At 42.1% G+C, this 41,031-nt stretch carries 36 protein-coding genes, 1 tRNA gene and 1 pseudogene; 5 read left to right on the top strand and 33 right to left on the bottom strand.

Annotation, left to right across the window (positions count from 1 at the left end; translation table 11 throughout):
• Positions 1 to 405, top strand: a pseudogene (locus ACRCA4_RS13905) (hypothetical protein); the annotation flags it as partial.
• Between the two features lie 206 nt (positions 406 to 611).
• Here the strand turns inward: ACRCA4_RS13905 and ACRCA4_RS13900 are convergent.
• From ACRCA4_RS13900 to ACRCA4_RS13875, 6 genes are all read right to left on the bottom strand, one after another.
• Positions 612 to 1,361 (bottom strand): PepSY domain-containing protein, encoded by a 750-nt coding sequence (locus ACRCA4_RS13900; RefSeq protein WP_433189846.1) that lies wholly within the window; start codon positions 1,359 to 1,361, stop codon positions 612 to 614.
• A complete protein-coding gene (locus ACRCA4_RS13895) occupies positions 1,361 to 2,113 on the bottom strand; it encodes a hypothetical protein (protein WP_433189843.1) in 753 nt (250 codons plus the stop codon). Before ACRCA4_RS13895 ends, ACRCA4_RS13900 begins: the two co-directional genes overlap by 1 nt.
• A 327-nt stretch (positions 2,114 to 2,440) precedes the next feature.
• On the bottom strand, positions 2,441 to 2,920 hold the full coding sequence (locus ACRCA4_RS13890; RefSeq protein ID WP_433189840.1) for a HipA domain-containing protein: 480 nt from the start codon (positions 2,918 to 2,920) through the stop codon (positions 2,441 to 2,443).
• Positions 2,886 to 3,083, bottom strand: a complete 198-nt coding sequence (locus tag ACRCA4_RS13885) for a hypothetical protein (RefSeq protein ID WP_433189837.1) — start codon at positions 3,081 to 3,083, stop codon at positions 2,886 to 2,888. Before ACRCA4_RS13885 ends, ACRCA4_RS13890 begins: the two co-directional genes overlap by 35 nt.
• 3 nt (positions 3,084 to 3,086) lie before the next feature.
• Complete coding sequence (locus ACRCA4_RS13880) at positions 3,087 to 3,461, bottom strand: helix-turn-helix transcriptional regulator (protein WP_313908004.1); 375 nt, start codon at positions 3,459 to 3,461, stop codon at positions 3,087 to 3,089.
• A 341-nt stretch (positions 3,462 to 3,802) separates the two neighbouring features.
• Positions 3,803 to 3,879, bottom strand: a tRNA-Arg gene (locus ACRCA4_RS13875).
• 165 nt (positions 3,880 to 4,044) lie between these two features.
• On the opposite strand from ACRCA4_RS13875, the gene ACRCA4_RS13870 reads away from it, so the two are divergent.
• Positions 4,045 to 5,973: an ATP-binding protein gene (locus ACRCA4_RS13870; RefSeq protein WP_433189834.1), complete on the top strand. Its 1,929-nt coding sequence runs from the start codon at positions 4,045 to 4,047 to the stop codon at positions 5,971 to 5,973.
• 167 nt (positions 5,974 to 6,140) lie between these two features.
• A complete protein-coding gene (locus tag ACRCA4_RS13865) occupies positions 6,141 to 8,318 on the top strand; it encodes a M3 family metallopeptidase (RefSeq protein ID WP_433189831.1) in 2,178 nt (725 codons plus the stop codon).
• A gap of 120 nt (positions 8,319 to 8,438) precedes the next feature.
• Here ACRCA4_RS13865 and pmbA read toward each other — a convergent pair whose 3' ends face one another.
• The gene (gene pmbA, locus ACRCA4_RS13860) at positions 8,439 to 9,785 is read right to left on the bottom strand and encodes a metalloprotease PmbA (protein WP_433189828.1); all 1,347 of its coding nucleotides are present in this window, start codon (positions 9,783 to 9,785) and stop codon (positions 8,439 to 8,441) included.
• A 117-nt stretch (positions 9,786 to 9,902) separates the two neighbouring features.
• Here pmbA and yjgA point away from each other — a divergent pair, with 117 nt between their 5' ends.
• A complete protein-coding gene (gene yjgA / locus ACRCA4_RS13855) occupies positions 9,903 to 10,421 on the top strand; it encodes a ribosome biogenesis factor YjgA (protein ID WP_433189825.1) in 519 nt (172 codons plus the stop codon).
• A 54-nt stretch (positions 10,422 to 10,475) separates the two neighbouring features.
• Here the strand turns inward: yjgA and ACRCA4_RS13850 are convergent, their stop codons facing one another.
• The 26 genes from ACRCA4_RS13850 to ACRCA4_RS13725 form a co-directional block, all read right to left on the bottom strand.
• The gene (locus ACRCA4_RS13850; protein WP_433189822.1) at positions 10,476 to 11,531 is read right to left on the bottom strand and encodes a hypothetical protein; all 1,056 of its coding nucleotides are present in this window, start codon (positions 11,529 to 11,531) and stop codon (positions 10,476 to 10,478) included.
• A gap of 131 nt (positions 11,532 to 11,662) precedes the next feature.
• Positions 11,663 to 12,682: a branched-chain amino acid aminotransferase gene (locus ACRCA4_RS13845; protein ID WP_433189848.1), complete on the bottom strand. Its 1,020-nt coding sequence runs from the start codon at positions 12,680 to 12,682 to the stop codon at positions 11,663 to 11,665.
• A gap of 9 nt (positions 12,683 to 12,691) precedes the next feature.
• The gene (gene tldD / locus ACRCA4_RS13840) at positions 12,692 to 14,131 is read right to left on the bottom strand and encodes a metalloprotease TldD (protein WP_433189819.1); all 1,440 of its coding nucleotides are present in this window, start codon (positions 14,129 to 14,131) and stop codon (positions 12,692 to 12,694) included.
• The gene (locus ACRCA4_RS13835) at positions 14,128 to 14,961 is read right to left on the bottom strand and encodes a carbon-nitrogen hydrolase family protein (protein WP_433189817.1); all 834 of its coding nucleotides are present in this window, start codon (positions 14,959 to 14,961) and stop codon (positions 14,128 to 14,130) included. The genes tldD and ACRCA4_RS13835 overlap by 4 nt, the downstream gene beginning before the upstream one ends.
• Complete coding sequence (locus ACRCA4_RS13830; RefSeq protein ID WP_433189814.1) at positions 14,954 to 18,847, bottom strand: YhdP family protein; 3,894 nt, start codon at positions 18,845 to 18,847, stop codon at positions 14,954 to 14,956. The genes ACRCA4_RS13835 and ACRCA4_RS13830 overlap by 8 nt, the downstream gene beginning before the upstream one ends.
• On the bottom strand, positions 18,847 to 20,313 hold the full coding sequence (gene rng, locus ACRCA4_RS13825) for a ribonuclease G (RefSeq protein ID WP_433189811.1): 1,467 nt from the start codon (positions 20,311 to 20,313) through the stop codon (positions 18,847 to 18,849). The genes ACRCA4_RS13830 and rng overlap by 1 nt, the downstream gene beginning before the upstream one ends.
• Positions 20,310 to 20,882, bottom strand: coding sequence for a Maf family protein (locus tag ACRCA4_RS13820; protein WP_433189808.1), 573 nt, complete (start codon positions 20,880 to 20,882; stop codon positions 20,310 to 20,312). The genes rng and ACRCA4_RS13820 overlap by 4 nt, the downstream gene beginning before the upstream one ends.
• Positions 20,882 to 21,364 carry a rod shape-determining protein MreD gene (gene mreD / locus ACRCA4_RS13815; RefSeq protein WP_433189806.1) on the bottom strand — a complete coding sequence of 161 codons (483 nt, stop codon included), beginning with the start codon at positions 21,362 to 21,364 and terminating at the stop codon, positions 20,882 to 20,884. The genes ACRCA4_RS13820 and mreD overlap by 1 nt, the downstream gene beginning before the upstream one ends.
• On the bottom strand, positions 21,357 to 22,214 hold the full coding sequence (gene mreC / locus ACRCA4_RS13810; protein ID WP_433189803.1) for a rod shape-determining protein MreC: 858 nt from the start codon (positions 22,212 to 22,214) through the stop codon (positions 21,357 to 21,359). Before mreC ends, mreD begins: the two co-directional genes overlap by 8 nt.
• A gap of 28 nt (positions 22,215 to 22,242) precedes the next feature.
• Complete coding sequence (locus ACRCA4_RS13805; RefSeq protein WP_433189800.1) at positions 22,243 to 23,286, bottom strand: rod shape-determining protein; 1,044 nt, start codon at positions 23,284 to 23,286, stop codon at positions 22,243 to 22,245.
• Positions 23,287 to 23,497: 211 nt separating this feature from the next.
• Positions 23,498 to 27,550, bottom strand: a complete 4,053-nt coding sequence (locus tag ACRCA4_RS13800) for a DUF6701 domain-containing protein (RefSeq protein ID WP_433189797.1) — start codon at positions 27,548 to 27,550, stop codon at positions 23,498 to 23,500.
• Positions 27,550 to 27,990 carry a type II secretory pathway component gene (locus ACRCA4_RS13795; protein ID WP_433189794.1) on the bottom strand — a complete coding sequence of 147 codons (441 nt, stop codon included), beginning with the start codon at positions 27,988 to 27,990 and terminating at the stop codon, positions 27,550 to 27,552. Before ACRCA4_RS13795 ends, ACRCA4_RS13800 begins: the two co-directional genes overlap by 1 nt.
• A complete protein-coding gene (locus ACRCA4_RS13790) occupies positions 27,980 to 28,771 on the bottom strand; it encodes a PilW family protein (protein WP_433189791.1) in 792 nt (263 codons plus the stop codon). Before ACRCA4_RS13790 ends, ACRCA4_RS13795 begins: the two co-directional genes overlap by 11 nt.
• On the bottom strand, positions 28,771 to 29,334 hold the full coding sequence (locus ACRCA4_RS13785; RefSeq protein WP_433189788.1) for a type IV pilus modification PilV family protein: 564 nt from the start codon (positions 29,332 to 29,334) through the stop codon (positions 28,771 to 28,773). The genes ACRCA4_RS13790 and ACRCA4_RS13785 overlap by 1 nt, the downstream gene beginning before the upstream one ends.
• A complete protein-coding gene (locus tag ACRCA4_RS13780) occupies positions 29,328 to 29,783 on the bottom strand; it encodes a prepilin-type N-terminal cleavage/methylation domain-containing protein (protein ID WP_433189785.1) in 456 nt (151 codons plus the stop codon). Before ACRCA4_RS13780 ends, ACRCA4_RS13785 begins: the two co-directional genes overlap by 7 nt.
• Before the next feature lie 17 nt (positions 29,784 to 29,800).
• Entirely contained in the window at positions 29,801 to 30,250 is a 450-nt protein-coding gene (locus tag ACRCA4_RS13775) for a prepilin-type N-terminal cleavage/methylation domain-containing protein (RefSeq protein WP_433189783.1), read from the bottom strand.
• Positions 30,251 to 30,273: 23 nt separating this feature from the next.
• Positions 30,274 to 30,849 carry a prepilin-type N-terminal cleavage/methylation domain-containing protein gene (locus tag ACRCA4_RS13770; protein WP_433189780.1) on the bottom strand — a complete coding sequence of 192 codons (576 nt, stop codon included), beginning with the start codon at positions 30,847 to 30,849 and terminating at the stop codon, positions 30,274 to 30,276.
• A 91-nt stretch (positions 30,850 to 30,940) separates the two neighbouring features.
• Positions 30,941 to 32,167 (bottom strand): type II secretion system F family protein, encoded by a 1,227-nt coding sequence (locus ACRCA4_RS13765; protein ID WP_433189778.1) that lies wholly within the window; start codon positions 32,165 to 32,167, stop codon positions 30,941 to 30,943.
• A gap of 2 nt (positions 32,168 to 32,169) precedes the next feature.
• Positions 32,170 to 33,912 carry a GspE/PulE family protein gene (locus ACRCA4_RS13760; RefSeq protein ID WP_433189775.1) on the bottom strand — a complete coding sequence of 581 codons (1,743 nt, stop codon included), beginning with the start codon at positions 33,910 to 33,912 and terminating at the stop codon, positions 32,170 to 32,172.
• A gap of 3 nt (positions 33,913 to 33,915) precedes the next feature.
• Positions 33,916 to 34,971 (bottom strand): hypothetical protein, encoded by a 1,056-nt coding sequence (locus ACRCA4_RS13755; RefSeq protein ID WP_433189772.1) that lies wholly within the window; start codon positions 34,969 to 34,971, stop codon positions 33,916 to 33,918.
• Positions 34,968 to 35,912, bottom strand: coding sequence for an ExeA family protein (locus ACRCA4_RS13750; RefSeq protein ID WP_433189770.1), 945 nt, complete (start codon positions 35,910 to 35,912; stop codon positions 34,968 to 34,970). Before ACRCA4_RS13750 ends, ACRCA4_RS13755 begins: the two co-directional genes overlap by 4 nt.
• On the bottom strand, positions 35,869 to 37,542 hold the full coding sequence (gene mshL / locus ACRCA4_RS13745; RefSeq protein ID WP_433189767.1) for a pilus (MSHA type) biogenesis protein MshL: 1,674 nt from the start codon (positions 37,540 to 37,542) through the stop codon (positions 35,869 to 35,871). The genes ACRCA4_RS13750 and mshL overlap by 44 nt, the downstream gene beginning before the upstream one ends.
• A complete protein-coding gene (locus ACRCA4_RS13740) occupies positions 37,535 to 37,858 on the bottom strand; it encodes a hypothetical protein (protein WP_433189764.1) in 324 nt (107 codons plus the stop codon). Before ACRCA4_RS13740 ends, mshL begins: the two co-directional genes overlap by 8 nt.
• Positions 37,836 to 38,486: a hypothetical protein gene (locus ACRCA4_RS13735; protein WP_433189761.1), complete on the bottom strand. Its 651-nt coding sequence runs from the start codon at positions 38,484 to 38,486 to the stop codon at positions 37,836 to 37,838. Before ACRCA4_RS13735 ends, ACRCA4_RS13740 begins: the two co-directional genes overlap by 23 nt.
• Positions 38,486 to 39,079: a PilN domain-containing protein gene (locus tag ACRCA4_RS13730; protein ID WP_433189758.1), complete on the bottom strand. Its 594-nt coding sequence runs from the start codon at positions 39,077 to 39,079 to the stop codon at positions 38,486 to 38,488. The genes ACRCA4_RS13735 and ACRCA4_RS13730 overlap by 1 nt, the downstream gene beginning before the upstream one ends.
• Positions 39,076 to 39,999, bottom strand: a complete 924-nt coding sequence (locus tag ACRCA4_RS13725; protein ID WP_433189755.1) for a hypothetical protein — start codon at positions 39,997 to 39,999, stop codon at positions 39,076 to 39,078. The genes ACRCA4_RS13730 and ACRCA4_RS13725 overlap by 4 nt, the downstream gene beginning before the upstream one ends.
• A gap of 73 nt (positions 40,000 to 40,072) precedes the next feature.
• Here ACRCA4_RS13725 and ACRCA4_RS13720 point away from each other — a divergent pair, with 73 nt between their 5' ends.
• Positions 40,073 to 41,017 (top strand): 1-aminocyclopropane-1-carboxylate deaminase/D-cysteine desulfhydrase, encoded by a 945-nt coding sequence (locus ACRCA4_RS13720; protein WP_433189752.1) that lies wholly within the window; start codon positions 40,073 to 40,075, stop codon positions 41,015 to 41,017.
• The last annotated feature ends 14 nt before the right edge of the window (positions 41,018 to 41,031 follow it).

The raw sequence follows: 41,031 nt of genomic DNA, 5'->3' as shown, positions 1-41,031 counted from the left end.
GCAACGTCATTGCCAATAAATAACGCCTCCCAAATACAAGCTGTGGTGAACGGTTACACATCACGTATGCAAATTGAAGAGAGCTTCCGCGACCAAAAATCAACCCAGTTTGGCTTAGGCATGGCGTTGCATGAGTCGCGGTGTCATGAGCGTCTGGCGGTGCTGGTTTTAATCGGTACCTTAGCCTTATTTGCTATGCTCTTTATTGGTGTAGCGGCAGAGCAAGCCGGGTTAGCCAAGCGCTTCCAGGCGAACACAATCCGGCATCGCAAGGTACTAAGCTATTGCTATATTGCGGCAAGACCAATACATCAGAGGGAACTGCGGATAACCTTGAAACATTGGCTATCCGGCGTTCTTTACTTCAGGCAGAAAACCGCAGAGTATGGATTGTGTTGGAGCTAAATTCGTGGGGATCCCTCAGGGTCGTAGCTAATTAATAATTTGTTACTAAAACTGGCAAACCGTGCTTTTGCTATAAGTAACACACTGCCGAACTCTTTTAAACTAGATGATTTTAGTAGTTTGTAAGCTAAAAACACGAATAAGTTGATACAGATATGTATTTAAAATAAAGAGTAGAGGTTCGCTTAAAGCGCTAGCTTTATATTTCACCGTTTTTTACGTGAAAACCGTTTGATTTTGTGTTTACCCCGCAGCACTAAATCAATGGTCCAAATTAAACCGGTACCACTTAAGAATAAGGTTAAAAAAGCAAAAAACATCATAAGAACATTATTGAAACTGCCTTCGTTGGCGTAATCCATAAAGTGCAGCTTTAAAAAGAAGTCAGCTAAGCGCTTATCATCATCACTGTGCCCAGCAATTCTGCCAGAATCAGCTTCCACGTAAACGCTAGTGTTAATCTCATCAGCGAAGTTTACTTGCCAAACCGGATTTTTTTGCTTCAATAAGTCTGCAATTGGTGGCTTCATTAAAGTAGCAGATGTTACTTTACCGGGTCCCGCATAGGATTCGGCTGCTATCTCCTTTGCTAAGCGAGGGTCAATTCCAACCGGTTCGCCTGTTATGGCATTAACTAAAGAATATTTATTAACAAAGTAATCATAAAGACCACGTTGATGATTCAATAGGTAATAAGCTTTTCCGGCTAATTCGATTAATTCTAAACTGTTAGTTTCTGGTTGTTGTTGTAACACTGTTTTCGGCTCTTGTAGAGCCTGGCTTTTTAATGTCAACTGATGCCAATCCATTGAAGGTGCCTCAGCTACCTTATACGTATTCCCCGCGGCTTTTACCGGGTCCATAAGATTGAAATACATGCCAGTACTCAGCCAAATCATTAACTGAATACCCACAATCACAGAGCTCCATTTATGGATTTTTTTAACCATACTCATTAGGCAACTCCTTCAGTAGTATTTTTAGCCGCTGCCGGTTCAGTTAACGCCGAATTGTTTTTACGAAAAACACGAAAATACACCAAACACAACCCAAATATAGATGACAGGATACCCAAGAAAGTAAAGAAAAATAACAACGTATTATCTACAGCACCGCCTTCATAATCCATGACATGGAACCGGAACATCCAATCGAACAATCGCCAAAAACTATGCCTTTTACCCACTAGCAAACCTGTTTCTGCAGAAACATAAATAGCAGGTGAACCAAAATCAGTGAAGTTAACCCGCCAGGCTGGCATTACTGCAGGGTTGAGTTCATATGGCGCAGTTTCGCTAATTAATTCAGAGTTTTTAATTTGCCCTTTACCACTATAATAATAATTAGCAGCTTGCTCGGCCTGAGCTTGATTTAAAGCTGGAATTTCTTCACCCATACTGGCATCGACAGTGCGCTTTGCATTATCAAGGGTAAAGCGATACACGGTTTTATCTAAATAACGGCCAAGGCTAATTTGTTTCGCCTCAGGATAACGCTGAATTAAGCTCTGCAACGGATAATCAATTTGGCTAGGATTTATTTTATCCTGAGCATTATTGACTAAGGTATCGCCATGAATGTAATCAATATCTAAATAAACCATGTAGGCACCACTTACTGCCCATATTACAAATTGAATGCCTATAAAAGCCATTAGCCACTTATGATACTTTCTACTTGCTCTAAGCAGTCGCTTTGAATTATTCATTTAAAACTCTCATATGCCGCATGCTACTTTCACCTGGAAGCTATGCCAAAATTGCTAAATGGTCGTAATAGCATAATAGAGGGATCGTAACTAATTAATAGTTTGTTACTAAAGCTGGCAAACAGTACTTTTGGCTTAGGCAGCACCTACAAATTACCGCGTTATATTAAACCGGATTATTTTTTAACTTGAAGGCTAAAAACACAAAAGCTACCCTTTGGATCGTTTTAATGTTTTATATTTTCTGAGCATAATCATGGAGAAATTAGGCTATCTAATTAGACAAAAATAAGTGCTTTTTAATACCCATTGAATAATCAAAAAGGTTTATTCAAGTATTACAGCCAATTTTTCATTAAGTACAGTCATACCAGTGAATATCGGATTTGATACTGACTCAGGAAAGTCTTTTGGTAGCTCTAGCTTAACTGAGTCGATTACTTTATTTGTTTGGTAGTAAACATAAGATAGCTCGCGCATGACAATATCAGGGCGTAAACCTAAATGCTGCCCAAAAGTAATCCAGTGTCGTGCTGCTATTGAGAATATTTTTTTGTGTTTATTATTGGAAACAACTGACATTGCCAATTCAGCTTTTTGTTTTGCAATTTGATTGGCCCCTTTACCAATAATCGGATGTGCAGACAAAACATCATACAATGGTGCAAGCTGATATTTGTTGCCGCCCTTTAATTGAATTGAAAAATTTTTAGCGTGACCATCTATTGCTGCCAATACCCAAAAAACAATCAATGCTCTAAAGAATAGTTGACTAATAGTTAAGAACCGCTTCACTTTTAATTTCACTATTACCAGGAACAATTGGCAATGAAAGAGAAAGTGGTCGGCATAACGGGTTTGCTATCCATGCATCATCATATTGGAAGGTATGTTTAACAGGGTGCCAGTACCCTACAATATCGCCATTCATCCATATTGCTAAATGCTGCGAGGTTAATTTAATCTGCATACATCACCACTCCAACTTTTTATTAGAGCGAACCGCTAACACCCTAGATTTATTGTTGCTTTCACTCGCTATTTTTGACTGGTTTGAAGGGTTATCAGCTCGAGTGTCTATATTTTTTGGCTCGCTGATAGCTGTTGAGCTCTGAATGTTATCTTCTGGCTTGGTGCGCACTTCTATAACTAAACCTGCTTGTAGAGTTTGAAGTAGCACAAGTAACCTCTCAACACTCATACTTTCTGGGTTATTTTCTAATCGTTGATACCCTTGCTGTGTAAGCCCTAATAGCTCACCAGCATTAGCTTGTGTGTAACCCAACTTGTTGCGAAGCGCTTTGATATACAGTTTTAATTGAGCGATTGTTAATACTGGATATTGCATAGTGGCTACCTATTCACTTTAAACATACAACACTTATGTTGTTTTAAAAGAATACAACGAATATATTGTTTTTTACAAGTTACAACATATTCATTGTAATTCGATATCCCTACCTTTCTAAAAAAACAACACTCAGCTAAAGCCGTAGCGCTCAGCCTTTAGTAAAGGGGGCGTAGCTAATAAAGGGGTCGTAGCTAATTAATAATTTGTTACTAAACTGGCAAACAGTAATTTAGGCTTAGGCAACACCAACAAACTACTGCGCAATATTAAACCAGATTATTTTTTAACTTGAAGGCTAAAAACACAAAAACCACCCTAAAGGTGGTTTTGATGTTTTATGGCGCACCCGACAGGAGTCGAACCTGTGGCCTCTGCCTCCGGAGGGCAGCGCTCTATCCAGCTGAGCTACGGGTGCGTGTTCTGCTTTAGCAGAAGATGCGCATTATAGTCAGGCTTTGGCTGTAAGTCTATTGCTTAACCGTGCGTTTTTTCTGCAGTTAGTTTTTTTAACCAGAATTTGCAACTTTTTCAACTTACCGTTACAGTGAAATTCGCCGCGCTTTTAAGACGCTTATAATTTATGCCAAATAAATTTATTATACCTATTAGCCAATGGTTATTACTGTTATCGCTAATGGCTGCAATGATATTTGCTACTGAAGTTATAGTGCAACATCAAAAAAAATTAGCCCGTAGCGAGCTATTAAAGCATGAAATTGCAAGTGCTAACCCTATACGGTCGTTAATAGAGTCAGAGCTTAATGCACCTCTTTATTTAAGCTCGGGGCTTAGTGCTTATATTAAGGCCAACAAAGGCAATATTTCTGCTACTGAAGTAAAGTTGTTATTAAAAGATTTAGTCAGCCAAGGCCAACACATTCGCAATATTGGCGTGGCGCCAAATAACCGCCTACTTTATTTGCATCCTCTGCAGAATAACCATAAAGCACTTGGCTTATATTACCCTGACTTAGACACCCAATGGCCTGCTATTGAAGAGATTATACTTAAGCGCAAAGCCAAACTAGCTGGTCCTATCCCTTTAGTGCAAGGTGGCAAAGCCTTTATCTATCGCATTCCAGTTTATTTAATAGATGACGACGCTTATTGGGGCTTAATTAGCACCGTGATTAATATTGATTCTATTTGGCAGCTTGTTGCAAAGCTTGCTTTGGAACAAAATGTGACTATTGCTATTCGGCCTACCGCTGATGAAGGTGCTCTTTTGCCGGCTTTTTATGGTGACAATAGCCTGTTTTATGATGCCAGTTTACTGTTAGATATAGAATTACGAGGCGCTAAGTGGCAAATGGCTATTCGGTCTTTATCGCCAGCTACCTATCTAACGGCAACCATTAGAATATTTTGTTATTCTGCTAGCGCTATGATGCTAGTTTTACTGTTTTGGCTTTTTTTATCTAAACAGCGTTTAAGCCTAAGTATACAAGAGGTTAAAAGCAGTAAAAAATACATTAAAACCGTAATGGATAATGTGGCTGATGGCATTATAACTACTGATATGGATGGCGTTATAGAGCAAGCTAATTTACCCTGCCACACTATTTTTGCCTACAAAAAAGACACTTTACCGGGTACCCATTGGTCTACTTTACTCGCGGAACCTGGCTTAGCTAACGACATTATCAATACAATTTCTGTACAAAAAACGGCATATGAAACCACGGGGCTGCGCTTTGACGGCAACGACTTTCCCTTAGCTATTCAGCTTAGCGTGATTCAATTAAACCAAAAGCCTAGACAAATAATAGTGCTTCGTGATTTATCAGAGTGGCATAAAACAGAACAGCTTAAACAGCAATTTATTTCGACTATAAGTCATGAGCTTCGCACGCCTCTAACGTCAATAACCGGTGCACTTGGTCTTATTGCTGGCGGAGCTTTAGGTGAGTTAACCCCTGCCCAATCTCGCGTTTTACAGTTAGCGAGCAATAACAGCCAGCAACTAAATAAACTGATTAATGATTTGCTAGATATGGAGCAGCTAACCAACCAAAGTATGGTATTTAATATTCAGCCGGTACCTTTATTTCAAGTGCTAGCACATTGCCTAGATACGGTTAAGACACAATGGCAAGAAAAACAACATATCTTCACCTTAAATATTACTGATAGCCTTGAGCAAGCAAGCGTATTGGCAGATAAGCAACGCTTAAACAATGTTATATTGCAGCTGCTTAATAATGCATGCAAATTTAGCCCTGATCACAGCTCTATTATTATCACTGTTACCTCTGAACCTGCGTCGTTTATCAGAATAACCATAGCCGATAGCGGCCCTGGCATTCCAGAAAGCTTTATTCCTAAACTGTTTAATCGCTTTGCTCAAGCCGACAGTTCCGACACCCGAGATATTGGCGGAACGGGGCTTGGTTTAGCCATAAGCAAAGCCATGATTAGCCATATGCATGGCCAAATTGGCTATATGCCTAATCAACCTAAAGGAAGCTGCTTTTATATTGAGTTACGCCACTGCCAAGCAACCCAGTAAACTCAGTTGTAGTTAGCCGCTTCTGTTGCTAAAAATGGTTATTTATCTTAATTTACTGACCATTGGCTGCAAATAACGTGATTAGTTTAATAAAACAGGCATATTATCTTTATATGCTGCGCAGTTGCGCACTTTACTATAATAATGACACCTTCTAGGGGATACACATGCGTAAAACTCTTATTGCCTCAACAGTAGGCTTTGCTTTAGCACTCACTGCTTGTGGCGACAATTCGTCTTCACAGCAACAAGCTTCTGGCCAATCTTCTGTTGTTGCAACAACCGCGGCTGAAGCTAGCTTAGGCAACCCGTTAATGAAAAAAAGTACCTTACAATATGAAGCGCCGAATTTTACTGAGATAAAAGACGAGCATTTTTTACCGGCCTTTGAAGAAGGCATGAAACAACATATGACTGAGGTTTTAGCTATTGCTAATAACCCAGCGCCAGCCACCTTTGAAAATACCTTAGTGGCTTTAGAAAAAAGCGGTGAATTACTCACTCGCACTTCACGTATTTTCTATAACCTTGCGGGTTCAAGCTCCAACCCTGAGCGTCGTGAAATTCAATCTGAATTAGCGCCTAAAATGGCTGCGCACTCTGATGATATTAATTTAAACCCGAAATTATTCGCCAGAATTAAAAGCTTATATGAGCAACGTGATCAGTTAGATTTAGATAGCGAGTCGGTACGCTTAATAGAAGTGTATTATCAGCGCTTTGTTCGTGCTGGTGCCCAGTTAACTGAAGAAGAAAAAGTAGCTATTAGAGCGCTTAACGAAGAGCATTCTACGCTAACCAATAAGTTCTCACAAAACCTGTTAGCCGAAACGAAAAAAATTGCCGTAATTGTTGATACTAAAGCAGAATTAGACGGCTTATCTGAGTCACAAATTGCCTCAGCAGCGGCTGCAGCAACTGAAGCTGGCCATGAAGGAAAATACTTATTAAGTATTACTAACACTACACGCCAGCCGGTATTAAGCCAGCTAAGCAACCGTGAATTACGTAAGAAAGTATGGGAAGCCTCAGCTTATCGTAACCAAAGTGGTGAAACCGATAACCGTCCTATCGTTGCCCGTTTAGCGCAGTTACGTGCAGAGCGTGCTCGCTTGTTAGGCTATGACAACTGGGCTAGCTATGGCTTAGAGTCACAAATGGCCAAAACACCCCAAGCTGTTTATGACATGCTAGGCTCTATGGTGCCAGCGGTTATTGCTAACACTAAAGCTGAAGCAGCGGCCATTGAACAAATGATCAAACAAAAAGGCGGTGATTTTGAATTACAACCTTGGGACTGGGAATACTATGCTGAATTTGTTCGCCAAGAAAAGTTCAACATAGACGAAAATGAAGTTAAACAATACTTTGAATTTGAACGCGTATTAAAAGACGGTGTTTTCTATACCTTTAACCGTTTATACGGCGTTAGCTTTGAGCCACGCCCAGACTTACCAACTTATCATCCAGATGTTAAAGCCTATGAGTTATTCGACGTAGACGGTAGCAGCATTGCTATTTTCTATGCCGACTACTTTGCTCGCGAAGGTAAACGTGGCGGTGCTTGGATGAGCTCTTTTGTTGGTCAGTCTAACTTAACAGGCCAAAAACCGGTGGTAGTGAATGTAATGAACATTCCTAAAGCCGAGCCAGGCCAACCTACCTTGGTTAGCTATGACAACGTAACCACTATGTTCCATGAATTAGGCCACGGTTTGCACGGCATGTTGTCTGACGTTACTTACCCAAGCTTAGCCGGTACTTCTGTATCGCGTGACTTCGTTGAGTTCCCGTCGACTTTCGAAGAAGATTGGGCGGCTTATCCTGAAGTTATTGCTAATTACGCTAAGCACTATAAAACGGGTGAACCAATTCCGGCTGAATTACTACAAAAAGTAATGAAGTCACGCAGCTTTAACCAAGGTTTTGATACCTTAGAGTATATGTCTGCCGCTTTATTAGATATGGAATGGCACTCTCTAAGCGCCGATGCTGAATTACAAGACGTTAACGAGTTTGAAGCTAAAGCTCTGAAAAAACATGGCATTGATTTAGCTGCCGTACCGCCACGTTATAAGTCGACCTTCTTCTCACACTCTATGGGCGGCGGCTACTCTGCTGGTTACTATGCCTATATGTGGAGTGAAATTTTAGCCGCTGATGCTTTTGCTTTTGTGCAACAGCAAGGTGGTTTAAAACTTGAAAATGGTCAACACTACCGTAAACATATTTTATCGGTAGGTAACTCGCGCGCGCCTATGGAGTCTTACAAAGCTTTCCGTGGCCAAGAGCCAACTACAGATGCTTTATTAATTCGCCGCGGTTTAAAAACTAAAGTAGATTAATTTGTTTATCTAATAAAAAAGCCCTGATTAATCAGGGCTTTTTTGCTTTTTAACTTAACACTTAACATTCACAACTAAGCACTAAACACTTAAGCATTCATAATTCAGCACTAAGCAGCACTAACTTCCCGCTACCTGCATTTGGCTAACTAATATAGAACCAGTATGAACGCCACCACGACGGTCAACATCGTTACCAACCGCCGCTATTTGCATAAACATATCTTTTAAATTACCCGCAATAGTGACTTCTGAAACGGGGAACTGAATTTCTCCATTTTCAACCCAAAAGCCGGCTGCACCGCGAGAGTAATCGCCGGTGACGGTATTAACACCTTGGCCCATTAATTCAGTGACTAATAAGCCTTTACCCATAGTGCGGCATAACTGCGCTAAATCTTCATCGCCATGTTGTAATAACCAGTTATGAATACCGCCAGCATGGCCCGTGCTTGCCACGCCTAACTTACGCGCTGAATAACTCGTTGTAAGGTAGGTATTTAATACGCCTTGCTCGATAACAGCTAAATCGCGGGTTTTTACGCCCTCAGCATCAAACGGGCTAGAGGCTAAGGCTTGTTTTAAGTGAGGCCGCTCTAAAACAGTAATATTCGGTGACATCACTTGTTTACCGATTTTATCTAATAAAAAGCTAGACTTACGATAAACACTGCCACCGCCAATAGCGGCAACTAAGTGACCAAACAAACTGCTAGCAATATCGGCACGAAAAATAACCGGCACTTTTTGGGTAGCAACTTTACGGGCATTTAATCTGGCAATTGTTTCTTCTGCCGCTTCACGGCCTACTTGCTTAGGATCAAGCAATTTTTCATACTGCCTAGCCACGGTAAAGCTATAGTCGCGCTGCATATCATCGCCATCTTCACCTATAACAACGCAGCTAAAGCTATGCCGCGTGCTAGGGTAGCCAACTAACTGGCCATGACTATTACCATAGACCTTTAAACCCTGATGCGACGAAAACGATGCACCTTCAGAATTAGTAATACGCGGATCAGTAGCAAAAGCGGCTTGCTCAGCGCCAGCACATAAGCTTATGGCTTCTTCTGTGCTGATGGAGTCTGGATAAAACAAATCTAAATCGGGCGGTGACATTTCTAACCAGCTGGCCTCTGCTACGCCGGTGTGCGGATCTTCCGAAGTATAGCGCGCAATATCGGCTGCCGCTTCCACTGCACGACGCAGTGCCTGTGGGCTTAAATCGGCAGTAGAGGCCGAGCCTTTACGCTGACCAAAATATAAACTAATACCTAAGCCGCCGTCTTGGTTAAACTCTACCGTTTCAACTTCACCATGCCGTGTTTCTACACTTAAGCCTTTAGTGCGGCTCATCGACGCTTCAGCTGTGCTTGCGCCTAACTGCTTAGCATGGCTTAGCACCTCTGCTACCGCTTGTTTTACTTCATCAATTTCTTGCCAAATAGTAGGTTCTGTTACTTGCATAATTCAACTTTAGAAAATTATTTTCATTAAGTTTACCATAGTCTGGCTATGCTGACTGCTGTCGTGCGACAGGATCATGTATACTTAGCCTAATATTGCTAAAGCGAACTAAAAAACATGACTGAATTTATTAATGGCGACACCTGGGACGAAGAAGAAGGCAAAAGTAAATCGCAAATTAAACGCGAAATGCATGCCTTACAAGCACTTGGCGAAGAGCTAGTGGCTTTAAGCCCAGCAGCACGCGCTAAACTACCGTTAGATGAAGAATTGCAAGATGCCTTAGAGCTAGCAGACCGACTAAGCAAAAAGCGAGAAGCTTTGCGTCGTCATATGCAGTTTATTGGTCGTCTGATGCGTGATCGCGATTTAACCGAGCTTGAAAGAGGCTTAGCTTTGCTGCGTAATACTAATCAGGCGGCAACAAGACAATTTCATAAAGTTGAACAATTGCGCGATAAAATGTTAGAAGATAACGATGTAGTGACTCAATTTATTGCTGATTATCCAAGCGTAAATACTCAGCAGCTGCGTCAGTTAATTCGTAATGCAAAAAAAGAACAAGAAAAACAATTGCCGCCAAAAGCCTACCGTGAGTTATTCCAGTTAATTAAACCATTAATTATTACTGAATAAAAAGACAAAAACACCAGTACTATTTTACTGGTGTTTTTTTCAGCTTGGCTGGGTTTATTGTGGCTCTACCCGCATAATTCCACCGTTACCTAAACCAAGATAAAACACATTTTGTTGTTGTTCTTGAACCAACAAGATACTTGTAACACCACCAAATGTTGATGCCCCTTCACCTTGATATTGATACTGCTGCCAATTAGCTCCACCATTCTCAGACCATTCAACCGTCAGAAATTGAGGTTGACCGACAGTTGGGACTAAGCTTGAGGTAAACAAATATTCTGGATTGTTAGGATCAATTGCGATATCGGTATAATAACGATAATCGTCTGCACTGAGTATTGTTTGCCAAGTATCGCCATTATCTGCGCTATGCCTAATGGTTTCGCCTATTACTAGGTAAACGCTCTGCGCATTGTCGGCAGCAAAACGTACGGCTCTGGTGCTAGATGGAGTCGGTGATTCATCCAGATGCACTTTCGCACTCTCATCAGTTAAAGACAATTGCACTAAAGTGGCATCGCCTATTGCATTATTGCCGCCAAACCACATTTCATTATTTTCTTGATTATAAACTAACGTGGTTTGCTCACCCAGTTGCTGCCATTCACCATAAGCCAGCTGCCAGCTTATTCCCATGTCTTCTGAATAAGCTAAATTACCACTTCCGGTTGCATATAGCCTTGCGTTTATATCGTCATACGCTAAAGCAAAAATGGATTCTTTTTCTCCCTGCAGGCCAAATTGGTGGTTAATTTCTACCCAGTCTTCACCTGCATTATAAGTTTCAAATAGCAAACTGGCATAATTACCTTCGTTATTTTCAGCACTGGTAGAAGCAATAAAATGCTGCTCAGTAATAGCGACCACGTCTTCTAACTCGTAACCCTGTAAACCCGCACTTTGCCAACTGTCGTTGTTGTTGATGTATAAACCATCTGAAGTGACGGCAAACAACATATCATGCTCGTTATACAAACGAGTTACCATTGCGCCATTTAATTCTTGATGCTCAAAACTAAAAGGGGCCGACTCATCTACTGTTTTATTGTCAGAGTTACAGCCAAATAACAGTGAGAAAGCACATAACGTCAAAACTGTACGCCACATAATATTATCTCCATATGATTACTTAGTGAGTAATACTAGCTAACGAATTGAAAACTATCTGTTATAAAATGTTATAAGTTGTACAGCAATAAAAAAGGCCGCTAAGCGGCCTTTTAAAATATAGATTTAACTTAACAAACCTTAGTTAACCAGCCATGCTTATCAGCCGCTTTGCCCCATTGAATATCATTTAATGCTTGGCGTAAGGCATTAGTCGTTGGGCCGCCCTCACCATTACCTACAATGTAGTCTTTACCATTATGAATTAAAGTGCCTACTGGCGTTAGTACGGCTGCGGTGCCTGATAAAGCTGCTTCTGCACCTGGCTTTTGTGAACGCTCTAATAGCTCGTCTACACTTAAGGCCCGCTCTGACACGGTCATACCGCGATCACGTGCTAGTGTTAAAATAGAGTCGCGGGTAATGCCGTGTAAGAATGAACTATCTAACGACTTAGTAATAATTTCATTGCCGTCAATCAATATAAAGTTAGCCGCGCCGGTTTCTTGAACATCACCTGCTGGGCAAAATAACACTTGGTCAGCTTGCACTGACTGACGCGCCTTTAAGATAGGTTGTAACGCACTGGCATAGTTGCCACCACTTTTTACCATACCCATATGTGATGCACAGCGAGTGTCGTCGGCTAATAACAAGCGTAATGGCTTGCTACCACCAGAGAAGTAATCTCCCACTGGCGATAATAAGATATACAACATAGACTCAAGACTAGGCGAAGCAGCTTTACCAATTGACGCTTCAGTGCCTATATGAGTAGGCCGAATATACATTGAACCTGGTGGTACAGGAACATCAGCGGCATAACGTTTAACAATATCAATAATCATTTGCTTTAATTGTGCTGCGTCCACTGGCGGTAGTGATAACAACTGGCTACTTTGAATTAGACGGGCAATATTTTGGTCCATACGGAAAATATTAATAGAGCCGTCTTGATGCTTAAAGGCTTTTAAGCCTTCAAAACAGGTACTAGCATAGTGCAGCACGTGGGCACCTGGGTGTAAGCTAATACTGTCTGTTTTTACTATTTCTGCGTTACTCCACTGGCCTTGCTTATAGTGAGCTAGGCTCATTTCAGGAGCAAATACGGTTCCAAAAGCTGACATGTTGCGTTTCCTGTTTTGTCTAATAAGTTAAAATTATTCTGTGCCACCAACGGTCATGGCGTCGAGTTTTAAGGTTGGTTGACCTACACCAACCGGAACACTTTGTCCTTGTTTGCCGCAAACCCCTACGCCGCTATCTAGGGCTAAATCGTTACCTACCATAGAGACTTGCTGCATCGCTTCTGGGCCGCTACCAATTAAGGTTGCGCCTTTAATCGGTGCAGTAATTTTGCCATTCTCGATTAAATACGCTTCTGATGCCGAGAACACAAACTTGCCCGACGTTATATCAACTTGGCCACCGCCAAAGTTAGGCGCATAAATGCCTTTTTTAACACTGGCGATAATTTCTTCTGGCTCACTCTGGCCGGCTAACATATAAGTGTTGGTCATACGTGGCATAGGTAAATGGGCAAAAGATTCACGACGGCCATTACCTGTTGCAGGTACACCCATTAACATAGCGTTATGCTTATCTTGCATATAGCCTTTTAAGATCCCGTTTTCTATCAGTACGTTATACTGACTAGGCACACCTTCATCATCAATATTTAATGAGCCACGTCTATGCGCCATAGTGCCGTCATCAACAATAGTGCATAACTTAGAGGTAACTTGCTCGCCAATACGACCTGCAAAAGTAGATGAACCTTTACGATTAAAATCGCCCTCTAAACCATGGCCTACCGCTTCATGCAATAACACGCCCGGCCAGCCTGCACCTAACACTACCGGCATAGTACCTGCTGGGGCATCAATAGCCGTTAAATTTACTTGTGCCATGCGTACCGCTTCGCGTGCATAATGCTGCCAGCGTGGTTGGCCATCGACTAACTCGGTAAAGTAGGCATAATCGGTTCGGCCACCGCCGCCGGCACTGCCTCGTTCGCGCCTGTCGCCTTGTTGTAATAACACTGAGCAGTTTAAACGTACTAAAGGCCGCGTATCACTAGCAAAAGTGCCATCACTGGCGGCCACTAAAATTTCTTCGTATACCGCAGTTAGACTAACCATCACTTGCTCGGCGCGGCTATCTAGAGTACGAATATAAGCTTCAATTTGATGCAGTAAATTTACTTTTTCAGTATTGGTTAAACTTTGCAGAGGATCGCAAGGTAAGTAAATTTTACTATTACTGCTTTTGCTAAATACTTTAACTTGGCCTTGTTGGCCATTCGCGGCAATGCCGCGCGCAGCAGTAGCTGCTTGTTTTAAGGCCGCAGCATTAATGGTATCGGAATAAGCAAAACCGGTTTTTTCGCCGCTAATGGCGCGCACACCTACGCCACGTTCAATATTAAAAGAGCCGTCTTTTACTAAGCCGTCTTCTAGCACCCAAGACTCATGGATGCTCGATTGAAAATATAAATCAGCATAATCGAGCTGATGTTCAAATAAATAACCCAGCGTACGCTGTAAGTCATTGGCATTAAGATCAGATGCGCTGATCAGGTTCTGCTCTACTGCAGTCATGGTTTAAGCTCACTTATAAATCGATTATGGCTGGCGACGGGCATACCTTGGCGCACGCGCGCTATTTGCGCCAGATCTATTTCGCTGGAAATCCAGCCTGGTTCGGTGCCTGCATCGGCTAAAATTTCACCCCAAGGGTCAATAATAAGGCTGTGGCCAAAGGTTTCACGACCATTTTCATGAACACCGGTTTGATTAGCTGCAATAACAAAACATTGATTCTCAATTGCTCTAGCTTGTAACAACGTATGCCAATGCGCCTGTCCTGTTGTTCGAGTAAAAGCTGCCGGCACACTTAATACATTCATACCTTTAGCAGTAAGTGCCTGCGCTAGCCCAGGGAAGCGGACATCATAACATATGCTAAGGCCCAGCTTTAACTGTTCTAATTCTGCTAAGACCAGCTTATCGCCCGGTTTTGTTGTCGCCGATTCGCGATAACTGCCTATATTATCGCTTACCTCAACGTCAAATAAATGCATTTTTTGGTAATCGGCAACAATAGTTCCATCGGGTGCAAACAGCACACTTGACGCCGCAAAACGATTTGGATCATCGGTTGTTGTTGGCAAACTTCCCGCCAGCAGATAAACCGCAAACTGTTTAGCTAACTTAGCACAACCTTGCATTATGCTGCCTTCACCTAAAGCTGCTTGATACTGCAAATTTAAGCTATCGCGGCTGCCAAAAATAGCAAAGCACTCAGGCAATACCACTAAGTGTTGCGAGGCTGTGGGTAATTGGCTTAAATAGGTTTCAACTTGATCAAGGTTATGCTGAATAGATGGCGTACTGGTTAATTGAATTGCACTTAAGCGCCATTTAGCCATTAGGTTGTTGCTCCTGTAACTGCTCAGGTTGTTGTGGCAGTTTGTTCACAGCAGGATCAGGCTCAATTGCCTGATCGGGTTTCGCTATACGCACCGGCACTGGAATTTCGGTGCTATGACGGTTTACTTCGGTGACTATAGGTTCGTCAATACTGCCCGTAATAGTAAAGTTTATTTTCGATATAACCTCAGCACTTTGAAATACTTCATCTAGTGCTAACGCAGCTAAGCCCGTTGCAGGGTTTACCATCCAGGCAATAATTATAGGTAGGCTTGAGGTGACTTTTGGTGCAAAAGACATCTGATAATCGAGCTTATTTCCGACTAAGTCAGCATAGCCTTGAATGGCTAAATTACCAGGCACGCCGTCAATAGCGGCATCACTGGTTTGGGCAACCCCTTTGGTTAAGGTTAAATTGCCGGTCATTTTGTTATAGAAAAACCCCTTAGAAAACACATCACGAAAGTCTAATCGTAACTTACGTACTAATGAGTCTAAGCTAAAAATAGAAAATAAGCGGGCCCCTTGGTCACTCACTTCAGTTAGCGAGCCTTCACCTAATTTATAACTGATATTGCCATCTAATTTGGCTAGATCAAACTGGTTTGGCGCGGCTAACCAATTTAGCGTAAAGTCAATATCTGCACTACTATCGGCAATGGCTGAGGTTAATTCAAATTCATCTAATAACCCGCCAAAATTCGCGCTTTTTAAACTTCCGCTAAACTGGCTTAACCCTTTTGAACTTGCCTGATGGTTTGACTGCCAAAAACCGGTTAACGTAAGTTGGTTTTTTTTATAATTCGCTTTTAAATCATCTAATAGCCAGCGTTCCGCCTCGCTATGAGCTTGCGCCTTAACCTGACCAAACCGATAAGGCCCTATTGAACAATCAGCGCAGCTTATATTGATCAAGGGTAAATCTAACAACCACGTCTGAGGTTCATTTACTTCAGATTCGATTATTGCCGTTTTATTGTTAGCTTTTAATGGCCATGGCAAACGCAGGTAATCTAGCTCAGCGGTTATCCCTTTTTCTTGCCAGTTTTTATCAAAGCGCCAGCGACTTGCTACTTCAACTGCATTTAATTGGAGCTGCCATTCTTCTGTGTACTGAGCTACATCAAATACAGCATTTTGTAAGGTAACATCACCTGGCAGATAAAGCGCAGCCACTTTACCTTGAATTCGGCTTAAATAAGGAAATAAACTCGGCTGATTAGTGTCTTCCACATCTAATTGTTGTTGAATAAGATTAAACCACTGCAAAAAATTTGCTTGGGCTAAATTAACACTGATAGTAAAGTTATCTGTTGGGATCGCTTCATTTTGCGATCCCAGCACTAGGTGAGCTCGGCTAAAATTTTGCTGCTCAGTATCTATATCTGCATGAAAATATAAGTTATCTGCGTAATTAATGAATAACTGAGTGTCATTAGCTTTATCTGAGCCAGATAAAGAAATGCTAACAGGCTGTTTTTCATTAACCGATTTATTATAAGGTGCCGGCAACAATAAAGCGGTGTTGGCTAAATCGCTATTGAGCTGGGCATGATAGTTAAAGCCACTCTCTGCAAGCTCTAACGCTAGCATTAATTGCCAAGCATTCTTTCCGGCGACTAAAGGCTCGGCTGCTGGATATAGCGCTAAAGCCAAGTCTTTAGCCTGTTGTTCTGCATCTACCTGCAAGCTAAGTTGATAGCCTGAATCGGTAGACTCACCATTAATGCTCGCTACCATAGGTAGACCACGCCAAGTTAATCCAACCTTAGATGCAGAAATTTTATCGTTATTAAATGTCAGCTTGCCAGTAAGGCTATCAATTGCCATCTCAGGTGCCTGCAAGGCTAAACTGGCCTGCTTAAACTGAATATCACCACTGGCAATAACATCTGGGTTATCAAGCTTCACCTGTAAACGCACCTTACCCGTCGCTAAGCCTGAAGCGCCTATATGTTCAAGCGCAGCGCCTACACTACCGGCTAAAGGAGATTGCTGCATTAATTTTGTTACGGCACTGGCTTCAACTTGACGCTGAATATCAATAGCTAAAATATCGGCGTGAAATAGATCATCGATGCTTGCCGTTACGCCTTGCTCTACATCTAAATCGAGCAAATTACCGCTTTGCGAGCTAATTTTCATCGCTGCATTTTCAAACCATAGATCAACAGCTAAATTGGTTAGCTGTGGCCAATCGGGCTGAAATGCGAATTGACCTTGTGACAGCTGGGCATAAACCTGAAACACACCTTGTTGTTGTGCAAAAGGGAAGTCTGCAGGTGCACCATGCCAAAGCACCGTTGCCTGTTCAAGTTCGCCCGCTATAATAGCTTCGTTGAGATAATCAGCTACTGATTCTGGCATATAGCGACTTGGAAAATACTGCTTAGCTTGCACGGCATTTACATGCTGTAACTGCGCTAAAATTTGCAGTTGTTGGTCAAATTGTATCGCTGCATCTAACTGTAAATCGTCATTCTGCAATTTAAATTCTGGCATCATAATTTGCCAAGCTTGTTCAGCTGCATAGCGAAAATAAGCCGTGGCATCTAACGCTATATACTCTATTGGCTTAGCGAATAAGCCATCCCAAGTTAAAAAGCCATCCGTGCCCTGCAGGCTAACTTTTGCCAACTGTGAATCGAAAACAAAGCTGCCTTGCAGATCTTGCACCCCAGGAATATCACCCACTGCGGTGCTGGCTATCTGCGAAAACTGACCAGAGCCTTGCCATTGACCATCCTCAAGCTGCCAGTTAATCTGCTCAAAGTAGCCTGAAGGTTGATAAGTAACAAGTTGCTGTAATAGCTGAATGTCTTCAGCAAACAAATTTGCTAGAGGACTAATGGCATCTAGCTGAAACTGACTAAGATGACCTTGCCAATGATCATCTTGCTTTTGAATAGCAAAACTAATTTCTGGCCAAGTTTGTTGTTGATCTGACAAAGTAAGGTAACCTGAGGTTAACTCCCAGCCATCAGCTATCGGCTGCCATAACAGCTGCCCCTCACCTAGTCGTAAAAATTGTGGACCTTGCCGCTGCCAAGACACACTGTTATCGGCCAGCTCTATCTGTAGCCGCTGTAATGTCCCTTTTTTTACTACCCCCCAAGCTTGGAAGTTAATATTTGCCGCGGCTAATTTTTGGCTAGGCGGTACTAAGCGACGAAACCAAGGAAGTACATCTAACTTATCACTCTGTAGATATAGCTGCCCCTGCGACTCTGCCCAGGCTTCACCATGTAAATCGAGTATAAAAGAAACTGCATTATTGGTTACACCCGCAACCGATAACTCACCATGTCCTTGGTGGCGCAAGTTATTGTTTGACCAGTCTAGCTGGCTTATATTAACAATAACATCCTCGCTATCTTCATCTTGAACAATAAACTGACTATCAACCACCGAAAAATAGGTCAGCTGTTTAAAAAACAGTTGCTCTAATGCCGTTAATATAGGGGTTTGGTCTAATTCTGTAGCACTTTCAACACTAAAGAGCCGGTCAGCAGCAACATAGTATTTTAAACCACTTAACTCAAAATGTTGTGCGGTCAATTTCATACTGGTTAAGCTGCGCCAAAAGTCTAATCGAACACGGGTTTCTTCAATATATAATTGGGTTTTATCACCCTGCATAAGACGTAAGTCTTTAACCAATAACGCAGGGCCAAACTTTTTCCAGCCGGCGCTTAATTCGCCAATATTAACTTCTGTGGCATATTTCTGAGCAATAAATTGCTCTAGTTGCAGCTTATAATTATCTGCATATGGCAAACTGTAGCGCAAAACAGATATAACTACTGCCAACACAACAACACTGATGGCCAGAGCCAACCAGAGTTTATGTATGCAGAAGAAACAAACCTGTTTTACCTTAGTCACTACATCATCACCACATCAAATTGTTCTTGGCTATATAGGGGCTCAGTATGAATACTAATTTGCTTACCAATAAATACTTGTAGCTCTGCTAAATTGTGAAATTCATCATTAGTTAATGCGTCTTTAACCGCAGGTGATACATAGACGACAAATTTATCTGCGGCATAGGCTCGGTTAACCCGGACGATTTCGCGCAGCACTTCAAAGCAAACGGTTTCAACTGTTTTTAAACTACCTCTTCCTTCACAAACCGGGCATTCAGAGCACAAAATATGCTCTAAACTCTCACGTGTTCGCTTTCGGGTCATCTCTACTAAGCCTAACGCAGAAAAGCCATGAATGTTAGCTTTTGCTCGATCGCGGCCAAGGGCAAGCTCTAAACTATGAAAAACCCGCTTTTGATGTTCGACACTTTGCATATCAATAAAGTCAATAATAATAATGCCGCCTAAATTACGCAGCCGTAATTGACGCGCTATGGCTTGGGTAGCTTCAACATTCGTATTAAAAATAGTGTCTTCTAAGTTTCTATGACCAACAAAAGCACCGGTATTAACATCTATAGTCGTCATGGCTTCTGTTTGATCAATAATTAAATAGCCACCACTTTTTAGCGGTACTTTACGCTCTAACGCGCGCTGAATTTCATTTTCAACATCAAACATATCGAAAATAGGCCGCTCGCCGGGGTAATACTCGAGTAACTCGGAGATATGCGGCATAAACTCTTCGCAGAAGGCAGTAAGTTGTTGATAAGTTATTTTAGAATCTACCCTAACCCGCTCTAGCTCTTCGCCAACAAAATCGCGCAAAATACGATAGGCTAAGGTTAAGTCTTCATAGACCACGCCTTCTTTACGGGTTTTTTGCTTACGTTTAATAATTTTTGCCCATAGCTTCTTTAAAAAGCGGGCATCCTGAGCTAATTCTTCTTCTTTAGCACCTTCGGCGGCCGTACGAACAATAAAACCACCGCTTTCATCATTAAACTGGCTCACAATGTCTTTTAATCGCGTCCGCTCTTCATCACTTTCTAAGCGCTGCGATACGCCAACATGAGTAGAGCCCGGCATAAACACTAAATACCGCGATGGAATAGTAATATCTGTTGTTAATCTTGCCCCTTTAGTGCCTAAAGGATCTTTTACTACCTGCACTAATAAATACTGGCCTTCGCGCACTAGTACACGAATATCTTTGCTAATCGCAACCTTGTTATCTAACTCGGTTAAACCATCATGCTGAACAATGTCTGAAGCGTGTAAGAATGCAGCCTTATCTAAGCCTATGTTAACAAAAGCCGCCTGCATGCCGGGTAATACTCGGCTAACTTTACCAACATAAATATTGCCGACTAACCCTAGCTTGGCTTGGCGCTCTATATGCAGCTCTTGCAAGACGCCATTTTCTATTAAAGCTACTCGAGTTTCGCTTGGAGTAACATTAAGTAATAATTCAGCGCTCATATTGGCTCCTGCCATTGCAGTAATAACTGCTCCGTTTGACATAAAGGTAGGCCGACAACCGCAGTATAGCTACCATTAATACGTTCAACAAAACGAGCAGCTAACCCCTGTATGCCATAACCACCGGCTTTATCTTGCGGTTCACCTGAAAGCCAATAGTCTTGCATTTCTGCTTCACTTATTGGCCGAAATAACACCTCAGTTATCACTAAGGTACTTAAGCTACGCTGACTGTCAACTAAGGCGACAGCCGTCATTACTTGATGCGCGCTGCCTGATAACATTGTCATCATGCGCTTAAAGTCGTCAATATCACGCGGCTTGCCTAAAATGTGCTGTTGCGCAACCACAATAGTGTCTGAGCCTAAGGTTGGCTGCTCTGCTTCAAGCCTAGCTAAGCCTGCTTTGGCTTTGGCAATAGCAAGACGTTGTACATATAATTCTGGTTTTTCATTGGGATAAGGTGTTTCATCTATGTCGGCTTTGACAAGTTGAAATTCGACACCTAGTTGAGTTAAAAGCTCTCGGCGCCGAGGAGAAGCCGAGGCTAGTGCTATTTTTGGGTACATTATTGGATCTTTAATTGACGACGATAACGCCTTAATAGCCAGAATAACCAAGGCCAAGCTAACATGCCAGTCAACACTGGCCATAAGTATTCTGGTAAAAAGAATACGCCAACTAAAAAGTGGCTTAACCAGAATAATAATAAGTGATAAAAGGCCAATAATAGACTTAACAGTAACGCTTGTTGAATAACCGAAAAGTTTCGTACTTTTAAATAATTCGATGCCACAATATAAGCCACCACTGAATAGGTTAGCGCATTGACACCCAACACAGTGCCCACCAGAACGTCAACCACAAAACCTAGCACAAAAGCCGTGCCAATACCTACCCTGTGCGGCATGGCTAAGATCCAATACATTAGCACCAGTAAGGTCCAGTCTGGACGAGCCAGCTTAACCGCTTGCGGCAACGGCATAACCGTTAGCAATAAAGCGATTAATAATGATAAGTAAACAAAGCCTAGCCGTTTAGATTTACGCATCTGGCTGCTCCTGCGGATTAACAGGCAAGGTGACGGCTGGAATAGCAGTTAATAATAAAACATGACGCACTCGGTCTAACTGAGCAAAAGGCTCGGCATAAACCAACATAAAGGGCTGGCTAGCATCTTGGTTAATTCTAGTTACTTTAGCAACTGGGTAGCCTTCGGGGAAAACACCATCTAAACCAGATGATAATAACCTGTCGCCTTCTCGAATATCGGTGCTTTGCGGTAAATGCATCACCCGAAGTTGGTCCCACTGACCTAAGCCCTCAACAACAGCCCGAATACCGGTACGTTCAGCGCGCACAGCAATAGCATGGGTATTATCTGAAATAAGCAAAGCTCGGCTAGTATTAGGCCCAACACTGACAATTTGTCCGACAATTCCCTTGTCATCGATGATGGCTTGTTGCTCAGTAACACCGTCACTACTGCCTTTATTTAACACCACTTGATGACTAAATGGATGGCTATAAACAGCTAAAACCTCGGCAACTAGATGCTGGCCATCTTCTGATGGTGAAGCGCCTAATAACGAACGCAGCTTGCTGTTTTCTTGTTGCAGATAGTTTAGCAGCTGTAATTGACCACTTTGCTGTAATAAATTTTGCTTTAAGCGGGCATTTTCTTCTAACAGCGCATGCTGTGACATAAAGCGCTCTGAGGCACCAGAAAACAAGGCTTCGGGCAAGCTGGCAATGTAAAACAATGGGCTTGCCGCTGCTGTAAGGTAGCTACGCAATTGGGTGGAGCTATCCGTATAACGGTCAACAAACATTAACCCTATACTGCAAAGCACCGCTAAAAATAAACGTAACGGTAATGATGGGCCTCGGCGATACATCATGTTCATACACTAAGGCCGCGTTGAGCAATTAGTCATAGCTGAAGACATCACCGCCATGCATATCAATCATTTCTAGGGCTTTACCACCGCCACGAGCAACACAAGTTAGCGGATCATCAGCAATAACAACAGGAATGCCGGTTTCTTCCATCAATAGGCGATCTAAATCACGTAATAAGGCACCGCCACCGGTTAACACCATGCCACGCTCTGAAATATCTGATGCTAATTCAGGTGGGGATTGCTCTAAGGCAACCATAACAGCACTAACAATACCTGCTAATGGTTCTTGTAGCGCTTCTAAAATTTCGTTACTTGTTAAAGTGAAACTACGAGGTACGCCTTCGGCTAAGTTTCTACCTCTAACTTCAATTTCTAACACGTCGTCGCTTGGATAAGCAGAGCCAATTTCTGTTTTAATGCGCTCAGCTGTCGCTTCACCAATTAAAATACCATAGTTGCGACGAATATAGCTGACAATAGCGTCATCAAATTTATCACCACCAATACGCACTGAAGATGAATAAACGACACCATTTAAAGAAATAATAGCAACTTCAGTGGTACCGCCACCAATATCAACCACCATACAACCGGTTGCTTCAGACACAGGTAAGCCAGCACCAATAGCGGCTGCCATAGGCTCGTCTATTAAATAAACTTCTCTGGCGCCAGCGCCTTGAGCAGATTCACGTATGGCTCGGCGTTCAACTTGAGTTGAGCCACAAGGTACACAAACTAGCACTCTTGGGCTTGGCCGTAAAAAACTATTACTATGGGCTTGACGAATAAAGTGCTGCAACATTTTTTCGGTTACATAAAAGTCGGCAATAACACCATCTTTCATCGGCCGAATAGCTTTAATATTGCCTGGCGTACGGCCTAGCATGCGTTTTGCTGCATGACCTACTGCTGCGACACTTTTAGGGCCGCCAGCACGCTCTTGACGGATTGCAACTACCGACGGTTCATCTAACACTATACCTTGGTCTTTGACATAAATAAGGGTATTCGCAGTACCAAGGTCAATGGATAAGTCGTTTGAAAATAGGCCACGCAATTTATTAAACATGAAAAAACCGGATCCTTATAAAGCTAAAATCTGTACTGCTACGTTTAACAACACGTCAATTATGACGCATTAACAAATATGGCGTTTATTCTATGTAACTCTATGGCCAGTGAATAGCCTTATCTTACATTTTTCTGAAATAAACCGGCTTTAACAGTTATTAACGCCCAATTAAGGCAGTTATCACCGTCTGCACCCGTTAGGCTGTGCTTTAGTGAAAAAGTTCGCGCCAATAAATTTGCCGAGGGTTTCCTCTAAAGCGACCAAAATGAATATCAGCTTGGGGTTGCTGACTAAAACCACTACTCGCATCTCGCCAATTATAACGCAACCAAGGCTCAGTGTTATATTGTAATCGCCATTCGCCTTGTATATTTGGCGCCTTAATTAATAAACTGCTGGCGGGGAAGACGCCTTGATCAATATTTCCAGCTGAGCCAACTAACGTTAACTCGGAACTGCCGGCGATGGTGTTACATTGATCGCCAGAGCTTGGAGAAAAAGAGCAGCTTTGGCCAGCAACAGGATCAGCCGGTCCAGTAATGACAGTGCAACTATCTTGCTTATTTAAAATAAATTGGTCGCCTTGCCAATATTCAGTGTAAAAGCTTAATGGCATGGCGACATCTTCTGGACCAAAAGCATTATCTAACACTAAACGGCCAAAGCGTAACTCAGTAGGACTACTGCTAATTATGCCATCAGCGCTACTGTGCAGTGTTACGCCATCACTATCAACAGGTGTGGCATATAAATCTAACAGCAAGGGCGCACTTAAAGCACTAGGCTTAGTTGCATAGTGAGTACTTACAATATCCGCTTCGCCTAAATGCCAATTGCCTACCGGTGTCATATCCCCCTGTTGCAATACTGAGTCTGTTGGTAGGCTCGGTGCACTATAACGCAAGCCGACACTCGCCGTGGTGTCAGTCCACTGGTTTATATTAAGCTTAGCAAAGCTGTCTTTGTAGTTTTGAGTAACAATACCGCTAGTATTGACTGCTTTTATATTAAAGCTAGTCGTAAAACCTTTTTGGCCAAAGTAACTAAAAGCAGCGCTACAGGCAGGAATAACCGAACCTTGAGTTAAAACGTAATGATCAGGCACAAACCGACCTGTTGCGGCACTTGCCGCTGCCGGTATAGGGTCGGCCATGGTTAAATAATTTAACGCCGGCGTATTAAATGTGAATATACCAACCTCTGAAACGCTTTGGCTAAGTACAGCTTGGCCGTCGATATTGGCAGTATGATTATAACTAGATACCGCTATGGTTCCTAAGTTACCGGGGCTAGGCGCAACCAGTTGATGTTGCATGGGTATATTGACCATAACGAAGTTAGGCGTGACAGCATTACTACAGGCATCCGCATTACTACCATAGGCTCTGGCTGTAATAGTTAAATCAAAACGTTCTCCGGCTTTTTTAAACTTAGCGCAGCTGCTATCAGCAGCACTGCATTCACCTTGAGTTTGTATACATAAGGCTGCAGGTCGGCGAATAAATTGATCTGCTCCTTGCATAACAAGGCCAGTATCATCATTAGCCGCAGAGCCGTTATAGCGAGCATTTAACTGTACTTGTCCTGCATCAGGGTAGTTTATTGCCATTGCCGCTTCACCTTGGCCATTAAAATTTAAACTCACCTTAGTTGCAGCCGCGCTATTTATGCCAACATTAGTTGTATTCACCGAAACAGGTAAGGACACAGGCCGGCCAGTTGCACCTGGTGTTATATAGTCACTCCAAAACGCGACATCACGTGTGACATCAGCAAAGGCGGGAATGCACTGCTGGCTAGTATCACTTTTACGCACGGCCTTAATTAGCACATTCGTTTGCTCTAAATTAGCAATACCGTCGTTAATATCAAATACAAAGCCACTGTCAGCAAAGTTAATGGTGCACGAAGCTTCATTTAAACCGCCTGCGCCAGCACGACATAAAGTGCGGCTTAGTGGTTTAGTACTGGGCACCGAACTCGTTACCCCTATAGTTACATTACCCGCTGCCGGTTGGCGCAAATCGACTACTGTACTACCACCACTGAAGCTAATCTGATTCCCTCCTACCCAGCCGCCATTCGTTAAGCTTGCTGGGCTTAAATCGGCAGTAACAGGTTCAGTAACTAATTCAGTACAAGCTGCATTTTTACATGCGCGCACAGTAAAGCTTTCTGGAGAACAGGTTAAGGCTTGGCCACTATAATCAAATTCAAAGTGATCAACTTGTTGGCCTATACCAAAAGATTGTAAAGCACAAATAGACAAATTATCTAATTCATGAATATTGGTTGATCCGCCGGTAGATCCAGTAAGCGATAATAAAAAATTCTCAGGCACAGGCGCTTGCCCTGTTGCACTTTGGGCATTAAAAGGCGCGATAAGCTCTTGAAAGCCAGAGCCAGTATCGCGAAAAACTGAAACTAAAGTTTGATTAGCAAGGGTTGAGTCAACAACAAAACGATAACGATGCGGTGAACTTTGATTGCCATCTACAGCGGGGCTAAGGCAGTTAGTATTAACGTTAGTTGTGCCATTATTACAAGTACCACGTAAATAACGGTAACCGCTAGTGCCTGAGCCTGAACCGCGAATTACGACAGATTGGCGACGACGGCCGATACTGCCAACTCCACCTTCGTTTGAGAAGTTACCATACTCATCTAAGCCAAAACCTAACCAGCCACCAGCAAAGCCAGAGATACCAGACTTATAGCCATAACCAAGCGCACCGCCAAAGGCACCAGGCTGTGGGGTTACTTTGGCATCAGATAACACGACAGCTATACCATCGGCACTAGAGCCGCCATAAGCCCAGTAATCAAACTCAATAACTACTAAGTTATCTTCTGCTGGGTATAAGCGTTGATAAGTGGCCGAGGTTGCTTGGTTGGTTCTTGCTTCGGTTAAGCGTAAGCGACCATTCACTACTTGAGGGAGGAAGGTTCCACCACTCGTTGCGGTTACCCAGCTATCAGATAAATCAGCGCTGCTAAAGTCATCGGCTAAACATTGTAAACCGGATGTTGGACACTCTCTTATTTCACCATCAGAGTTTCGTTGCTCCAGTTGCAATTGATATAACTGCTGCACTTGGCTGGCATTAATAATTTCAGCGTAAATTTGTACTTCATCTAATTGCGCATTTAGATAGTTAGCGCCAGAGCCGTTGGTATACAATACACGGCCTATATCATTAAATGTTGTGGTTACAGTGCCTTGTTGCGATGCTAAACTTCCACTTCTATCTAAGGTTCCATCGATAAAAATTTGAAACTCACCATTAGCTGCGTTTCTTGTTAATACTACATGCCTAAACCGACCATTATTAATGCTGCTGTTAGATTTTGTCGCGGTAAAATCATTACCTTTAGTTAAACCTATTTTACCACTCGCATCTATCCAGCCCCAAAAAATGTCATCAGCACCGCCACTTTGCTCAACACCTGCCACAGCAGGAGCCCGCCAACCAGCGTTATCTCCCGTTGCAGTTGTTTTTATCCAAAAGCTTAATGAGGCTGTGCCTGTTAAAACCGATAAATCATTTAATCTTACATAGCTATTATTGCCGCTAAACTCGCCAGCGCGACAAATTTGACCTTGGTCTATAGTATTTGCATTAACTGCAACTCCATGGTTACTACCAATACTATCTAAAACTTCATCGGCAGAGCCATTCCATGTAAGTTGATCAAAGCGGTACTCTGCTAGAGGTGACGGCAAAGGTGCTGGCTGATCGCACACCACGCCACCCTCAATATTAGCAATACTTGCTGGTCGATAATTAATAGTCGCGCCACTGCTAGCAACACTTCCTTTTGCTGTTACAGCACCATTAATAACGACATTATTATTTAAAGAAATAGCTCCGCCAGCCAGGATAAAGCCATTCACTTCAGCGTTATTATTAATGGTTAAGTTACCACTGACGACGATAATTAAATTTTCTGCAGGCCCACCAACATTAAGTTGAGAATTATTGCCTATAGTTAAATTGCCATTGATAAATAAACGGGCCGTTGCTCCTGTCGTCGTGCGCTGAGTGTTATTAGAAATAGAGTATGATGCCGGAGAATTATAATAGTAATCACCCGGTACAAGCGGCTGAGGAAAGCTTTCATTAGGTGTGTCAGGAAAGGGCACACTAGTAGGATTAGCGCTATTTGATGTTACAGCCTGCGACCATAAGTCAGTGCACTGCATCGCTATCGCCGCTTGGCTAAAGACTAATAAAAATATCACTAATACTCTAAGTATCATTAGCGCACCTCTAATTGTACTGTGCGCTGAGTTTCAAACTCACCTGCAACGCAGCTTGCGGTGCTAGTTACTTTAAACAAGGGCGCTTCTCCAGCTACAGCATAACTAACGCAACTTATTGCTGTAGTGCAACCTTGCAAAGCTGGCGTAAAAAACTGCTGACTAGCACTTAAAGCTGAGCAGTTTTGGGTGGCTGCTGATAACGGAAATAGCTCTGTTAAAGCAATTTCCAAACCACTTTGCGCTGCAAATAAGGTTCGACTGCCCTGCACTTCATAAACAACGGTTTCACTGCTGCTGATTAATAACCTAGCAATACCTATAGTCAGCGCCAGCATAACCACAATAACAAAAACAGCAATCACTAAGGCACTGCCCCGCTGCCTTGGCAAGTTAAGCTGCAAAGGTTGCTGTACCTTATTTGGCTGTTTAAGGAACATTAGGAATATGCACCTCATAATTGAAAAACAAATCACTCCCCTCAGGGCCAAATACCAGTAGCATATTAACCACAGCATTACGGGTTAAAACCGCAGGTAGAATTTTAAATTCAGCCCGACGCACGCTTTCTGCCATTAACACTCCAGAGCCTATGATTGGTAAGCCCGTATTATAATTATGCCCCACTAAACGGCGTATTTGGCCATTAGCAGCACAGTAACTCACTGGCGGATCCACTATGTAAAACCGCTTTTGTGGTGACTGGTGTTCAAAGCTATGCGGACTATTCAAGCTTAGCTTAACTGTTGCACCTTGCGCTGGCGTTGTTATATCTGCGCTATTTGTAACCACTGCGCCACTAAGCTCTATTCTAGCGTTACTTGTTGCATAGTAATCACTTGGGTTAAGCGGATAAATTAAAAAAGCTTTGTTTAGCAAGCCTGCTTGCCAGTTATATAAATTAAGCTCAAGCTTGGCGTGGTTATCAGGTTTAATGGGGGCGACAGAGTAAAAGCCGGCAGCCGCAACGGGCGAAAATTCTATACAACTCATTATCCCGGCTTGTTGCTGCACTCTTATGCTATTAGGCGCTGCATTGCGTAACTCTCGTAACATTCGCTCGGCAACAAAGCGACTTTGACCTAATAGCTGCTCGCGTTGAGCGGTATCGCTATACATAGAAGCGCCTATGCCTATATAACTGGTTACGCCAACGGCTAAAATAGCTAACACCACTAAGGTAATCACTAGCTCTATTAAGGTAAAGCCTCGATTTTGCATTACCAATTTCCTTTTAACGCAGAAAATTGAATAGGCTCACCATTAGGTGTTGTTACTGTTAGGGTAATCACTTTTAGCTGCTCTGCGCCTATAGCTGCCCCGGAAGACAAGCTTAAATCTGCCGCTGTAGCATAACGCACCGCAACAGAAACTTGATAGTTACGATAATACTTTTCGCGCTCGCCGGCATCGTCAATATAAGCTAGGGCATCGGCTAATGAGTTTACAGCAATAAAATCATCGACATCATCAAATTGCAATCGCGTTTCACTGCCATCTGGGCCAAAATTAGCTTGGCTAGTACAGGCTAAAGCGCCAGCTTCATTGCAGCGTAATAGGCTACCACTTCGGCTGCTGTTTTCATCAAAAGAGCGCGCTAAAATTTCATTCATTAAACTCTGGCCAAGTTCTGTTGCCCGTACTTGATGCCAAGGATCGGTGCTTTTAATAAACAACGGGCCTAATACTGATGTCACTAAGGTTAAGCTTATCGCTAACACCACAATACCGATTATCAGCTCGATTAAAGTTACCCCTTGTTGCAACTTTTTATAGCCTAACATGGATGAATATAGCCTTCTGATTCAATGCAGATTGCTAAGGTTACCGCACCTTGCACTCTAATTTCACATTGGCCGCTAGCACAGCTATCTAATGGCTTACCACTGCTATCAAACTTAATGCTTTGGTTAAAGTTGATGGGGATAAGTGTCATTGCCGAGTCTCGACTTGAAATGCATAGATGGGTCGCATCGTTTTGACAACTAGCGCTGCCAACATAAAGCTGCTTTGCAATAACATTCACAGCAGCAGGCGCACAGCTAGAACACTGCATGCTTTGCATTTGCACTCGGCGTAGAATATTTAAGGCTTGATCACGGTATAAATACTCTTTCACTCCGTCATCAGAAAAAAAACGGGGCACTAAGCTAACTGCTAGTACCCCGACCAGAACTAGCACCACAATCAACTCTACTAGGGTAAAGCCTATTTGGGTGCGCGGTAGTTTCATTGTATTATATCGCTAAATTAACAACCAGTTGACACTATAGTGATAGCCGGTTTAGCGCCTTCACTTGCTGATTCAGCATATTGCACATAACAGGCTCCAGTAGCAGTAACGGCAGTGGCATTTTCACCTATTCTCACCTCAGAGCCTTCAAGTACCACTGCAAAGTCTGTCAACTCAGCCGCAGCTTCTATTGCAGCAACTGTTGCTACAGGATAACCATAATGGATATCCACACCTTCTACGTTAGGTGAGTCAGCTTTTGCTGTTTTTTGTAACCCAGCAATAATAGCCTTACCATAAATTAATGAACTAGCTGACTCTAAAGAGCCCTTCACACCCTGTAACACTGACTTACGCGCATCAGTACCAAAATCTAAAAACTTTGGCGCTGCTGTTACAGCTAAAATGCCTAATATAACAATAACTATAATTAACTCTATTAATGTAAAACCTTGATTACGTTTCATAGTACTTCCTCTATTAACTTAAATTAGTTTTTAAATACGTTTACTTTGCCTGAAGCAGGGTTATAGATAAAGCCATTACCTGGGGTGCTGGCTCCTGTAGGTGCCGAGCTTAAACCACGCAAACTGATTACTTGGTGGTAATAACACTGGTTAGCGTTAGCACGAGCGTATATTTGAAAATTACCATTTTGAAATTGAGCAGGCGTTGCAGTTGCAGCCGGAGCTGATTGCAAAATATTATCTAAAACCCATAAACAGGCAGCATCATTAACATTAGCAATAGTCGTATTACCGCTGGCACCATTATTAGTTGGGTAACCGCCACTACGACTCGCATCGCCGCCATCGACCCCCACACTTATACCATCATAATTTACTGTGGCTTTAACTGTGCCTTGGCCTGGTCGGCCTTCAACTTCCCATTGAGCCCGCACTAAGCCTACTGCGCTAGCAAAGCCGCCAGCAATGCCATCAAGAGAGGCTTTTTCAGCATCATCAGTCACATCTAAAAAACGAGGTAAAGCGGTAGCCGCCAATAAACCAAGAATAATAATGACTATAACTATTTCAATTAAAGTAAAACCAGTTTGTTTTCTCATCATTTGTTCCTGTATCCACCTGTTATTATGAGTATATCTATTTTTTGGCTAAATTCACGACTTAGTTCTTTTTTTATCAAATTAGCTGCCATTAATTTGTGCCTTTATAGGCGTTTAACATATCCCACATTGGGGTAAAAATACCTAAAGCTAGTATCAATACCATACCCGCTACTATTGATATTAATATAGGTTCTATTTTGGCAGTTAGACTTTTTAAATCAAACTCCACTTCACGCTCATAAAAACCGGCAACTTCCGTTAGCATAGCATCCATAGCACCGGTTTCCTCACCTACGGCTATCATTTGTAGCACTAAGGGGGTAAACATATTACTTTGTTGGCTTACTCGTAACAGGCCTTCGCCGCGTTCAATATTGCGCCGCATTTCTCGTATTTTTTCACCTAAGTAATCATTATCTACTGTATCGGCTACTAGGTTTAAAGCTGAAGTTAGAGGCACCCCCGCTTTGAGCATCATGCCAAAACTACGCGAGAAACGGCCTAACGTTGCCCGATAGATAATATCACCAATAATAGGCAAAGAGAGTTTCCAGCGGCCCCAGCGTAGGCTACCCGCGGGCGTTTTAACGTAGTAACGCACAGCAAAAAAGGCACCAATTAGGCCGGCGATAATAAAAGGCCAATAGTTAACAAAGAAACGCGAGCTAGCCAGCAAGGCTTTAGTTGACCAAGGTAGTTCAGCATTAAAACGAGCAAACATATTCGCAAACTGAGGGATTACCGCTAAATTTAGAATAAACATAGCGACAAATAGGGCAAAGATAACAAATATAGGATAACGAGTTGCTTGTTTAATCTGTTTACGGGTATCTTGCTCGCGCTCAAAGTAATAGCTTAACTGCAGAAAAGCCTCATCTAAACGACCGGTGTTTTCCCCTACATGCACTAAGCTAATCATTAATCGACTAAAGACAGCAGGGTGCTCGGCTAATGCACTCGACAAGTTATGGCCACTTTCAAGCTGGCTTACTACTTCAAGCAATACCCGCTTTAACAATTTTGAGTTAGTGCTTACTGACAAGCCTTCAATAGCACGGATAATAGGAATGCCCGCTTTCATTAACGAGTACATTTGCCGCGAGAATATAATTAATTCGGTTAAACTAACCGATTTAACCCATATGTTATCTAACGAAAATGAACTTGACCCGCTTGCCTTATTTAGCTGGATGCTAATTGGAATAACGCTACGTTGTCGCAACATATCGGCCGCTGCAGCTTCACTATTAGCATTCAGGGTTCCACTGACAGCGCTGCCCTTAGCATCTCTTGCGGTATAGCTATATTCTGCCATAGCTAACTCTGATCAACCGAAGGCGTTGCAGCTAACTCAACATCTAAATCTAGATATTCAGATACGCGAATAACTTCGTCTAAGCTAGTTAACCCTTGTTGAGCATAATCTAAAGCCATAGTGCCCAAGCTAACAAAATCTTCACTGGCATGGGCAATATTACTAAAGGCTTCTGTATCACCTCGGCGTAAGGCATCTGCTAACGGTTTGGTTATCACTAACAATTCAAACACCCCCATTCGCCCTTTGTAGCCTGTATAGTTACACGACTGGCACCCCGCACCATGCCAATAAGCAGCACCAGTATCAGCATTAGCATATTTTAACCAGCTAATTTCTTGCTGATCCGGTTGGTAAGGCGCTTTACAATATTGGCATAAACGCCTTATTAAGCGCTGGGCAATAATAGCTCGTAAAGCACTAGCCACAAGATAAGACGCAGCGCCCATATCAATTAACCGCAAGGTACTCGTAACAGCGTCATTGGTATGCAAAGTAGATAATACTAAGTGTCCAGTTAATGCGCCGCGCAAGCCCATTTCGGCGGTTTCTTGGTCGCGCATCTCACCCACCATAATAATATCGGGATCTTGTCGTAAGGTGGTGCGTAACACATTGCTAAAGGTTAAACCAATTTTCTGATTAACCTGTACTTGGTTTATTCGTGGTAAGCGGTATTCTACAGGATCTTCTACCGTAATAATTTTGCTGCCTGCTTGGTTTAATTCGGTCAGTAAACCATATAAGGTTGTTGTTTTACCCGAGCCTGTAGGCCCTGTGACTAAAATCATGCCATGCGGGCTTTTAATGATACGCCGTAACTTAATTAGCAAGTGCTCTGGCATACCGGTTTTTTCTAAGCCCAATAAACCGGCAGATTGGTCTAACAAACGCATAACGACCGACTCGCCATATTGCACAGGCATTGTCGACATACGAACGTCTATTTGGTGTTTTTTTACTGTAATTTGGAATCGGCCGTCTTGTGGCAAACGCTTTTCTGAAATATCTAAATTTGCCATTAGCTTTAGCCTTAATACTAAAGCCGAAGCAATACTGACTTCATTAAGAATACTTTCTTGCAAAACACCATCTATACGCTGGCGGATCCGTAGCACTTTTTCATCTGGCTCAATATGAATATCAGAGGCTTTTACTTGTACCGCATCTTCAAAAATAGACTGTAATAGTTTTGAGATAGTGTTATCTGCATCCGCTTCTTCTTCAAAGATATTAAATTCAGCGACGTCATCAGTGCTATATTCGGCTTTTAATTGCGTCGCAAAGGTTTCAATATCTTTAGTCCGTCGATATAAGTTATCAAAGGCGCTAATTAATTGGCTTTCACGTACAACGGCTAGTTCAACTTGTTTTGGCGCTAGCAGGTCAGTTATTTGGTCTATTGCAGCAAGATCAGCAGGATCACTCATACCGACAACGACACTTTCGCCTTTATCTTCTAATACTAAGGCGCGAAAACGTCGCGCTTGTACTTCGGGTAACAGCTTAACGGTAGAAGCTGGAATTCGTGCTTGAGCAATATCTAAAAAAGGTAAATTAAGCTGTTGTGCCAAAAATTGTAATAGTTGCTGTTCAGTCAGCACTTCCATTTCAATTAAGGTTGCGCCTAACTTACGGCCATTTTGTTTTTGATGATCTAACGCTTCGGTAAGCTGTTGCTCAGTGATAATGCTTTCATGTACCAGCAAATCACCTAAGCGCATTTTTAATCGAGTTCTTTGCATGAGCTACTCAGTTACTATCAAACGCTGTTGAATATATTGTCGACTAGCAGCTGATAATTGCTGCCCCCACTGTAAAGCCTGCTGATAATGCTGATAAGCCTGTTGTTGCTGCCCTAAGGCTTCAAATGAAATAGCAGCACCTAACCACCACTTGGCTTGCTGTGGCTGAACCGTAATAAGTTTACTAAACCATTGTTCTGCAGCACGATGCTCGCCTAGCTGCTGTAGAACCGTGGCTTTTAAGCCATAATATTCTGGCTGCTCGGTTAGTAAAAATGTTGCTGGCAAATACCTATCTGCAAGCTGCCATTGTTGTTGCTCAATAGCTTGTTGGGCTAATAACAACTGAATTTCACTATTTACTACACCATTCTCCGTCGCTAGTATCAAGGCTGAGTGCGCTTGGTCATACAGCCCCATATTTTGTAATATTCGCGCCTGGGCCAAATAAGCATCAGCTTGCTGTGGCTGCTGCTGGGCAAGTTGTTGCCATAATAATAACGCCGTTCTTATTTGTCCTGCTTGTTCGGTCGCTAAGGCTTGCTGGGCTAAATTATGCTCAGTATTCGCACGGATAACGGCAAGCTTATTTATTGCATTCTCAACCGGCGCAGCTGTTTTTACTTTTGCGATATCCGGCTTAACAATCTGCTCTGGCTGCGGCTCTATTTTTTGACTCACCGTTTGTTCAGAGGTCAGCCTAGCTTGTGGCAAGCTAGCGGCTATCTCTATTACCTTCGCAACCTCTGCGCTATGCTGCTGCATGGACCCATTATTAGATTGACCATTTAATTCACTATTAGCCGCTGCACTGTCCGGCTTAACTGGCTCTATTATTGCAGCAGTCTCTTTTTTAGTCGCTGCAGCTTGTAACTTAGTGCTAGCAGGGCTGAATAAATAGTAATAACCCAAGGTTGCTATTAGCACCGCTAGCAAAATTAACACTAGCACTTTAAAGCCAGATCCAGTTTGGTATGGCACTCTAAGTTGTTGTGTCGCTATAGTCTGCCTATCTTGGCGCTGTTCTAAATCACGCAACATTTTATTAATTACGCTCATGTTATTAACCCGTCATAAAAAGCAAATAGCACATAAGCTGCAAGAAATATACTTGTTACAAGGCCATACCACCATAATGAGGCTTGTTTAACATTATCAGTATCGCGCGCAGCTTGCCAAATATGGCTTAAGCCAACACGAGCTTTACCTTCACCATAAGCTAACAACAGCCCTTTATGCGCTAAAATGTTCACGAGCCTAGGAATGCCACGACTATATTTATACAAACCGTTAATGGCGAGTCGGCTGAACAATGGTTTTTCTGTACCCGCTAAACGAGTACGATGATTAACATAACCCCTAACTTGCGAGCGAGTTAATAACGCCAATCGGCAAGAAAACGTGATTCGCTGTTGCAATTGACGAAACCGATAAGAATATAGCCTTTTGTCTAACTCGGGCTGACCAAATAACACAACCTGCAACAACTTACGCTTCTCGGTTTCTAAATTAGTTAGCAGACGTAAAGCTTCTAAGGTGTCATCTGGCAGGGCTTGAGCCTCATCAATAAGCACTATAGGTTGCTTGCCTTGCGCCGCCAGTGAGACTAACTGGCGCTGTAACAGAGGCAATAATTGCCCTGGCTCAATATTACTAGAGAACTTTAAGCCTAACTCTAGCGCTAACGCCCATTTTAATTCTAAAGGCGTTAAACAAGGATCAGGTATATAAGCTAACTGCCAATGCTCAGCCGCTTGTTGTAATATTTTCCGACACAACAAGGTTTTACCGCTGCCCACTTCTGCACTGATTTTAATAAAACCCTCACCACTGTTTAGAGCCAGAGTTAATACATCGAGTACATCGTGGTGCTGCTCTAGATCAACAAAAAACTCTGTATCTGGTGTTAAACCAAAGGGCATTTTTGTTAAACCAAAGTGCTGTAAATACATTAAGTTATCTCGGGTACCAATCTGACATTTGAATAGATGATTGGTCAATTTGCTCTGCCCATACACCTGTTTCTACTACTGTTGGTTTAAGTAAAATAATCAGCTCTTTTTTCTTATCTAGTTTGTTTTTACTAGTAAATAGTTGGCCAAGTAACGGAATAGCACTGAGTACTGGCGTCCGTGATTCGCTATCACTAGTCACTGTTTGCATAAGGCCGCCTATCACTACTATTTCACCACTACGGGCGCGAATAATGGTATCTGATTCGCGAATATTACTTTGGGCCAGTGGCAGTACTATTTCTTCATTACTAAAACGAATCGTTTTATTTTGCTCCGATGTTTCTGTGACCGAAGGGTGAACATGCAAAATTACACTGCCATTAGCATCAATTTGTGGTGTAACATCTAATGCGATACCAGAGAAAAACGGCTGTAGCGAAATATTAGGTGAGCTTGTGGTACCACCGGCACCAGTTATAGTGTCATTACTAATATTAGTAACAAAATATTCGTCTTGGCCAACTTTAATTACTGCTTTTTGATTATTCATTGCGCTAACTCTAGGGCTAGATAATACTTGTGCATTACCTTGAGTTTCTAGCAAATTAATAACAGCGCTAAAGTCTGCATTACTTACCGAGATTGCCGATACCCCACCTAGTGAAGATGTAATAGCATTGCTAGCTATTACACCGCTAGTGCTAAAGTTAAACCCGGTATTACGCAAATTCATAATGGCGTTTTGCCAATTTATCCCTTGCTGATACTCATCATTTAATGTCACTTCAATAATCTTGGTTTCTAGCACAACTTGACGCTGCAAATGCTGCTCTGATTGACCTAAATAAGCCTTAACTGCTGCAATCTCTTCTGGCATACCGCGCACAGTAACTAAACCAGCTTGTGGTGTAATAACCACCATCCGATCCGTACCATTACCTACTAGAGTTTTAACCGCTTTTTCTAAGCCTTGCCAAAAGTCAGTTAAACTTTCACTTTGAATAGTACTACCATTAAATTGCTGTTGGGTATTTTGTGCTTGCGACTGACTCTGGTTATTAAAACCATCTTGATTAAAGCTAGTTTGCGTCGAGCTATTCCTATTATTTTGGTTTTGATTATTATTCTGATTATCTTGCGATACCCCACCAGAATTAACAGCGATAGACGAAAAACCTTTTCGTTGTAACATTAAATAATTCACCGCTATAGTTTCGGTGCGTAAGCCTGCTGGGTGAATTTTATAAACTAAGCCTTGCTGTCTTATATCAAAGCCATATAGCTGCTGCACTATAGTCATCACTTCTGGCAAGCTAACCTGCTTAAGTTGTAAGTTAATTGTACCTGTTACATTTGGATGCAGAACCACGCTGTAGGGCGTATCAGCAACTAAAGACTGGAAAAAATCATTTAAAGCAACATCTGAAGCGGCTATATCAAACCGAGGCAATTGAGGCGCAGCCGTTACCTTGTTGCTGGTTAATAAATCTTGCATAACCGCATTAGGCACTAGATGCTTATTTGTTTGCGCTGAAGCCGCTTTAGTATCAAAACTCGCTTTTTGCAGCTGCTGCTGAGCTTGCTTAGGAACTTGCGTAGGCGTTAATGCTTGGCAACCAACCAATGCTAATCCTGCGCTAAAACTGAAAAACTGTAAAATACGCTTATTATTCATATTGTTTGATCGCTGTATTGTGTAAATTTAAAATCTGTCGATTGCCATTACGCTCAATAACAACCTGCTTAGCATTAATTTCTAATACCTTGTAATTAGCCAAAGACTGACCTTCTCGCACTAAGTTGCCGTCGATAATAGCTAACCAGCCACTGCCATTTTTTTTTATTAGTTGTACTTTTAATGACTGATCTACTGCAGTATTTTTCTGCACCAAGGCATTAGCGTGTTTTCCCCAACCCGCGGCAGGCTGGGTGGGATCTGCGTTACAACTAAAGCAAATAAGTAACAAGCTAAAGCTTAATAATATTTTCATGTTCACTCACTGTAACTAACTCTAACGTCATCACTGCTGCCGGGTGGGTTAATACGCTATATTCTAATTGCTTCCATTCAACCACCCAAGGCAACTGCTCTATCTGCTCCAATGCTTGGACTAAGGATTTAAAATTGCCCGTTAATTGTAAGGTTATACTATGTTGATACAAAAGCGGCGCGGTATTTTCGGCTTGGCCAGCAAGCATTAGCGGCTTAGATTGTGCTGTAGTCAAAAGTTGCAGCTGCACGCTAGAGCTATTTTCTAGCATATTTTGTATTAAGCTAACCATTTGATCGGCACTAATAAAATGCTGAGTGCTTTGTTGTATTTTCTGACGCAATATATTTTTTTCACGCTGCAACAGAGTTAACTTATTGCTATGTTCGGCATCAATATCAATAGAAATTTGCTGTAGCAACAGCGACTCTTGCTCATTTAAGCGGGTAATCTGCTGCTGTAAGTCAGCATATTTAACTCGTTGTTGTTGCCAATTTTGCCAGGTTGGTTCAACGAGTAAAATAAATAATAGCCAACAGAGCAAGGCCAAAAAGCCCCAAAATATTAAACCTTGCTCTCTAGATTGTAAGGATAGGAACTTAGACTCTAATTTTTGTATATCCGCCATTATTTAGCCCCTTTGTCAGCACTTAGCACAAAGTTAACTGCAGTATCTTCTGGTATTTGCGACACACTGACATGACTAAAATCTTGGCCCTGAAAATAGTTAAACTGGCGCAATTTGGTTAGCCAACGGGTTACAGAGACAGGTTCAAGCGCTACCCCTTGGAAACTACTGTTACTCTGATTTAATTGAAAAGCTGTTAACCATAAACCTCGATCGTGGATCCGATCAAGATGCTGTAATACAGGGCTATAAAGTTGATCCGACTGTTGCTGGCGGTTATTAAGAAATGTCTGTAGCTTTTGCAGCTGAACAAGTTCAGTCTTTGCACGATCAAATTGTTCAACCAAACTAGCCGTAGGTTTACGCTGTTGTAATGCTTGTTGGTAAAGCGTGACAACGTCCATTTTATCTTGAAGATCCTGCTCTTGCTTGGCTACTTTATTTTCAACAGCAGATAATTGATAAAATAAAACGGCACAAATCATTATAAAAACAGCAAAAATAAAGGCACTCGAGATTAACAGCCGTTTAAGAGTATAAGTATGGCGAACCGGAAATAAAATGGCTTGGTATAAATTAATACTCTGCTTCACGAGCTAACCTCAGCTAAAATTTGTGGCAATATCGCTAATACAGCCCAATATGAGGTTAACTCAGCCTTGTTAACATTATCAGGCAAGGGAGAAAACTGTAATGGTTCAGTTCGGCTATAACCATTAGTTTTTAGCTGTTCAACCATAACTGCAGCTTGGTTAACAACTAAATATATATCTCGTACCGGCGGCTGCTTTAACTGGCTCTCAAAATAATCCATAGATCGCTGCAATTCTAATAATAGGTTATTAATAACATCATACTGAAGCTCATCCGCTGTAATGTCAGATAGTCTATTAAAACCACGAGCGCGGCGGGAAAAATAGATAACACCTTTTCTGACAATTTGAATCAATAAGTCTTGGCCGGGCTGATGCATGACTAACATTGTCGACTGATTGGATTCTATAAGTTGGCCCGCAAGTAACCATTCTTCAGGTTGAATTGTACTAATAACTTTACCGTGACTATCAATATGCTCAACTAATGCTTTAAGTGTAGAAAGCCTGCTCACTACCACATTTATTTTAGGATTCTGCGCATTGACTTCAGGTAACTCAAGGTAATCTACAACCATATCATCGGCCGGTATCTCAACCAGATCTTTAACTAACCAAGGCAAGGCTTGAAGCATTTCATCAGGGTTAACTGCTGGCTTGTCTAATTGAATAATCTGATAGCGATCAGGCGACAGCGCAATATGCAATAAACAGTATGTTGGCAGTAAATCTAATACCCTAGTTAGGGCTTGTTGCCAGTTATTATTTTCTATTGTGATAGTGTCAATGGTAGATGCAGATAAATTATGCTTCGAAGGAAGTATAAGAAAACGAATCGATGCCGAAGAAAGATGGAGAATAGCCTGAGCCTTATTATCCGCTGGAGCAACCTTAAGCATTTGAAGTAACTTTCTTAGCATCACGCTACCTTTTACTATGTTGATAATTGTATACTAGTTAGCACCTAACACTTGCTTAATGTAACACATTAAAATGCTACAAGATTCTATCCATACAACTATTAATAAACTATTCTGGCAGCAGCTGCAACACCCCCTACTGAACCAGCAAAAAAAACAACTATGGATAGCCTCTTATCAAGTGCAACCTGAACAGCTTTCAGGAAACAAATGGTGCAAATTAAAATATCATTTAGCAAAGGTTGTTGAAAATAATAAGCAAGGAATTGTTACTTTCGGTGGCGCTTTCTCCAATCATATCGCAGCAGTCGCTGTCGCTTGTCAGCAAGCTGGCATGAAAAGCCTAACCTATTTACGTGCCGATAGCCTAGATACAAATAACCCCACAATACAATTTTGCTTAAAGCAGGGTATGGAGTTCAAGTTATTAACTAGAGCAGAATATCGACTGCGTAACGAAGACAGTTTTTGCCAGCAACTTAAAGGAAGACACCCAAACTTGTTATTGGTACCAGAAGGGGGAACCTCTGAAGAAGCAAAGCGTGGCATTGCAGAACTTAAATTAACAGACACTCCTTGCGGTAAAGCAGATTTAATTGTGTTACCTACAGCAAGTGGCGGAACACTTGCAGGAGTTATAGAGGGCAATCCAATAGAAATACTAGGCATAGCAACAGTAAGGGATGTGAGTATTCCAAAACGAATAACAAGCCTGCTATCAGAGCATGCGCATAGTAACTGGACTGTATCTATGGAATACACTGACGCCGGCTATGCTAAATTTAGCTCTGAATTACTAAATTTTTGTAAAGAGATGACTCAATATAAAGTATTTGTAGAGCCTATATATAGCGGCAAAGCATTATATGGATTATTTAAGTTAATTGAGCAAGATAAACTAAAAAACTATTCAACAATTACATTCTTTCATACCGGTGGATTGCAAGGCCTTGACGGCCTGAGATACCGTAATTTGATAAGCAATGAAGATTATTTATTGCTAACGCAAAACAAATAATTTTATCCAGGCCA

Origin of the sequence: Rheinheimera sp. WS51 (genome assembly GCF_050936095.1) — a bacterium.
Lineage (GTDB): Bacteria > Pseudomonadota > Gammaproteobacteria > Enterobacterales > Alteromonadaceae > Alishewanella.
This window is presented reverse-complemented; position numbering and strand designations above follow the sequence as displayed.

Excerpts from the sequence above, each read along its gene's own strand:
- ACRCA4_RS13805 (WP_433189800.1), bottom strand. The coding sequence starts at position 23,286 with ATGTTTAATAAATTGCGTGGCCTATTTTCAAACGACTTATCCATTGAC.
- ACRCA4_RS13790 (WP_433189791.1), bottom strand. The coding sequence starts at position 28,771 with ATGCAAAATCGAGGCTTTACCTTAATAGAGCTAGTGATTACCTTAGTG.
- ACRCA4_RS13780 (WP_433189785.1), bottom strand. The coding sequence starts at position 29,783 with ATGAAACTACCGCGCACCCAAATAGGCTTTACCCTAGTAGAGTTGATT.
- mreC (WP_433189803.1), bottom strand. The coding sequence starts at position 22,214 with ATGATGTATCGCCGAGGCCCATCATTACCGTTACGTTTATTTTTAGCG.
- ACRCA4_RS13820 (WP_433189808.1), bottom strand. The coding sequence starts at position 20,882 with ATGTACCCAAAAATAGCACTAGCCTCGGCTTCTCCTCGGCGCCGAGAG.
- ACRCA4_RS13870 (WP_433189834.1), top strand. The coding sequence starts at position 4,045 with ATGCCAAATAAATTTATTATACCTATTAGCCAATGGTTATTACTGTTA.
- ACRCA4_RS13800 (WP_433189797.1), bottom strand. The coding sequence starts at position 27,550 with ATGATACTTAGAGTATTAGTGATATTTTTATTAGTCTTTAGCCAAGCG.
- ACRCA4_RS13735 (WP_433189761.1), bottom strand. The coding sequence starts at position 38,486 with ATGGCGGATATACAAAAATTAGAGTCTAAGTTCCTATCCTTACAATCT.
- yjgA (WP_433189825.1), top strand. The coding sequence starts at position 9,903 with ATGACTGAATTTATTAATGGCGACACCTGGGACGAAGAAGAAGGCAAA.
- ACRCA4_RS13770 (WP_433189780.1), bottom strand. The coding sequence starts at position 30,849 with ATGAGAAAACAAACTGGTTTTACTTTAATTGAAATAGTTATAGTCATT.
- ACRCA4_RS13865 (WP_433189831.1), top strand. The coding sequence starts at position 6,141 with ATGCGTAAAACTCTTATTGCCTCAACAGTAGGCTTTGCTTTAGCACTC.
- ACRCA4_RS13775 (WP_433189783.1), bottom strand. The coding sequence starts at position 30,250 with ATGAAACGTAATCAAGGTTTTACATTAATAGAGTTAATTATAGTTATT.
- ACRCA4_RS13765 (WP_433189778.1), bottom strand. The coding sequence starts at position 32,167 with ATGGCAGAATATAGCTATACCGCAAGAGATGCTAAGGGCAGCGCTGTC.
- ACRCA4_RS13755 (WP_433189772.1), bottom strand. The coding sequence starts at position 34,971 with ATGAGCGTAATTAATAAAATGTTGCGTGATTTAGAACAGCGCCAAGAT.
- ACRCA4_RS13785 (WP_433189788.1), bottom strand. The coding sequence starts at position 29,334 with ATGTTAGGCTATAAAAAGTTGCAACAAGGGGTAACTTTAATCGAGCTG.
- ACRCA4_RS13900 (WP_433189846.1), bottom strand. The coding sequence starts at position 1,361 with ATGAGTATGGTTAAAAAAATCCATAAATGGAGCTCTGTGATTGTGGGT.
- pmbA (WP_433189828.1), bottom strand. The coding sequence starts at position 9,785 with ATGCAAGTAACAGAACCTACTATTTGGCAAGAAATTGATGAAGTAAAA.
- ACRCA4_RS13725 (WP_433189755.1), bottom strand. The coding sequence starts at position 39,999 with ATGCTAAGAAAGTTACTTCAAATGCTTAAGGTTGCTCCAGCGGATAAT.
- ACRCA4_RS13835 (WP_433189817.1), bottom strand. The coding sequence starts at position 14,961 with ATGGCTAAATGGCGCTTAAGTGCAATTCAATTAACCAGTACGCCATCT.
- ACRCA4_RS13760 (WP_433189775.1), bottom strand. The coding sequence starts at position 33,912 with ATGCAAAGAACTCGATTAAAAATGCGCTTAGGTGATTTGCTGGTACAT.
- ACRCA4_RS13740 (WP_433189764.1), bottom strand. The coding sequence starts at position 37,858 with ATGAAAATATTATTAAGCTTTAGCTTGTTACTTATTTGCTTTAGTTGT.
- tldD (WP_433189819.1), bottom strand. The coding sequence starts at position 14,131 with ATGACTGCAGTAGAGCAGAACCTGATCAGCGCATCTGATCTTAATGCC.
- ACRCA4_RS13720 (WP_433189752.1), top strand. The coding sequence starts at position 40,073 with ATGCTACAAGATTCTATCCATACAACTATTAATAAACTATTCTGGCAG.
- ACRCA4_RS13850 (WP_433189822.1), bottom strand. The coding sequence starts at position 11,531 with ATGTGGCGTACAGTTTTGACGTTATGTGCTTTCTCACTGTTATTTGGC.
- rng (WP_433189811.1), bottom strand. The coding sequence starts at position 20,313 with ATGAGCGCTGAATTATTACTTAATGTTACTCCAAGCGAAACTCGAGTA.
- ACRCA4_RS13795 (WP_433189794.1), bottom strand. The coding sequence starts at position 27,990 with ATGTTCCTTAAACAGCCAAATAAGGTACAGCAACCTTTGCAGCTTAAC.
- ACRCA4_RS13885 (WP_433189837.1), bottom strand. The coding sequence starts at position 3,083 with ATGCAGATTAAATTAACCTCGCAGCATTTAGCAATATGGATGAATGGC.
- mshL (WP_433189767.1), bottom strand. The coding sequence starts at position 37,542 with ATGAATAATAAGCGTATTTTACAGTTTTTCAGTTTTAGCGCAGGATTA.
- ACRCA4_RS13895 (WP_433189843.1), bottom strand. The coding sequence starts at position 2,113 with ATGAATAATTCAAAGCGACTGCTTAGAGCAAGTAGAAAGTATCATAAG.
- ACRCA4_RS13880 (WP_313908004.1), bottom strand. The coding sequence starts at position 3,461 with ATGCAATATCCAGTATTAACAATCGCTCAATTAAAACTGTATATCAAA.
- mreD (WP_433189806.1), bottom strand. The coding sequence starts at position 21,364 with ATGCGTAAATCTAAACGGCTAGGCTTTGTTTACTTATCATTATTAATC.